General features: G+C 53.2%; 45 protein-coding genes (2 of these 45 cut by a window edge). 19 read left to right on the forward strand and 26 right to left on the reverse strand.

Going from position 1 to position 57,671, the window contains the following annotated elements:
* Positions 1–2,672: the 3' portion of an efflux RND transporter permease subunit gene (locus tag HZZ01_RS19570; protein ID WP_179899105.1), read on the forward strand. It extends 373 nt beyond the left edge of the window; the window shows 2,672 of its 3,045 coding nt (coding positions 374–3,045); its start codon lies off the left edge, out of view; it ends in the stop codon at positions 2,670–2,672.
* Positions 2,673–2,731: 59 nt separating this feature from the next.
* On the opposite strand, the gene HZZ01_RS19575 is transcribed toward HZZ01_RS19570, so the two are convergent.
* Positions 2,732–2,977: a hypothetical protein gene (locus HZZ01_RS19575; protein ID WP_013356609.1), complete on the reverse strand. Its 246-nt coding sequence runs from the start codon at positions 2,975–2,977 to the stop codon at positions 2,732–2,734.
* Positions 2,978–3,048: 71 nt separating this feature from the next.
* On the reverse strand, positions 3,049–3,954 hold the full coding sequence (locus HZZ01_RS19580) for a LysR family transcriptional regulator (protein ID WP_179899106.1): 906 nt from the start codon (positions 3,952–3,954) through the stop codon (positions 3,049–3,051).
* A gap of 104 nt (positions 3,955–4,058) precedes the next feature.
* Between HZZ01_RS19580 and budA the strand changes: the two genes are divergently transcribed.
* From budA to HZZ01_RS19615, 7 genes are all read left to right on the forward strand, one after another.
* On the forward strand, positions 4,059–4,841 hold the full coding sequence (budA, locus tag HZZ01_RS19585; protein WP_179899107.1) for an acetolactate decarboxylase: 783 nt from the start codon (positions 4,059–4,061) through the stop codon (positions 4,839–4,841).
* 14 nt (positions 4,842–4,855) lie between these two features.
* Positions 4,856–6,535, forward strand: a complete 1,680-nt coding sequence (gene alsS / locus HZZ01_RS19590; RefSeq protein ID WP_179899108.1) for an acetolactate synthase AlsS — start codon at positions 4,856–4,858, stop codon at positions 6,533–6,535.
* A 21-nt stretch (positions 6,536–6,556) separates the two neighbouring features.
* On the forward strand, positions 6,557–7,330 hold the full coding sequence (locus HZZ01_RS19595; RefSeq protein WP_179899181.1) for a (S)-acetoin forming diacetyl reductase: 774 nt from the start codon (positions 6,557–6,559) through the stop codon (positions 7,328–7,330).
* A 205-nt stretch (positions 7,331–7,535) separates the two neighbouring features.
* On the forward strand, positions 7,536–8,987 hold the full coding sequence (locus HZZ01_RS19600; RefSeq protein ID WP_179899109.1) for a flagellin: 1,452 nt from the start codon (positions 7,536–7,538) through the stop codon (positions 8,985–8,987).
* A 337-nt stretch (positions 8,988–9,324) separates the two neighbouring features.
* Positions 9,325–10,638, forward strand: coding sequence for a CitMHS family transporter (locus HZZ01_RS19605; RefSeq protein ID WP_179899110.1), 1,314 nt, complete (start codon positions 9,325–9,327; stop codon positions 10,636–10,638).
* A gap of 329 nt (positions 10,639–10,967) precedes the next feature.
* Complete coding sequence (gene yefM / locus HZZ01_RS19610; RefSeq protein WP_179899111.1) at positions 10,968–11,219, forward strand: YoeB-YefM toxin-antitoxin system antitoxin YefM; 252 nt, start codon at positions 10,968–10,970, stop codon at positions 11,217–11,219.
* Positions 11,216–11,470: a Txe/YoeB family addiction module toxin gene (locus HZZ01_RS19615; RefSeq protein WP_179899112.1), complete on the forward strand. Its 255-nt coding sequence runs from the start codon at positions 11,216–11,218 to the stop codon at positions 11,468–11,470. Before yefM ends, HZZ01_RS19615 begins: the two co-directional genes overlap by 4 nt.
* Before the next feature lie 73 nt (positions 11,471–11,543).
* Here the strand turns inward: HZZ01_RS19615 and HZZ01_RS19620 are convergent, their stop codons facing one another.
* The 5 genes from HZZ01_RS19620 to HZZ01_RS19640 all read right to left on the reverse strand — a co-directional run bounded on the left by HZZ01_RS19620 (position 11,544) and on the right by HZZ01_RS19640 (position 17,596).
* Positions 11,544–14,081 carry an excinuclease ABC subunit UvrA gene (locus HZZ01_RS19620; protein WP_179899113.1) on the reverse strand — a complete coding sequence of 846 codons (2,538 nt, stop codon included), beginning with the start codon at positions 14,079–14,081 and terminating at the stop codon, positions 11,544–11,546.
* Positions 14,082–14,355: 274 nt separating this feature from the next.
* A complete protein-coding gene (locus HZZ01_RS19625) occupies positions 14,356–14,748 on the reverse strand; it encodes a type II toxin-antitoxin system HigA family antitoxin (RefSeq protein ID WP_179899114.1) in 393 nt (130 codons plus the stop codon).
* On the reverse strand, positions 14,748–15,047 hold the full coding sequence (locus HZZ01_RS19630) for a type II toxin-antitoxin system HigB family toxin (RefSeq protein ID WP_179899115.1): 300 nt from the start codon (positions 15,045–15,047) through the stop codon (positions 14,748–14,750). The genes HZZ01_RS19625 and HZZ01_RS19630 overlap by 1 nt, the downstream gene beginning before the upstream one ends.
* A 230-nt stretch (positions 15,048–15,277) precedes the next feature.
* Positions 15,278–16,756 carry a YsnF/AvaK domain-containing protein gene (locus HZZ01_RS19635; RefSeq protein WP_179899116.1) on the reverse strand — a complete coding sequence of 493 codons (1,479 nt, stop codon included), beginning with the start codon at positions 16,754–16,756 and terminating at the stop codon, positions 15,278–15,280.
* Between the two features lie 270 nt (positions 16,757–17,026).
* Positions 17,027–17,596, reverse strand: coding sequence for a pyridoxamine 5'-phosphate oxidase family protein (locus HZZ01_RS19640; RefSeq protein WP_179899117.1), 570 nt, complete (start codon positions 17,594–17,596; stop codon positions 17,027–17,029).
* A gap of 257 nt (positions 17,597–17,853) precedes the next feature.
* Here HZZ01_RS19640 and HZZ01_RS19645 point away from each other — a divergent pair, with 257 nt between their 5' ends.
* Positions 17,854–18,423, forward strand: a complete 570-nt coding sequence (locus HZZ01_RS19645; RefSeq protein WP_179899118.1) for a GNAT family N-acetyltransferase — start codon at positions 17,854–17,856, stop codon at positions 18,421–18,423.
* Between the two features lie 41 nt (positions 18,424–18,464).
* On the opposite strand, the gene HZZ01_RS19650 is transcribed toward HZZ01_RS19645, so the two are convergent.
* The 3 genes from HZZ01_RS19650 to HZZ01_RS19660 all read right to left on the reverse strand — a co-directional run bounded on the left by HZZ01_RS19650 (position 18,465) and on the right by HZZ01_RS19660 (position 23,077).
* Entirely contained in the window at positions 18,465–20,609 is a 2,145-nt protein-coding gene (locus tag HZZ01_RS19650) for an EAL domain-containing protein (protein WP_179899119.1), read from the reverse strand.
* Between the two features lie 423 nt (positions 20,610–21,032).
* A complete protein-coding gene (locus HZZ01_RS19655; RefSeq protein ID WP_179899120.1) occupies positions 21,033–21,272 on the reverse strand; it encodes a transcriptional regulator in 240 nt (79 codons plus the stop codon).
* A gap of 368 nt (positions 21,273–21,640) precedes the next feature.
* Complete coding sequence (locus HZZ01_RS19660; RefSeq protein WP_179899121.1) at positions 21,641–23,077, reverse strand: methyl-accepting chemotaxis protein; 1,437 nt, start codon at positions 23,075–23,077, stop codon at positions 21,641–21,643.
* A 347-nt stretch (positions 23,078–23,424) separates the two neighbouring features.
* On the opposite strand from HZZ01_RS19660, the gene HZZ01_RS19665 reads away from it, so the two are divergent.
* Positions 23,425–25,206, forward strand: coding sequence for a sensor domain-containing phosphodiesterase (locus tag HZZ01_RS19665; protein WP_179899122.1), 1,782 nt, complete (start codon positions 23,425–23,427; stop codon positions 25,204–25,206).
* A 24-nt stretch (positions 25,207–25,230) separates the two neighbouring features.
* Here HZZ01_RS19665 and HZZ01_RS19670 read toward each other — a convergent pair whose 3' ends face one another.
* Positions 25,231–26,814, reverse strand: a complete 1,584-nt coding sequence (locus tag HZZ01_RS19670; protein WP_179899123.1) for a diguanylate cyclase — start codon at positions 26,812–26,814, stop codon at positions 25,231–25,233.
* Positions 26,815–27,211: 397 nt separating this feature from the next.
* Positions 27,212–27,385, reverse strand: a complete 174-nt coding sequence (locus tag HZZ01_RS19675) for a hypothetical protein (RefSeq protein WP_255434367.1) — start codon at positions 27,383–27,385, stop codon at positions 27,212–27,214.
* A 510-nt stretch (positions 27,386–27,895) separates the two neighbouring features.
* Here HZZ01_RS19675 and HZZ01_RS19680 point away from each other — a divergent pair.
* The 3 genes from HZZ01_RS19680 to HZZ01_RS19690 all read left to right on the forward strand — a co-directional run bounded on the left by HZZ01_RS19680 (position 27,896) and on the right by HZZ01_RS19690 (position 31,166).
* Positions 27,896–28,807 (forward strand): GNAT family N-acetyltransferase, encoded by a 912-nt coding sequence (locus HZZ01_RS19680; RefSeq protein ID WP_179899125.1) that lies wholly within the window; start codon positions 27,896–27,898, stop codon positions 28,805–28,807.
* Between the two features lie 600 nt (positions 28,808–29,407).
* A complete protein-coding gene (locus HZZ01_RS19685) occupies positions 29,408–29,953 on the forward strand; it encodes a chorismate mutase (protein WP_179899126.1) in 546 nt (181 codons plus the stop codon).
* A 22-nt stretch (positions 29,954–29,975) separates the two neighbouring features.
* Entirely contained in the window at positions 29,976–31,166 is a 1,191-nt protein-coding gene (locus HZZ01_RS19690) for a cytochrome P450 (RefSeq protein ID WP_179899127.1), read from the forward strand.
* 34 nt (positions 31,167–31,200) lie between these two features.
* Here the strand turns inward: HZZ01_RS19690 and HZZ01_RS19695 are convergent, their stop codons facing one another.
* The 7 genes from HZZ01_RS19695 to HZZ01_RS19725 all read right to left on the reverse strand — a co-directional run bounded on the left by HZZ01_RS19695 (position 31,201) and on the right by HZZ01_RS19725 (position 40,096).
* A complete protein-coding gene (locus HZZ01_RS19695; RefSeq protein ID WP_179899128.1) occupies positions 31,201–32,205 on the reverse strand; it encodes a substrate-binding domain-containing protein in 1,005 nt (334 codons plus the stop codon).
* A gap of 29 nt (positions 32,206–32,234) precedes the next feature.
* A complete protein-coding gene (locus HZZ01_RS19700; protein WP_179899129.1) occupies positions 32,235–33,644 on the reverse strand; it encodes a sucrose-6-phosphate hydrolase in 1,410 nt (469 codons plus the stop codon).
* Positions 33,644–35,014, reverse strand: a complete 1,371-nt coding sequence (locus HZZ01_RS19705; protein WP_179899130.1) for a sucrose-specific PTS transporter subunit IIBC — start codon at positions 35,012–35,014, stop codon at positions 33,644–33,646. Before HZZ01_RS19705 ends, HZZ01_RS19700 begins: the two co-directional genes overlap by 1 nt.
* Before the next feature lie 67 nt (positions 35,015–35,081).
* Entirely contained in the window at positions 35,082–36,617 is a 1,536-nt protein-coding gene (locus HZZ01_RS19710; protein WP_179899131.1) for a carbohydrate porin, read from the reverse strand.
* A gap of 159 nt (positions 36,618–36,776) precedes the next feature.
* Complete coding sequence (locus HZZ01_RS19715; RefSeq protein ID WP_179899132.1) at positions 36,777–37,703, reverse strand: aminoimidazole riboside kinase; 927 nt, start codon at positions 37,701–37,703, stop codon at positions 36,777–36,779.
* A gap of 222 nt (positions 37,704–37,925) precedes the next feature.
* Positions 37,926–38,897, reverse strand: coding sequence for a ParB family protein (locus HZZ01_RS19720; RefSeq protein ID WP_179899133.1), 972 nt, complete (start codon positions 38,895–38,897; stop codon positions 37,926–37,928).
* Positions 38,894–40,096, reverse strand: coding sequence for an AAA family ATPase (locus HZZ01_RS19725; RefSeq protein ID WP_179899134.1), 1,203 nt, complete (start codon positions 40,094–40,096; stop codon positions 38,894–38,896). The genes HZZ01_RS19720 and HZZ01_RS19725 overlap by 4 nt, the downstream gene beginning before the upstream one ends.
* A gap of 1,862 nt (positions 40,097–41,958) precedes the next feature.
* Here HZZ01_RS19725 and HZZ01_RS19730 point away from each other — a divergent pair.
* Positions 41,959–43,032, forward strand: a complete 1,074-nt coding sequence (locus tag HZZ01_RS19730) for a RepB family plasmid replication initiator protein (RefSeq protein ID WP_179899135.1) — start codon at positions 41,959–41,961, stop codon at positions 43,030–43,032.
* 1,323 nt (positions 43,033–44,355) lie between these two features.
* On the opposite strand, the gene HZZ01_RS19735 is transcribed toward HZZ01_RS19730, so the two are convergent.
* From HZZ01_RS19735 to HZZ01_RS19750, 4 genes are all read right to left on the reverse strand, one after another.
* Positions 44,356–45,543 carry a diguanylate phosphodiesterase gene (locus tag HZZ01_RS19735; RefSeq protein ID WP_179899136.1) on the reverse strand — a complete coding sequence of 396 codons (1,188 nt, stop codon included), beginning with the start codon at positions 45,541–45,543 and terminating at the stop codon, positions 44,356–44,358.
* A 235-nt stretch (positions 45,544–45,778) separates the two neighbouring features.
* Positions 45,779–45,985: a YdgH/BhsA/McbA-like domain containing protein gene (locus tag HZZ01_RS19740; protein WP_179899182.1), complete on the reverse strand. Its 207-nt coding sequence runs from the start codon at positions 45,983–45,985 to the stop codon at positions 45,779–45,781.
* 196 nt (positions 45,986–46,181) lie between these two features.
* Complete coding sequence (locus HZZ01_RS19745; RefSeq protein WP_179899137.1) at positions 46,182–47,966, reverse strand: bifunctional diguanylate cyclase/phosphodiesterase; 1,785 nt, start codon at positions 47,964–47,966, stop codon at positions 46,182–46,184.
* Positions 47,967–48,488: 522 nt separating this feature from the next.
* Positions 48,489–48,713: a DUF3606 domain-containing protein gene (locus HZZ01_RS19750; protein WP_179899138.1), complete on the reverse strand. Its 225-nt coding sequence runs from the start codon at positions 48,711–48,713 to the stop codon at positions 48,489–48,491.
* A gap of 369 nt (positions 48,714–49,082) precedes the next feature.
* On the opposite strand from HZZ01_RS19750, the gene HZZ01_RS19755 reads away from it, so the two are divergent.
* Entirely contained in the window at positions 49,083–49,322 is a 240-nt protein-coding gene (locus HZZ01_RS19755) for a transcriptional regulator (protein ID WP_179899139.1), read from the forward strand.
* A gap of 175 nt (positions 49,323–49,497) precedes the next feature.
* The gene (locus HZZ01_RS19760; protein WP_179899140.1) at positions 49,498–49,986 is read left to right on the forward strand and encodes an Hsp20 family protein; all 489 of its coding nucleotides are present in this window, start codon (positions 49,498–49,500) and stop codon (positions 49,984–49,986) included.
* A 150-nt stretch (positions 49,987–50,136) separates the two neighbouring features.
* Here HZZ01_RS19760 and HZZ01_RS19765 read toward each other — a convergent pair whose 3' ends face one another.
* Complete coding sequence (locus tag HZZ01_RS19765; protein WP_179899141.1) at positions 50,137–50,346, reverse strand: CsbD family protein; 210 nt, start codon at positions 50,344–50,346, stop codon at positions 50,137–50,139.
* A gap of 173 nt (positions 50,347–50,519) precedes the next feature.
* Positions 50,520–51,737 (reverse strand): diguanylate phosphodiesterase, encoded by a 1,218-nt coding sequence (locus HZZ01_RS19770; RefSeq protein WP_179899142.1) that lies wholly within the window; start codon positions 51,735–51,737, stop codon positions 50,520–50,522.
* A 927-nt stretch (positions 51,738–52,664) separates the two neighbouring features.
* Here HZZ01_RS19770 and HZZ01_RS19775 point away from each other — a divergent pair.
* Positions 52,665–52,898 carry a DNA polymerase V subunit gene (locus HZZ01_RS19775; protein WP_179899143.1) on the forward strand — a complete coding sequence of 78 codons (234 nt, stop codon included), beginning with the start codon at positions 52,665–52,667 and terminating at the stop codon, positions 52,896–52,898.
* 67 nt (positions 52,899–52,965) lie between these two features.
* On the opposite strand, the gene HZZ01_RS19780 is transcribed toward HZZ01_RS19775, so the two are convergent.
* On the reverse strand, positions 52,966–53,382 hold the full coding sequence (locus HZZ01_RS19780; RefSeq protein ID WP_255434371.1) for a hypothetical protein: 417 nt from the start codon (positions 53,380–53,382) through the stop codon (positions 52,966–52,968).
* A gap of 550 nt (positions 53,383–53,932) precedes the next feature.
* Between HZZ01_RS19780 and HZZ01_RS19785 the strand changes: the two genes are divergently transcribed.
* Both HZZ01_RS19785 and HZZ01_RS19790 read left to right on the forward strand, forming a co-directional pair.
* The gene (locus HZZ01_RS19785; protein ID WP_179899144.1) at positions 53,933–55,591 is read left to right on the forward strand and encodes a methyl-accepting chemotaxis protein; all 1,659 of its coding nucleotides are present in this window, start codon (positions 53,933–53,935) and stop codon (positions 55,589–55,591) included.
* Between the two features lie 589 nt (positions 55,592–56,180).
* Positions 56,181–57,671 carry the 5' portion of a methyl-accepting chemotaxis protein gene (locus HZZ01_RS19790; protein WP_179899145.1) on the forward strand. Its footprint extends 435 nt past the window's final position, so only the first 1,491 of its 1,926 coding nucleotides appear in the window; it begins with the start codon at positions 56,181–56,183; its stop codon lies beyond the right edge, outside the window.

Raw genomic sequence — 57,671 nt, forward strand, 5'->3', positions numbered from 1 at the left:
CCTCTTCACTGCCTCAGGGCGTGCAGGGTCCGGCAGTTAACGATGAGTTTGATGACACCTTCGGCACAATTTATGGCTTCACAGCGGATGGTTTTACCGACAGAGAATTGCGCGATCGGGTCGACAACCTGCGGCGCAGTCTGACCAGCCTGCCCGACATCGGAAAAACCACCCTGCTGGGTGTGCAGGAGCAGCAGGTGGTTATTGCCTTTTCACCACGTAAACTAAATGGCATGGGGCTTGATTTACAACAGGTCAGCGACGCCATTAAAGCCCAGAACGACGTCGTACCCGCTGGCAGCCTGCGAACCGATCGCGAGAACATCGCGCTGCGGGTCAGCGGCAACCTGATCTCGGTCGAAAATCTGCGGGCGATTACGCTGCATATCGGGGAGCGTTTCATCCCGCTGACTGAACTGGCGACCCTCAGCCTGCAACCTGCCGACCCCCCGGCGCCCACGTTCCGGGTTAATGGCGTTCCGGCTATCGGACTGGCGATCTCTATGGCCGCCAACGGCAACATGCTCGATTTCGGTCAGCAGCTTAATAAGCGCATGCAGATGCTGGCCAGTCAGTTACCGCACGGTATCACCATGACCCGCGTGGCCGACCAGTCTTCCGTGGTGAAAAATGCGGTCAGCGGCTTTGTCCGGATACTGGGCGAAGCGGTCATCATCGTGTTAGCCGTCTCCTTTGTGTCACTGGGGCTGCGCGCCGGTCTGGTGGTCGCAGCGGCAATTCCCCTGGTGCTGGCGATGACCTTTACCGGCATGTTACTCGCAGGTATCGGTCTGCAACGGATTTCGCTGGGTGCGCTGATCATTGCGCTGGGGCTGCTGGTGGATGATGCGATGATTACGGTCGAGGCGATGGTGGCACGACTCGAAGCGGGCGACAGCAAATGGCAGGCTGCCACCTATGCGTTTAAAACCACCGCATTCCCTATGCTGACCGGTACGCTGGTGATGATTGCCGGTTTCATTCCGGTCGGTTTCGCTGCTTCAAGTGCTGGAGAGTATTGCTATTCGCTGTTTGTGGTGGTCGCGCTGGCACTGCTCTGCTCGTGGGTGGTCGCGGTCATCTTCTCTCCACTCACTGGTTGCTGGCTGCTGTCGGCAAAGCACATCAAGGCCCACCAGCAGCCGGGCGTGCTGATGCGCGCTTATCACCGGCTGCTGGAGGTGATTTTGCACAACCGACTGGTGACGATGGGCATAGCGTTGGCGGTGCTGCTGACCAGCCTTTATGCCACCACGTTTATGCAGGGTGAGTTTTTCCCGGCGTCAGATCGTCCCGAACTGCTGGTTAGCCTGACATTGCCCGCCAATGCGGCCCAGGCGGAAACCGCGCGTCGTACCGTACAACTTGAAAAAATGCTCCAGAATGACCGGGATGTGGCGAACTTCACCAGCTACGTTGGCTCAGGTGCAATACGTTTCTATCTGCCGATGGATGTGCTGCTGGATAATGAAAACATCGCACAGCTGGTTGTGGTAGCGAAAGATCTCAACGTGCGCGATCGGCTGCGCAGCCGGCTGGAACGAAAACTGGCAGCCGATTTTAATGACATCACCACCCGCGTCTCACCGCTGGAGCTCGGCCCACCGGTCGGCTGGCCGCTGAAATACCGCATTACCGGCCCGGACAATGCCCAGGTACGACAGGCCGCTAATCGGCTGGCGGCAGTGCTCGCCCGCTCGCCGTTAACACGCGGGGTTAATCTCACGGCCGGGGAACCAGAACGCGTCATGACGCTGGCAGTGAACCAGACCGCAGCGCGCGCAGCCGGACTCTCATCAGACACCATCGCCACCGCGCTGAACACTCTGATGTCCGGCAGCGTCGTGACCACGCTGCGCGATCGCAACCGGCTGATCGATGTGGTACTGCGCAGCAATGATACGGAACGGCAGAACACGGATACGCTGGAAGGACTGATGATCACCAACGCCAGCGGACAGAAAATTCCACTGCGCCAGGTAGCGACCCTGAACTGGGGTGTAGATGACCCGGTGATCTGGCGACGTCAGCGACTCTCTTACATCACGGTGCAGACCGATATCGCGCCCGGTCAGCGGGCTGAAAATGTCTCGCTACAGCTCGCACCCGATGTCGCCGCGCTGCGCGCATCACTCCCTGCCGGGTATGGCATTGAGGAAGGCGGCGTCGCTGCGGAATCGGATAAAGGCAACGGTTCAGTCTTTGCCCTGCTGCCAGTGACGATCTGCGCCATGCTGGTACTGCTGATGATTCAGCTGCAACGCTTCTCAGGCATGCTGCTGGCGCTGAGCATGGCTCCGTTTGGCCTGCCCGGCATTGTATCCGCGATGCTACCGGCTGGCACACCGATGGGGTTTGTGGCGCTGCTGGGGATTATTGCGCTGGCGGGGATCATCATTCGAAACGCGGTGATCATGATCAGTGAAGTGGATACGAACACCCATGCCGGACTGCCTGCCGGTGAAGCCATACGACAGGCGGCCCATCACCGGGCGCGTCCCATCCTGCTGACCGCCTGTGCCGCGATCCTTGGCATGATCCCCATCGCCCATCAGGTTTTCTGGGGGCCAATGGCACTGGCGATTATTGGCGGACTGGTCAGCGGCACGCTGGTGACGCTTACGGTGCTGCCTGCTGCGTTAAGTCTGATGATGGAGCGCCGTCGACGTTAAACCGTTCATTAAAACAATGTCCGGCAATCCTGGCTGAGCAGCGGAATTGCCGGACACATTCAGTTCATCACCTCGACCAGAATCAGTGGGCACTTTCTGACTTTACAGGCCTGACTGTAGGCCAGCGAGCAGACCGAACAAAGGTCACGCACGTCAGACTGGTACTCATACTCCATGAAATAGCGGAACTGGCCGCCCGCCGAATCTGTTCTCCAGAATCGCTGCGGCTCCAGAATTTCATCCAGTTGCCTGAATGTCAGGGCTGACGGGTTGTGATACCCGACTCTTACGCGGTATGTAGTCATGCACCGATTATTGGCATCCCGGCCCCGCGCCGCCAGTTGGTTATTGTTTTCAGTACAATAGCTGGTGCTTATCAACCCGCGTTGTCGGGTGCCGCAGGCTGGGCCACCAGCAGCGCCAGCAGATGCAGCACCGCTTTTGACGGATGAAGCCGACGCCAGGCAAAAGCCACGTCGGTAAACAGCGTGTTGTTTTCGATCTCGCAGAAGCTCACATCGGGGTTATCAACGCAACGCATGGACTCCGGTACCAGCGCAATCCCGCAGCCCGCCGCGACCATGCCCAGCGAGGTGGTGATCTGCGGCGCCTGCTGGAAGGTGTGGCGGGAAAAGCCGGCCCGCAGACAGGCGGTGACAATCAGCTCATACAGGCTCGGCGAGACATCGCGCGGGAAAATTATCAGGGTTTCGGCCGCCAGCGCCGGGAGCGCCACGGTGGGCGTGCCGCTGAGGGGATGAGAACGCGGCAGCGCAATCAGCATTTTTTCGGTAGAGATTACGCGCAGATTAAAGGCCTTGCTGCTTTCGCACGGCAGCCGGATAAAGGCCGCATCCAGCAAGCCTTCCTGCAAATCCTGCATCAGCAAAGACATATTCTCTTCGCGGGTCAGCAACTCCATCGCCGGATAACGTTCTTTAAACTGACGGATCAGGGTGAAAATGCGTGGATTAAACGCTACTGAGCTGGCAAACCCCAGCGAAAGCTGACCACTGATCCCGCGCGCAATGCCGCGCGCGTTCTCCAGCGCCTGATCGGCCAGCTGCACAATCTGTCGGGCATCCGCCAGAAACGCTTCCCCCGCTTCGGTGAGTTCTACTCCGCGCGTCAGTCGCTTTAGCAGCGGTGTGCCAATTTCCTGCTCCAGCCGCAATATCTGCTGACTCAATGGCGGCTGAGAAATTCCCAGCATTTCAGCGGCCCGGGTGAAGTGAAGCGTCTCGGCTACGGCAACAAAATAACGCAGATGGCGAAGTTCCATATCAAAAACGTCTCAAAGTTAACAGGTTTCGCTATTGGACCCACCGACTGAATCGGTTCACCATTAGGTTAACACGGCTTAACGGTTAATCGACGAGGCATTCAATGAGCAATTGTGTAACTGATTGTTCCTGTGAGGATCAACTAAAACATACTGTCTTAACACTTTCTAAGGATGCACCAGAAAGCGTTATCTATCAGACCTCTTTAATGAGTGCGCTGCTGAGCGGCGTATACGACGGCAACGTCCGGATTGCTGACCTGCTGCGCAAAGGTGATTTCGGTCTGGGTACCTTTAACCGGCTGGATGGCGAAATGATTGCGTTTGACAGCAAGGTCTATCAGCTGCACTCAGATGGCAGCGCGCACCCGGCCGATCCGTCGCAGAAAACCCCGTTTGCGGTAATGACCTTCTTCAAACCGCAGCACCTGTTTGAGTTTGACCGCCCCCTGTCGCGTGAGGAAATCCATCGGGTGATCGACAGCGAAATCACCTCCGATAACCAGTTCTGCGCGCTGCGCATCAGCGGTCGTTTCAGCCGCGTTGATACCCGCACCGTGCCGTGCCAGTGCCGTCCCTATCGCGCCATGCCGGAAGTGCTGGGCGACCAGCCGACCTTTTCCTTCCGCCAGCGCGCGGGCGAACTGATCGGATTCCGGACACCGCAATATATGCAGGGCATTAACGTTGCGGGCTATCACGAACATTTTATCACCGACGACCGCGAAGGCGGCGGCCACATTCTCGATTACGCGCTGGAACAGGGCACCCTGACCTTTGGTGCCATCAGCAAGCTGGTCGTGGATCTGCCGCAGGACAGTGACTTTCTCAATGCCGACCTGAACCCCGCCAATCTTGACGCCGCGATCCGTGCGGTAGAAAGCTAATCAGAGGAATGACGATGAAAACTCCAACCGATACTACGCTCTGGACCTGCGGCGCAGACCTGGTGGTCGCGCAGCTTGAGGCGCAGGGCGTCCAGCATGTCTTTGGCATCCCGGGTGCAAAGATCGATAAGGTTTTTGACTCGCTGCTGGACTCATCCATTCAGACCATCCCGGTTCGCCACGAAGCCAATGCCGCGTTTATGGCCGCCGCAGTGGGTCGTCTCACCGGCAGCGCGGGTGTGGCGCTGGTTACGTCAGGGCCGGGCTGCTCAAACCTGATTACCGGCATGGCCACCGCTACCAGCGAAGGCGATCCGGTGGTTGCTATCGGCGGCCAGGTGAAACGCTCCGACAGCGCCAAGCAGGTTCATCAGAGCATGGACACCGTTTCAATGTTTCGCCCGATCACCAAATATGCAGTTGAAGTGACCGATCCCTCTGCGCTCTCTGAATGTCTGTCGAATGCGTTTCGCCACGCCGAGCATGGCCGGGGCGGCGGGGCCTTTATCAGCCTGCCACAGGATATTGTTGACCAGCCGGTCACCGGCAAAGCGCTCAGCAGCAAAGGTCGTCCGGTGCTGGGTGCCGCACCAGATGCGATGATAGATGCGGTCAGCGAGGCGATTGCCGGGGCTAAAAATCCGGTCATTCTGCTGGGATTAATGGCGAGCCAGTCGGAAAACAGCGAAGCAATTCACGATTTGCTGACCCGCAGTCACATTCCTGTTACCAGCACCTATCAGGCTGCGGGTGCAGTCAGACAGGATCACTTCTCACGCTTTGCCGGACGCGTCGGACTGTTCAACAACCAGGCGGGCGATCGCCTGCTGCAACAGGCTGACCTGATTATCACCATCGGCTACAGCCCGGTGGAATATGAACCGGCGATGTGGAACAGCGGTAACGCGACCCTGATTCACATTGACGTGATACCCGCAGAGACCGACAACCGCTATCTGCCGGATGCAGAACTGGTGGGCGATATCGCTGCCACGGTGCGTAAACTGGCGGCGCGCATTACTACTCCGCTGCAGCTGACATCAGAAGCGGCAAGCATCCTTGAGGATCGTCAGCAGCAACGCAAACTGCTGGCGATGCAGGGTGCCAGTCTCAACCAATTTGCCTTGCATCCGCTACGCATCGTGCGCGCTATGCAGGACATCATTAACAGCGATGTCAGTCTTACCGTCGACATGGGCAGCTTCCATATCTGGATCGCCCGCTATCTCTACAGCTTCCGCGCTCGTCAGATCATGATCTCCAACGGTCAGCAGACCATGGGCGTGGCGCTACCCTGGGCGATTGGTGCCTGGCTGGTCGACCCGCAGCGCAAAGTGGTGTCGGTTTCAGGCGACGGCGGCTTCCTGCAATCGAGCATGGAGCTGGAAACGGCTGTCCGGTTAAAAGCCAACATTCTGCACATCGTCTGGGTCGATAACGCCTACAACATGGTGGCGATGCAGGAAGAGAAAAAATATCACCGCGTCTCAGGCGTCAATTTTGGTCCGGTTGATTTCAAAGCCTATGCTGAAGCGTTTGGAGCAGCGGGCTTTGCGGTGACCAGCGCGGCAGAGCTGGAGCCGACGCTACGTAAAGCGATGGATGTTCAGGGTCCTGCGGTGGTGGCTGTGCCGGTCGATTACGCCGACAACCCGCTGCTGATGGGTCAGCTGCATCTGAGCCAGCTTCTTTAATTTCTCAAAAAGGACATCATGATGAAAAACAGAGTGGCATTTGTGACCGGCGCAGGCCAGGGCATTGGTGAAGCGATCGCCCTGCGTCTGGCGAAAGATGGGCTGGCGGTCGCGGTGGCCGATTTCAATCAGGAAACCGCCCGCCAGGTCGCAGAGAAGATTAACCAGCAGGGTGGCAAAGCGATCGCGCTGAAAGTCGACGTTTCACAGCGCGATCAGGTGATGGACGCCGTAGAAGAGGCGCGTCGTACGCTGGGTGGCTTTGACGTCATCGTCAATAACGCGGGCATTGCGCCCTCCACGCCGATTGCTGAGATCACCGAAGCAGTGGTCGACAAGGTCTACAACGTCAATGTCAAAGGGGTGATCTGGGGTATGCAGGCCGCGATCAAAGCGTTTGCAGCAGAAGGTCACGGCGGCAAAATCATCAACGCCTGTTCGCAGGCGGGGCACGTTGGCAATCCGGAACTGGCGGTTTACAGCTCCAGTAAATTCGCCGTGCGCGGCCTGACCCAGACTGCCGCGCGCGATCTGGCACCAGCCGGTATCACGGTTAACGCCTTCTGCCCTGGCATTGTCAGAACGCCAATGTGGGAAGAGATAGACCGGCAGATCTCTGAAGCCGCCGGAAAACCGGCCGGTTACGGCACGAAGGAGTTTGCGAAACGCATTACACTGGGGCGTCTGTCTGAGCCGGACGATGTGGCGGCCTGCGTCGCCTATCTGGCCAGTCCCGACTCCGACTACATGACCGGTCAGTCACTGTTGATTGATGGCGGCATGGTTTTTAACTGATCTGCCCTCCCCTGCTGCGTCCCGGCGCAGCAGGCTCTGCTTCAGCGCCGGTTTAAACATTAATTTCTTTTATCTTAAAAACGGTTAGCCATCAGCCTGTTGATCGTTTAAGCGCGCCAGCCCTGCGTTTTCATCGCCGCACAGAGTAAAGCTGCTTATTATCCTGCCGATAAAACAGAGACTCCTTTCCCTGTTCGAAGCGACTATGTTAACGATCAACCATAACGAACCCGCCGCCATTACGAACAAAACGCGGTACAGCACTGACTCTGTTCTGGGACGAACGGTTGAACGGCTATCATCAGGGATGCGGATTAACAGTGCAAAAGATGACGCAGCGGGTCAGGCGATTGCCAACCGCATGACGGCCAATATCAATGCCGATGCGGTGGTGGCGCGCGGCCTCAATGACGCTATCAGCTATTCCCAGACCGCCAGCGGAGGCCTGGGCAGCATCGTCGATCTGCTGATCCAGGCCCGCACGCTGTCAGTTCAGGCAGCCAGTGGCACGCTTTCCGACGCGGATCGGCAGAGTGTCAACGGTGCCTATCAGCAGATTCTGGCAGGCATCAACGACATCGCGGATCACACCGAGATTTTCGGCCGTTATCCGCTGGCGACCAATAATCCCGATCTGCCCCCCGCGAAACTGGGTAACGTTGATCCTATCAACACGAAGTTTCCGGTTCCGGGCAAGAATTACTCTTTTACCTCTGGCGTGATCCCGCTGGCCTATATTCCGGCAGGCTCGACAGCGATAAGCATCACCATCGACTCGCTGAATCTGGATGACGATCTTCAACTTTTTACCCGCGACGGTAAGCATCTGGTTGGTACACCGCTGGATGGCGCTGCGCCCGATTACACCTGGGCCAGCAAAGGCATTACGAATGCGGCTACCGCCGATACTAACCTGCTGACCAGCACTAACGGTTTTGGCAGCGGTGCCGCGTATGACAGTTCGCAACTGCTGGAAGGTGGCCCGAGCTGGGCGCTGGCGGGCAGTAACAGCAGCACTTATAACGGCATGAACATCACTTATAGCGGTGACGGCGACCGCTATGAAGATGTCGCCAGCGGCGATTTCAACAACGGGACCCTCACCAGTCACCCGCTTGAGCGCATCACGCTGGATACCGTGAACGAAGATTTGATTGTGGTGGTGGTGGGCAATGGCTCGTTCACCGGTAATCTGACCTGGGGAAACCTGCCTGAACCTAAAGGCGTGCCTGCAACGCCGCCACATGAGAGTCGCCCTCTGGAAGTGGTCACCAGCGCCGATTATGGTCAGCCGGTGCAGTCGGATAGCATCCCCGCTACCCCGTCAGATACCAAAACCCTGGGACTGAACAATACCACGCTGCTGAACAGTGATGACATCTCCAGCACCATGAAGGCGCTGGATAGTGCGCTGGCGAAGATCAGTGGCTATCAGTCCACTTATGGCGCAAAAATTAACCGTTACGAATCAAACCGTAATGTGCTGGCACAACAGGGCGTGGATACCTCAGCGGCACGCAGCCGCATACAGGATGCGGACTATGCCGAAGAAGCCAGTCAGCTGGCGCGTAACCAGATTATTCAGCAGGGCCAGACTGCCGTCAGTAAAATGGCGAACAAAACACCTGAAATGATCATTCAGCTGTTAGGCAGTTAATACTTTTAACCGGCTGAGCGTCCTGCCACAGCCGTTTACCCTGTTTCTATACTCCCCTGCCCGTCTGATTCCTCCCCCTGCTGGCCCGAAATTCCCGGTTACACTCCATCACGCTTTGATCCCAGTCACACAAACTCGTTTAAGATTCGTTTAAAGATGATCGTGATCACCCTTTTTGTTAAAGAAATGCTAAATCCTGACAACAATTTAATATCATCCTTGAGTGCAGGGTTAATTAAAACAACAGGTTAATTGTTACCACGCTAAGTAATAACCTGAATTTTCCTGCCTTTATGTCACCGTTCCATTACTTTTACGCCATGCGAGGGCTGTTCTTTTGCTGACAATACTGGGTTTTTCGATGGTCGTTTGCTTCATGTATTTAATCATGACCAAACGTATGTCAGCCTTAATTGCGCTGATCCTGATACCAACCATATTTGCGCTGATTGGCGGCTTTTACGCAGGCCTGGGTGCCATGATGCTGGATGGCGTCAAAAAGCTGGCTCCTACCGGCGTGATGCTGACCTTCTCCATTCTCTATTTCGGTATGATGATCGATGCCGGGCTTTTTGACCCGCTGGTCCGCTTTATTCTCCGGATGGTACGCGGCGATCCCCTGAAAGTGCTGGTCGGCACGGCGGTGCTAACGCTGCTTGTCTCACTGGATGGTGACAGCTCGACGACTTACATGATCGCTATCGCCGCGTTCCTGCCGCTTTATCACCGACTGGGCATGAACGTGCTGATGATGACCTGTCTGGTCAACCTCGCCAGCGGCATTATGAACCTCTCACCCTGGGGTGGCCCGACCGCCCGTGCAGCGGCGGCATTGCGCATTGACGCACTCGACATCTTCATTCCGATGCTGCCAGCCATGCTGCTGGCCTGTGTCAGTCTGGTCGCGATGGCGGTGCTGTTTGGCCTGCGTGAGCGTAAGCGTCTTGGCGTGATGACCATGAAAGATCACCATCTGGACAACATTGAGCTGGGGCTGGGCGATGCCGAAGAGTGCGCTGCCAACCGTCGTCCAAAAATGTTCTGGCCTAATTTCATTCTGACCACCGTGCTGCTGGTGCTGCTGGTCATTGGTTTAATGCCGATTCAAATCCTGTTTATGCTGGCATTTGCGATTGCGGTGATGCTCAACTATCCGACCCTGGAGGAGCAGAAAGCCCGCATCAGTTCCCACGCCGGGAACGTACTGGCGGTGACCGCGCTGATTTTTGCCGCCGGTGTTTTCACCGGTATCCTCTCCGGCACCGGCATGGTAGATGCGATGGCGAAGAGCCTGCTGGCAGTGATCCCGCACAGCTTCGGGCCTTACCTGGCGGTGTTCACCGCACTGGTCAGTCTGCCGTTCACCTTCTTCATGTCGAATGATGCATTCTACTTCGGCATCCTGCCGGTTATCGCTCAGACGGCGGCCAGCTATGGCATTACGGCCGAAGAGATTGCGCGCGCTTCGATTGTCGGCCAGCCATTCCATCTGCTGAGTCCGCTGGTGCCGTCAGTCTATCTGCTGGTGGGTCTGGCAAAAGTCGACATAGGCGACCACCAGCGCTTTGCAATCAAGTGGGGGATCCTGGTCAGTCTGGTATTGATGGCGGGCGGCCTGCTGACCGGCGCGTTCCCGCTGTTCCACCGTTAATCCTCTGATTCCGGCGGATAACCGGCTTTTTTTGCCCGGTTATCCGCTTCACCGCTCCGCCTTCTGCTTCATCCCTCTTTTCACTCTATAGCCAGGCTGATGTGCTGCGCGCCAGACAGGCCGTAGCCTCACAGAAATATCCCCATTGCCCCTATGGAGGCCCGATAAAATTCATCACCTTAACTGTGGCTGTATGTGCCCGCTGGGCGGCGCGTTCCAGGATAGATTCAGTAAAGGCCTGAAAGCACATCTTGTCTGTCACTGTCTGCTGCTTCCCTGTCATAGCCTATCATTGTACAATAACTTGTATTACTTACTACGGAGGTCCTATGAGAGCGATCAGTTACAGCGAAGCCCGACAGAACCTGTCTGCCACTATGGTTCAGACGGTTGAAGATAAAGCGCCGATATTAATCACCCGCCAGAACGGTGAATCCTGCGTGCTGATGTCGCTTGAAGAATATAACTCACTGGAAGAGACAGCCTACCTGTTGCGGTCACCTAAAAATGCTCGCAGGTTGATGGATTCCATCGAAAGCCTGCAAAGCGGTAACGGGACTGAAAGGGATATTATTGAGTGAAGCTGACATGGTCAGAAGAAGCCTGGGATGATTATCTTTACTGGCAGGATACCGATAAAAAAACGGTCAAAAAGATTAACGAATTGCTAAAAGATACCAGCAGGACGCCTTTTGAAGGCAAAGGAAAACCCGAGCCATTAAAACATAACCTTGCAGGTTTCTGGTCACGCAGAATTACGGCAGAACATCGGCTGGTTTATGCCGTCAGTGGAGACGCTCTGTTAATCGCCTCATGCCGATATCATTATTGACGGGCTCAGGAGCTTACCCCTGAGCCCTTTCAGTACACCCGTTTCAGCAGCGGCGTCATCAACCGCAATCCGGTTAACCCGGATCGCCCGCCCTCTTTTTCAGCTGTGCAGAAAGCCAGGGCGCAGTGAGACTCTCTGCAGAATTGCTGACCTCTTCCGGTGAGCCGGATGAAACAATCTTTCCGCCCTTCAGCCCCGAACCGGGACCCAAATCAATCACCCAGTCCGCTTCTGCCACAATGCGCATGGTGTGTTCCGCCATAATCACGGTGTGGCCGCGCTTCACCAGTTCATCCAGAACAATCAACAGCTTGTCCATATCAGACGGGTGCAAGCCTGTCGAGGGTTCATCAAGCAGATAGAGCGTAGCCGTCCGCTGGACGCGCTGCAGTTCCCAGGCCAGCTTGATGCGCTGACACTCTCCACCGGACAATTCAGTGGCGGGCTGACCCAGCGTCAGGTATCCCAGCCCCAGTGATGTCAGTGCCGACAGCGAACGCTGGATCCCGTCATAGCCGTGAAATACCTCAGTGGCATCGTCCACAGTGAGATTAAGCACATCCGCTATCGTCAGGTTGTTCCACTTCACCTCCAGCGTCTCAGGGTTGTAACGGCTTCCCGCGCAGACTGAGCAGGTTGCGGTGGCGCTGGGCATAAAGAGCAGCTCAATTGAAATCTGTCCCTGCCCTTCACACGCAGGACAGCGTCCGGCTGGCAGATTGAAGGAAAAGCGGCTGGCGCTGAAGCCTTTGGCTTTCGCCGCAGGGGTGTCAGCAAATAGCCTGCGAATGATGTCGAAAAATCCGGTGTACGTGGCCAGATTTGAGCGAGGTGTGCGCCCGATAGGACGCTGATCGATTCTGACCAGTCGGCCAATAGCCTCACTTCCGCTGACGATCTTGCCTTTAACGTCTGGCACCAGATCCTCTTCCTCACCCTCTTCACTGTCAGGCATTTTATCAAAACGTCCGAGCATTTCCGGAAGCACACGATTCAGCAGCGTCGATTTTCCAGAGCCGGACACGCCTGTGACGGCCGTCATTCTCCCCAGCGGGATGGCGATATCCATTCCGGCGATATTGTTGCAATAGACCTGTTCAAATCTGAGCCAGCTCTCTGCGGGTCGACGCTGGCGCAGCCCAGTATAGCTGCGGGAGAAGAGATAACCCGCAGTAGGCGACGCAATCACGTCTTCAAGTCCTGCCGGTTCACCGTTATAGACGATTTCGCCGCCATGCGTGCCAGGTCCGGGGCCGACCTCGATGAGCCAGTCGGCCTCGGCGATGAGGTCGAGATTATGCTCGACGACCACCAGCGAATTACCCGCGCGAACCAGGTTCTTAAGGGACGCGAGCAGCGCGTTGACATCATCGGGATGCAGGCCGGCTGAAGGCTCATCCAGCACATAAAGCACGCCAAACAATCGCGAGATTAACTGAGTTGCGAGACGCACGCGCTGCAGCTCGCCAGAGGAGAGCATGGTGGTGCGCCGCCCCGGCGCAAGATGCCCCAGACCCAGCGTTTCAAGCTGATTGAGCCGCATAGCAATATCCGACGTCATCCGGATAACCGCCTCCTGCAGCGCCGCCTCGGCAGGCAGGTCCGGGGAGGCACCTGTCGCATAAGGCTTAAACAGCTCAGCAAGTTCTGAGACCGACAACTCACTCAGGCTGGCAATGTCATGACCGGCAAACGTCACGGACAGCGCATCCCGGTTTAGCCTTTTACCGTGGCATTCAGCACAGGGAGTCACCGTTACAAAGCGCGCCAGCCGTTTCTTCGTCGTCTCACTGCCACCTGAATAACTCTGCAGCACGATTTTTGCTGCACTGGTGTAAGTCCCGGTATAGGCGGGCTCTTCGCCTGCCGCCAGCGCTTTTTCACGCTGCTCAGCATTCAGGCCGACAAAAATCGGCACCGAGGGCTGCTCGTCAGTCAGCAGTATCCACTGCTGGTCACGGGCTGAAAGCGTCTGCCAGGGCGCATCGACATCGTAACCCAGCGTCTCAAGGATGCTTCGCAGGTTTTTGTTATGCCAGCCTCTGGGCCAGGAGGCGATGGCACCCTGCCGGATGCTCAGCGCGCCATCCGGCACCATCGACTCAGTTTTGACGGTGTGAACTCTTCCCAGTCCCTGGCAATGCGGACAGGCGCCTTCAGGATTGTTGGGCGAGAAATAATCGGCGGTCATAAAGGGCACGCCTTCAGGCCTTACGCCTGCACGGGAAAAGAGCAGGCGCAACGTGACAGAAATTCGGGTGAGACTGCCCACCGTTGAACGCTCCTGCGCCCCCGCCCGGCTCTGCTGAAGCGCCACCGCAGGCGGAAGTCCGTCAATATTATCCACATCTGGCGCAGCGGCCTGATCGATCAGGCGACGGGCGTGTGGCGAGACCGACTCGATAAACCGGCGCTGGGCTTCCGCATAGAGGGTATCAAAGGCGAGGGACGACTTACCGGAGCCTGAAACCCCGGTGAACACCACCATGGCATTTCGGGGAAATCGCAGCGAAACATCTTTGAGATTATGCGTTCTTGCACCCTGTACCGAGACATAAGGGTCGATGTGCTCATCAGCGCGGTAATGATCGGCGTTGCGTTGTTCTGTCATGATTTCCCTGTTTGATAATGCACGGCAGATTCATGATGGCCTGCCGTTAATGACTAAAAATTGCAGATACAAATCCGGCGTTCGGGCTATCTGGCCCGTCTGGGGATGGAAACAACAGCAAGGGTAGTCAGGGATTGCGGTGTTCACAACGCGAGGAGGTGATTCAGAACTTGCTGGTCCGGGACGTTGTCGTTTATACCGTCACAGATCTGGCTGGTCCAGAATTCAATAAAATACCGCAGGAACAAAAAAGCCCGCATATGGCGGGCCTCAGTTACTGGACGTTTATCCTTTGGGATTGGGCAGAGCCTACAAGGGATGCGAGCGGAATATTGAACATTTTATGCAGGTTCCGGATCATTGGCAGCGTCAGCGCACGCTTATGATTCAGTACCTCATAGACGCGGTTCTGGCGTCCAATCGCCGGCACTAAGTCTTTCGCTGTCAGCCCCATCTGCTCCATGCGGAATTTAATCGCTTCTACCGGATCGGGTGCCTCAATCGGATAATGTTCCTGCTCGTATTTTTCGATAAGCAGGATCATGACTTCCAGAAAGTCCCCGGCGTCACTTCCCGGTTCTGGCTCGTTATCGAACAGGGGAGATACGGCTGCCAGCGCGGCTTCATAATCTGCTTCACAGTGAATCGGTTTGATTTTATAAGCCATCACATTTCCACCGTATTTGCGTTTATCCTGTCGTATTCGGCGTGCGTACCTACAAACTTTATGTAGACCGCCTGAAACCTGTAAGCCACTGCAATAATTAAACGGTAGTGATTGCCTTTAATATCAAACACCACCCGATTGTTGCTCAGAAAATCTGCCGTTCTGTACTTATCCTTAATATCCTGCGGCGTTTTCCACTGAGCCTTACTGACTTCATCTACCCATGCTCTTAACGGGTGCTCCGCCTGATTATGGGTCTCCCAGAATCGCTTGAGAGACGCGATCGATATAATTCGCACTGACGTTCCCTGTTATCCCATGGCGGGACTAATATAACAGTCCCAATTCGGGACTTCAAGGCTAAGCCACATTTTGTTTTCAGGAAAACAGTGTGAATAAACTTTTATAAAACAGAAGAATGGGTATGTTAGCGCTCCATTACGCTAGCAATTTTTAAGCTTCTTTAATGCAAAAAAACCCGTCAGTGACGGGTTTTCAGGCCTGAAAGGCGACAATCACCGTAGCAGCTTTACGGCTTTTTAAACTTGTCCTCAACCTTCTCTTTCGCTTCGGCGATTTTATCGCCGGTCTTTTCCGCGAAACCCTCTTTATGCGCTGGCTCGCTGCCTGGCGTCAACGGGCGGCTATCGTGGTCATCACGGGCCTGACGCGTGCTCTCAAGCAACGGATCGGCCACCGTACGATTCCCGGTCACCCGGTCTGCACCGAGAGGATCCGTACTGGCATGGTCAATATCCACTTCCTGACGGCGTACCGAATCGTTGATGGTTTCGACCCGATCGCTGGCCTCTTTACGTAACACCACCTCTTCAATAATCTCTGCGGTCTTATTGATCACGGGCTGCTCATGCGTCTCTTCCACTTCGACGGTTTTTTCAGACCAGTCAACATTAGCCGTTGAGCCGGTTTCGCTGACCGGACGACGGAAGATTTCAGCGTGCTGCTCATGCAACGAGACATTCTGTGACACCTGATCGGTGACAGTGTAGCGGCGTACGCGGGTCGACCCTTCGCTGACCAGACGTTTACCTACTTCCAGTCGCTCCTCGGCCAGACGCAATACATCCTCGTCACTTTCGTCACCGGTCAGGGCAGTACGGGCAGCGCCACGATGGGCAGGATCGGTAGAGAGTGGATCGACGGCGACATTATCCTGCAGCGTTCCACTGGCAGGTGCAGTCAGACCGTCGCTGGTCGCGTAACCCGGCGCGTCATCATCGGGTAGCGCCGCGCTGCGCTCGGTAAGTTCTTCATGTGCATCCAGGATGCCCAGGGCACGCGGCAACGCATCTTCATCGGCCCGCAGCGACAGCACCACTCCGCCAGTCCGCATCGCATCTTCATACACTTCGGCCTGATCCTCCTCCAGCGTATTGCCAAACAGGCGTTGCCAGAAGCCGGGGTGACGGGCCTCATGACCTTCGGTACGCAAGCGATCACCGGAGATGATATCGATGTCATCATCCAGGAACCCGGCCTTAATCAGGTTACGCTTTGCACCTTCTGCCAGTGAGATATTGCTGAACATTGTTACGATTGTTTCACGCGCCATGTTGTGTTCCTCGGTGATGGATTCGGACGGCTCTGAATAGGGTGTTCGGGTCAGGTGAGCGTGCTGTTTGCGCAGGGAAACAACCTGTTCTGTGGCTTCCTCACTGACAACCTTGCGGATATGCCACTCCTCTTTCAGCACCAGATGACGAACGATTTCGACTTCCTCTTCGACAATCGGAATGATCAGCACACCATTTTCTTCACGGATTGTCGGCATCTCAGCCAGCCGTTCCGACCTGGGAATGCGTTCTATTTCCGCCGTCTGATGCCGGAGCATCAGCGCAATTTTCTGCTGATGCTCAGTGACCTGTCGGGTAACCCTGACATAACCGTCAATGACCCGCTGCTTAGAGATCTCAACGGTTTCCTCCGCCAGGCTTATGACCTGGTCGCTACCCTCTGACCCTGGCTTTTCAGGAGGTTGATTGTTCATGTTTAACCTGCCTGTGATACAGAGCGATCATTTGTACTTTTCTTTACCTTGAGCATAAGTCACTGCTTTTCGGCTAATTAAAGCCTGGCACAAACAATGACAAAAGATAGGAAAAAGCAGAAAAATGCCATCATATGAAGATAACGTGGTGCTAAAATCGATTAAGCGGTGCGGCAGATAAAAAAGCTAACGGAGCGGAAGACAGTGAAATCTTTTTTATGCCGTGTGTGAAAAGAGGCGCAATCAGCCATTCACATGACCTGACGTTAATCAGGGGTTGAGCCACTTGCTTTCCTGCAACGCGCCCATAGAGGAGTAGTGAAACAGGGCGCGCTGATTTTCGTTTCGCTGAAGCTGATAGGCGTCCAGCACACTGACCCGCACGATCACTACACCAAAGCGGGATTCTCCCGTTTCCGCTGCCGTCGGGTCAGGCGCTTCGTTAGCCGTTGTCCGCGCATCCCCTGGAGGTCCGCCGGTGTAAGTCTGCCGCGTATGCTGCGGTAAGGCACGCCAGGCCTTCCGGGCAACATCACTTCCCGCCGCATAGCACTCAACCCGGCCTGCCAGCCGCAGCTGCAGGCGACGCTGATGGCAATATCCCAGCACGGTGACCTGCGGATTCGCCGCCATCTCCTGCCACTTCGGGCTGCGTACATCCGTATGAAATGTCAGCATTCTGTGGTCGTCGGCACACTGGCGCAGAACCACGGTTCGCGCCTGAGGCTGCACCAGAGCATCGACCGTACAGAGCGTCAGATAACGAAATCCGGCCTGCGGATCGGATGCAGCCTCCTGCAGTGCAGCCCAGGCTCCGGCTTCAAACGTTTTCAGATCCATAGGGAATTACTCTCATCGGGGTCAATTGAGTTCATGTGGCTAAAAGAGTAGCAACGAAGTGAGCAGATGGCCTGCAGGAGAGCGTTAACAGCCGATATACCCTGCAAAAACCGAAGCCTGACGTACGAAACCGTGAAACGGTTAAAAACCCCTCCGTCTTGCTCTCGCAGCGTCGCGAAAACGCATGACGCCCGTCAGAGACGTTGTGCTATTTTTACGCCGTTGCCTTACCGATTCGACACGCAGGGAGTGGCAGGATGTCCACAGAAGATTTACCACCCGCAATGCCAGCGCAAATGACCTCGCCACGCCTGACTTACCGTGTGCTGCGCGAGGAAGACTGGCCCTTCTATCTGGCGGTCAGTCAGGATCGATCGGTGATGAAGTACATCAGCGACCCGCGCAGCGTGGAAGCGATCAGAACCCACTCATTTGATGTCCGCCTGCCCACCTGGTATCCGGGCTGCAAACACTGGCTGTGTCTGGTGATCGAGGAAAAGATTTCGGGTCTGCCGGCTGGTTTCTGCGGATTTATCGATCGCGGAGACGGTATTGCGGAGTTTGGTTTCATTCTGGCGGCAGATGCGCAGGGCAAAGGTTATGGCAGGGAGTCACTGCATGCCACCATCACGTTCTGCTTTGAGCAGCAGGCTTATCGTAAACTGACCGCCACGGTGACGGCAGGCAATGCAGCCTCACGCCAGACCCTGATTTCAGCAGGTTTTATTCAGGAAGGAACCTTGCGGCAGAACTTCTTTCTCAATGGCCAGTGGCAGGATGACTGGATCTTCGGCTTGCTGAATCAGGAATACCCGCTATCACGCTGAACTGACAGACATATGCGCTGGCATCGTTCACCCTGTTTCTGTCAGATTGATAAGCGTGGCGTGACATCGTGACCGATGGCGACGGCGACCGCGGGTAGATAGTGTTCTTGTCCGCACAGCATCGCCTCAAAGTCCGCAGGCGTCATTGGCCGGCACAGGCCATTACCCTGCATGATGTCGCACCCGGCGGTGGTGACAAAAGCGATCTGCTCTTTGTCTTCCACCCCTTCTGCAGCCACCTGAATACCCAGGCTTTTGCCGAGCGCAGTCATGGCCCGGAACATCATGCGTACCCGCATGCTGGAACCCAGCTCGTGCGTCAGCGACTTATCAATTTTAAAGCCCGCTACAAAGCTATGACGCAGCAGGTTTATCGCTCCCAGCGTCCGTCCGTAATGATCGATCACGAACGTGGCACCGGTACGGCGCACCGCTTCAATCTGAACCGGCATATCCTGTACCAGCACAGCCAGTAATGGCTCATCCACTTCCAGCTCAACAAAACCGGCATCACCGCCAGCACTCTCACGTATCACCGCTTCCAGACTGTTGCCTGCCAGCTGGCGCGGAAACAGGTTAATGCTGACGCGAAGCTGAGGCGCGCGCACCTGCCACTGCCGGACCTGGGTCAGAGCACTGCGGATGATCCACTCGCCCAGTGTCACCGAAAGCGGGCTCTTAACCAGCATGCCGATAAATTCGGCAGGCAACAGCAGACCGCGCGTCGGATGCTGCCAGCGCACCAGCGTCTCGCAGCCAGTGAGTTTTCCACTCTCAACTTCGAAGCGCGGCTGATAGTAAAGCGTGAACTGCTGCTGGCGCACTGCTGTTTCCAGTTCGCGCTCAAAGCGTCGGCGCTGCTGCTCCGCTTCACGAAACGCAGGCATGAACAGAATACTGCGGCCTTTGCCTGATGCTTTGGCGCGGTAGAGCGCCAGGTCAGCGGCGGACATCACCGCAGAAGGATCGCGCCCGTGCTCCGGGTAGGAGGCGATGCCGGTACTGGCTCCGACTACGACCGGCGAGTCGTGATAGCGGAACGGCGTCTGTACGGCCGCAATCAGTTTTTCCGCCGTTATCGCGGCCTCTGCGCTGCCGCCCGCTAACAGGATCACAAATTCATCACCGCCCAGCCGCGCAGCGGTCACCGCGCTCGCGCACACCGTGCGAATCTGTTCAGCGACGTGGCACAGCAGCGCATCTCCGGCGGCATGTCCCAGCGTATCGTTAACCTCTTTGAAACCATCAAGATCGGTCATCAGTAATGTATAGGGCACATCCGCAGTGGTCAGCTGTCCGACCTGGTCCATAAACGCGCTACGGCTGGCGAGACGCGTCAGCATGTCCATTGAGGCCAGCTCACAAAGTCGTGCCTCACTCTCATAGCGGGCCGTGACATCGCGGATGATCATGCCCACCAGCCGCTCTCCGTCTTCACGCCAGCCCGAAAAAGAGACCTCGGCCGGGAACTCACGACCGTCGCGCGTGACACCCCATATCTGCAGCGAACGTGGATGCGAGATAGCCACTTCGTCAGAGGTTAGCCGGGCCAGTTCATTGCGGTAGTCAGTCTGGCAGCGCGCCGGAATCAGCTCGCTGATGTACTGACCTCTCATCTCCTCTGCTGTGTAACCAAACAGCACCGTGGCAGCCGGATTCCAGAAGGTGATACCGCGCCGCAGATCTGTGCAGACAATAGCGTCAGGTGACGTAGTGGAGATGGCCTGAAGCCGCTGCTGACTGGTGTAGCGCAGTAACTCCAGACGATGCATCTCCATGCGATCCATCACCAGCGCGGCAATGTCGGTCAGATGCTTTTGATCCTCGTCGGTCAGGGGTTCACGCGGATGGCTGTCGGTCAGACAGACCGTGCCAATGTGATGGCCATCAGGGGTAGAGAGCGGGATGCCCGCATAAAAGCGGATAAAGGGGTAGCCGTGAACCAGCGGACTGTCACGAAAGCGCGGATCTTTCAGCGTATCCGGCACGCAGAGAATATCGCCCTTCGCCAGCGTATGATGACAGAACGCGACGTTGCGCGAGGTACCTGAGATATTTAAACCGTAGCGGGAGGCGAAGAACTGTCGCTTCTCGTCGATAAGCGACACAAAAGCAACCGGCACCCGAAACAGCCGCGCAGCAAGCGTGGTGAGACGATCCAGCGCATCAGTCGGCGGAGAATCCATCAGGTTATACTGCTTAAGTGCGTCGAGACGAGCCGCCTCGGCATCATGATAAACGGGACGTTTCAGCGTAATTCCCCTCTGATGTTATCTGCTGTCGCCGGCATGACACAGCGTAAAGAGGACACGTTCACTCAGACAGGACATGCAGAATTTGCTGCCGACCCGCTGCCGGAACAAAGGCCCGTCAGTGAACTCTGCAGCAACAGGTTGCTGCGCTGAGCCCGATGAAGCTGGCACCGCAGACAAAGAAGCGCCAGTGAATACGATAGGCCTGGCAGAGAGGGTGAGGCGGATCAGCGGCTTATGGCGGACCACGCCAGAATCATCTGGCCAGGCTTGTCAGACGAGCGGTAAATACGCTTCGCTTGTTTTGTATATCGGCCCGGAATGACTTTACTTAAGAGAAAACAGAGGCTGGCGGCCTTACTTTCTTAGCCTGGGTACCAGTTCATAATGCGGATGCTCTCCGGCCAGCAGCATCAGCAGTTCATACTCCCCCTGACTGAGCAGCGCCGGATTTTTCGATGCCTCTTTGGTCTGCCAGACGCGCTGGCTTAGGTCAAAACGTTCTGCTGCAATTTCCTGAGAGAGACCAGCGGCAACGCGCAGTTCACGCACGTTGTGCTGTACGGCAACAGGCCGCTGTAAAATCTGATTTCCCATATGAAACTCTCCGCCTGCGGAGCTCCGGTAAGCTGGCCGGGAAAAAGCGTACGTCCGCGGCCAAAGCATAAATTTGAGTTAAGTGTTAACGGCCTGCCAGTTTCTTCCTGCCGTGAAAGCGTGATGCATCACTATAAGCTCAGGAAATAATGCAGATTGTATTTAAAGCGATCGCCGAATAGGGCATGAATCGATCTGAATAATAGAAACCCCTTCTTAAACGTTACGGCAGCCGGAGGTTAATCAACACCCGGCAAAACCCTGAAAAATAATTGTTCATTCAGTTTGCAAAACCTCACACTGAACCCGGAATGTATTTCCGGCCTATATAACTTTCGTGATCAGAATCCTTCTGATATCCGAGCAGGCTATGCTTTGCCAAACGTCACCCAGCCACCCCTGGGCTCAGCAGGTGTCACGCCTTTATTCGCCACGGGGACGGTTTGATGCGGGAGAGTAAAGCGCGTAATCACGCTGCCCAGCGTTTGGGTCTGGCCGCTGAGGCTACCTGCCGTCGCCGAAACCTGTTGAACCAGCGTGGCATTCTGCTGTGTCACACGGTCAAGTTCAGCAACGGCTACGGTGACCTGGGCAATGCCTTTGCTCTGCTCATCCGAGGCCAGCGCAATCTGTCCAATCAGTTCATTGACGCCGCCGACACCGCGCAGTACGGCTGCCATGGTGGTACCCGCACTCTCTGCAGCCTGACGGCCATCGTCGACGCGTGCCACGGTATCAGCAATCAACTCTTCGATCTCTTTAGAGGCCACCGCACTTCGCTGCGCCAGTGAACGGACCTCACTGGCAACCACCGCGAAGCCACGACCCTGTTCACCCGCACGGGCGGCCTCTACGGCGGCGTTCAGCGCCAGAATGTTGGTCTGAAACGCAATACCATTAATGGTCGCGGTGAACTGCCGGATTTTTTCTGATCCCTGCGCAATGCTGGCGATGGCTGCCGATACCTTCTGAACCAGTTCCACACCCTCATGCGTGGTATTCGTGGTGCTGGCGGCCAGTTCACGCGCTTCACGCGCATTCTGTGCATTATGACGCACGGTGACAGTGATCTCCTCCATGCTGGCTGCAGTCTGCTCCAGTGCAGCGGCCTGCGTTGATGTCCGATCAGAGAGATCGGCGTTACCCGCTGCGATGTCGCCTGCTTCACGATGCAGAATGGCGGCGTTGTCCCGGATAGCACTGACCGTCTGTAACAGACTGTGCTGCATCTCTTTGACCAGCGGCACCAGTTGCCCGACACAGTTGCGCCCCAGATCGTCCGGCTCACGCGTCAGATCACCGTCGGCAATAATTTTTAAATGACCGCGAATTTTACCTACCGGACGCACCAGGTGAACAACCAGATAGCGGTCACAGAACAGCAGTAATGCCACTGCCGCCACCAGCGCTGCCAGTAGTACGCTCTCCAGACGATGACGGTCAGCTTTCAGCGGGGCCTGACTTTCAGCCAGCTGCTGCGTCACCTTATCCAGCTGCGCGCGGGCAACGGTTGCATAGTCTGCTGGCGCGGTTGTGAGGGTGGTGCGAAAGCTATCCCAGTCAGCATCGGCCGGGGTTAATGCAATGAGCGCATTTTTATCGGCTGGCGACCCGCTCTGCATAACAATAGCGCTGTGCGCCAGGAAGCTTAGTTGTTGCGTCAGGGCCTCTGTGCGATCGGTTTGACGATAGATGTCGCGCACCACCTGGCTGCTGAAGCCGCCAGCCAGCGCGACCACGCCCAGTGAAACGATCATCATCCACAGCACAACGCGCCGGATAGTGAAATGCCTGAGTGAATTCATGAGGTTTTCCCCGATGTTGTCATTGGTGTCGTTAAAATTAAACAAAAATAAGTTATATCATCTACTTTAATGCGTTATTATATCGTGCACTATGTTTATGCTTTTTATACTGGCAGGATATTTCAGAAATTAATAGTTTTTAACGACGAAATAATAGAATCGACATTACGAAAATATTTCATTAAAGAAAAAGGATTTGCTATTCTGCCCAGCGGTGGCGGGCAGCGCGATACAAAAATAAACGTTAAAGCGCTTTCCTTTTTCGGAAATAGCCTGTAGTCATAACACCATACCCTTTAATTTTCCTGTTTAATTTCGTGCCGTAATCAGCCGGTGCGGAGGAATCCATGCTTATGAGCCATAGCGGCGGCGACGAATGCCGTACGCGAACCCTGCATACGCTTCGCAGTAACGACGAAAGTCGTGACGATGTGTTGCGACAGTTCGTCCGGCTGTCCAGCCAGGCACTCGGTATTCCCGGCAGCTTTATCTCTGTTCTGGATGATGAGATGCAGCATGTTAAGGCTGCGCACAATTTCACCCTCACCCAATCCTCACGGCAGGATTCCCTCTGCCGGCATGCAGTGGACAGTGACAGCACTGTAGTCGTGCCCGATACGTTGCTGGATACCCGCTTTGCTGCACATCCGCTGATTACTGGTGCGCCTTATATCCGCTTCTATGCCGGTGTTCCGCTGAAAAGCAGCACGGGTCTGATCCTGGGTACGTTATGCGTGACCGACACCGCTCCTCATCTTTTCAGTGACGATCAGGTGGCGATGCTAAAAATGCTGGCGACACTGGTGATGTCATTTCTTGATGCCTGGCACTCGGCGGGGTTTGCCGATCCGGTAACCGGCCTGCCCAACCGTCAGCGTCTGATTCGTGACCTTCAGTTTCTTGCCGCCTCCGGAGACACCACGCCACGGCGGCTGGTGCTGATTGACTGTATTGATATGCCGCGTGCTTATGAGCTTGCGCGCTCAATGGGCATGGGGCCGGTTGAAAGCCTGCTGAAAGATGTGGCGACACTGCTGCCGCTACGCCTGCGTCCTGCGCCGGGTGAGATGCTCTATACCGTTGCAACCGGGCGCTTTGCCCTGCTGACACGTCAGGAGAGCAGACTCAATGCCGACTGGGTGGCAACAGAGCTGGCCGGAATCAGTGCGGATATCGGCGATGGGCTGTCGGTTGCACTGATGACCTACACCGGGGAAGCGAGCTTTAACACCGGAGAGATGCCCGCTCAGGAGATCCTGCGGCGTGCAGTCAGCGCGCTGCATGAGGCCATTACCCGCAACGTGGCCTCGATGCCTTTCAGTGAGGCCACCGATACGCGCCACACCCAGGATTTCACTCTGATGCATGACCTGGCCATGGCTATACGCCAGGATAAGGGATTGTGGCTCGCCTATCAGCCTAAAATCTGTCTGCACAGCGGCAAGCCGATTGGACTGGAAGCACTGATCCGCTGGCAGCATCCGCAGCACGGTGAACTATCGCCTGCACAGTTTTTACCTTTTGCCGGCCAGACCGAGCTACTCAGTGAGCTGACGACATGGGTCACAGAGCACGCCATCGCCAGGCTCTCCCGGCTGCGTAACAGTTATATTCAGCTGCCCATCACCATTAACGTCAGCAGCAGTGATTTTTCCCGCGACGGTTTTGCCGACGATCTGGAAGAGCGGATGATCAGGGAGAAGCTGCCGGTTTCGCTGCTGGGCATCGAGTGCCTGGAGACAGAACGGATTCTGGAAAGCCCGACTGCAATGCAGGGTCTTGAGATGCTAAAGCTTCGTGGATTTGGTATTTCACTGGATGACTTTGGCACCGGCTACAGCAACATCAGCTATCTTCGACGTATGCCACTGGACGTGATCAAGCTGGACCGTTCACTGATTAGCGAAATTTCGTCTGACACCGCATCGCGCGTCATCGCCCGCAGTATTATTTCGATGCTCAAGGATCTCGATTACATGGTGCTGGCTGAGGGGGTGGAGAATGCGGAAACCGTCACGGCGCTGACTGAGTTTGGCTGCGACCAGGCACAGGGATTTTTCTACTCCAGGCCGCTGCCGGAAGCGGCATTGGATGAGTGGCTCGGCTGGCGATTACGCAGTAAGTGCTGAGCCTCCTCCACCAGCCTCCGATTCTTACCTCACCGACTCAACGGCGTGGAAGCCCTCTGCCCTGGCAATCATCACGGTATTGCGCCCGGCAGCTTTTGCCTCGTAGAGCGCTTCATCGGCACGCCGCAGCAGCGCTTCGCGATCGCCAGCCTGTTCACCCCGGAAAGCCACGCCTGCTGATATCGTCACCGTTCCGGCAAACGGGAAGGTCGTGGTGCTGACAGTTTCACGGATGCGTTCTGCCGTGCGCGCGGCATCTGCCAGCGTGGTGTGTGGCAGCAGCAGAATAAACTCCTCGCCACCAAACCGGCTGACGATATCGCCGGTGCGGCAGAGCTGACGCAGCAAGGTCGCCAGGCTAACCAGTACTGCGTCGCCTGCGTCATGCCCGTACCAGTCGTTAATCTTTTTAAAATGGTCAATGTCTATAGCGATGGCACACTGTTCATGCTCGCTGTCTGACTGCGCCGCGAGCGCCGAAAACCCGCGGCGGTTGCAAAGCCCGGTCAGTGGATCGGTCATCGCTTCATCATTCAGCGCGGCCATATGGCCCGCAACGGCGTGGCGATGCGCCTGCACCGCTTCTTTGAGCCGGTCTGCCTCGTAATACCAGGTTTTAACCGTGGCGAGTGATTCCGCCTGCGCTTCGCTGCCACCATCGCGCACTCTGTCCGCCAGCTTTTCCAGTGGAGAAGCAATCCGCCCTGCCATAAAAGCAATAACGCCCGCTGTCACAATAATAATGCCCAGAACGAACCAGACTGCGCTTTCCGCCGTGCGCATCAGAATATGCCTGACCGTTTCAGAAGTGCCGGTAATAAATACATTCCAGCCAGTTTTATGCAGCGTGCCATAACCGGTCAGGTAGCTCTGTCCGTTATTCTCCAGCGTGAAGTGCCCGCTTTCAGTGTTAGCAAGGCGCTTCTGTAATGCCAGGCTGAGCAGCATCTTTGTTCCGACGAGCGCCGGGTCGTGACTGAAAATAATCAGTCCATCATTGCTGACCACGCTGACCGTTGATCCTTTGTTATAAAAATGCTGACTCAGGATCTCACTCAGCATGCTCTGTTTTTTGAGATAGATGGTGCCGCCAATGTAGCCCAGATAGTGGCCTTCTTCGCTGAACAAGGGTTGTGATAAAAACACCACATAGTTACCCGCTGCAGAGGTAAATGGTGCAGATATAAAGGGCTTCTGGGTCGCAATGGCCTGCAGGCTGGCAGCCGAGTGCAGCTTTATGCCAATCAGATTAAGACTGTCGGGTGAGGTGGCCGCAATGATGGCATCATGATTAACCACCAGCACCGAATTAAAAAAGCCCGACTGCATTCGCAGACGTTCAGTCTCCCCTTTCAGTTGGTCAATATTGCTCAGCGCCTTGATCTGCGAGGCACTCCAGGCCAGTTCACGTTGCGCTGTCTCAAGATAACGATCGGTGGTATCAGCCAGTTTACGGGCATAGGCAATGTTCCCTTCAAGCAGGCTGTCTTCGATATTAGCCTTCTGAAACAGCAGCAGCGCACTCAGCAGCAGACCGGAAGTCAGAATAACGCCGCCAATGGAAAGCAGAGTCAGCAGTGAACGAAGGCGCATTTTTTCATGGGGCATTGCGGTCAGTATCCGGATTAAGAGTCATTTAAGTGTAACAGTTGACGCTTCCGGTCAAGGGCCGAATAGAAGATGATTTAGTGAGAATTACGACGTATTGCCGGGCGCAGCACAAAATCGCCTGGCGTTACATAAAGCCGGGTTCAGCGTTCAGAGGGCCATGACACTAATCAGCAGAAAATGATTAAGCGGTAATAATGAAACTAACTGATTCAGGATCTGTGCAGAGAACGCGCTATTATTCGTGTCGACCGCGACGATAACGGCTTCCGCAGGTTTAAAATAACGGGGCAGAGTCTGCCCCATTTATCATCACGACTAAAATGGGCGTCGAACAGTTTAATTAAACCAGCATCAGCTACAGGTAATTATGAATAGGCATGAACATTTAAATTGCTTAACGCCAGAATGCTTTGATATACGAACGGCTGCTGAGTCTTTTAATAAACTGATGTGGACAGTTAAAACGACGACCGTCCCACTCCAGATTAAACCACTGAAAATCATCATTTTTAATGGTTTCGAGCAGGGTCATTGCCTGCATAGGCGTCTGAAAAGCATATGCTTTCATCACGCCCTCTTTGGTGCATAAATCAATATGAACCATATAACCCCCGGGTGTTAAAAGGATCGGACATTTTATAATTATTGAACAGCCCCTTTAGCATAATCTATTTATTGCCTGCCGATTATCTGATTCCGTAATATTTACGTAAAAATTATGTATTTTATTTCTCATTTATTTTTTTGGGCAACCTTGCCTTATTTAGTCAATTAATTTGACCATCTATTTCGCCTCCGGTCAGAGTCGAAAAACTCTTTCTGCCTGCTTTTAAATCAGTACCGGAAGTGGCAACAAGACGTGATCGCAAAGGATGATATTTAACTGCTCACCTTTTCAGCATCATACCGTCCGGCTTTCATGCTGCAGGAAAGGAATGGCGCTGGCTGGCAGGTTGAGATGGTCTTTAACAGAGCACATCGTTTACACTCTCAGCAGCCTCATCTGCACTCTGGCAATGGTTCAGACAGATCGCGGAAAGAGGCAGGAGACCACTGACGGCGGGCAATAAGGAATCTTATGCTGGATTATATGGTGTCGCTCTACCGTACTGTTCCTGTCTCATCTGACTGCCTCCGCGACTGGGTTGCCAGCTGGCTGGCGCAGGAGCAGACCCGATGCCACGATCATCATTTCTCTGCCAACTTTCCCTGGCGTGAAACAGGTCTGCCCCAGCACACCTTTTTGCAGCGTGAACTGAGGGTGAACGGCCAGCGATATCTCACCGGGCCACGCTATTTGGGTGGCGATCCTGCCCAGCCTTTTATTGAGATCGTGGCTCGTGATGGTCCCATCGATTACACGGTCGCTTCTGTCATTATGCAGGCGTGGCAGAAGATTAACCCCTTAAAGCTGCGTATCCTGTTGCCCGCAAGCCATCCAGATATCGGTTTAACCGATCAACTGATATTCATTAGCGATCCGGCTACACTCGCTGCGCCTCCCGACGAAGACATTTCTCTGGTGAAAGCCGGACGGAAAGATTATTCCGCCTGTATCCAGGCGATTAACCACGCCTATCGCGCCAGCTGGCACACGTTGCCGCATCTGCGTGATCAGCTGATGGCATCGAGCAGGCAGGAGTTACGGGAAGATATCGCCGGAGGACATGTGCTTTTGATTGTCTGGCAGGGAACGGTGGCAGGACTGATGATATGTGTTCGCCGGAGACTGACCTTTATTGAGGGATTTCAGATCATGGATGAAGTGATTATGCCCGCTTATCAGGGCCGTGGACTCGCCGCACGCGCTCAGCAGCATTTGCTGCAGCAGCTTCATCATCACTATGGTGAGAGAGCGCTGCTGACAGGCACCATTTTGCCCGGTAATACGCCTTCACTGCGAAGCGCACAAAATGCCGGACGGCGCTGCGTGCTGAAATATCAGTTTTTAACCCCTGCTGATTTAGCGCCGAACCATGTCGTTATTTAAAATCACCCTAATGCCAGTTTAATCAACTTATCCTGAACGCTGTAAACGCGCTGCTTCAGCGCTCTCTTCTGCGCTGATCCATTTTGCATCAAACGCACTATTTACTTTTTCCTGGGCGATTTTGGTGCTGTTTTTAGCTCTCTATGCCCGTTCATATCTACCCGGTTTGCCGCCTGTTTTCCCAGACGCTTAACGAACTCCACGACATTTTTACCATCAACAATAACCTGAGTTACCAACCTGTCACCCTATTTTTGCTGCTAAAAGCGCCACACTCGCGGCACATCGTATCCCTGATCCCTGTGCGCACGATGAAACACGCCGCGTAAACGCCTTCGTGGCGTCGCAGATAATTGCTGGCGCGATGCGGATCGCTTCAGGAGAGTCAAATCAGCCCAGCTGTATCAGCAGTTAACCAGGCAGTGTTGCAAATCAATATGAAGTTTTCATGACCGAAAAAATAAAAAAAAACTTCAAAATTAGTAACCTGTCTTCATCTCACTGTCCTGCCTTGCGATTCACATTTTGAAAACAAAATAATCACATCAGGTGACATTTTCATGCATAAATTAGTGCCAGTTCTATCAACGGAGCAGGCAAATGACTCACTTTGTGGCAATCTTTTTCTCTTCACTGTTTATGTGTAGTAACGTTTTTGCAGGTTCGGTTTCTTCTGTTTCTCTTGGATCACTGTCTTCCGCGCTCAATGAACGGATGCAGGTGATGAAAGCCGTAGCGGGTTACAAAGCACTGCATCATTTGCCTGTCGAGGATCTGCCAAGGGAGCAGGTGGTGCTGGATCATATGCTGCAGAACGCTGAGCAGGCCGGGCTTGAGCCGCACTCCGTGGGGCCGTTTGTTCATGCGCTGATGAATGCCAGTAAAGCGATTCAGTATCGCTATCGGGCTGACTGGCTTTCAGCACCGGACAGTGACCTCCCGGTCACGGATCTGGCCGAGACCCGCCAGCAGATAGAGCGGCTTGATACCCAAATCCTGACTGCGATCAGCCAGCGCCTGATGACCGGTACCTTCTCGCAGGATGACAACGCGTTTCTGATGTCACAACTCACGGCATCACACCTCAGTGAAAATGATAAAAACAGCCTTTGTGCTGCCCTCTCCCGCATTCAGCGTCTGTATTAATACATCCGGAGCAGAGTGAGCTATGCAACTTCATGAACTCATGAACCCCGATTATGCTGACAATCCTTTTGCGCTTTATCGGAAACTCCATCGTCAGGGACCGCTTATCCCTGCAGGAAACAGAATCATCATCAGCGGCAGTCATGCGGTGGTGGACGCCCTGTTGAACGATCGGCGAGTCGGTAAGAACTATATGGAAAGTGTCAGGCTAAGATTTGGTGAGGATGCCGCCGACATGCCGCTGTTTCAGGGGATCAGCAGAATGTTTCTGGTGCTCAATCCGCCGGATCATAACCGGTTAAGAGGACTGGTCATGAAGGCATTCAGCGCCCGGGAGATTAAACCTCTCAGGGAGATGGCGCTGACAGTAGCCAATGAACTGGTAGATGCTCTGGCTGCCCATCGCACCTGCGATCTGGCTCAGGCGTTTGCTTTTCCGCTTCCGGTGCGCATTATCTGCAGGATGCTGGATGTCTCAGAGTCAGATGCGCCTGAACTGGGCCGCCTTACCTCAGCACTGGTCAAGGTTTTCGACCCACAAATCAGCCCGGCGGATCTGCAGGCCGCCGCTGATGCTTTTTCCGTGCTGGAAAGTTACTTCAGCGCACTGATCGTCTCCCGGCGTCACAGCACCGCCAGTGATTTGGTGTCGCTTTTTCTGCGCAGCGGCAGTGATGGCGACCGGCTGAGTCACGATGAGATTATTGCCAATGTGATACTGCTTTTTCTTGCCGGTCATGAGACAACGTCAAATATGCTCTGCAACACCATTCTGGCCCTGCATGACCATCCGCAGGAACTGGCGTGCCTGAAACAGAATCATGGGCTGATACCCGATGCCATTCAGGAATGTCTGCGGTACGACAGTTCGGTCCAGATGCTTTACCGCACTACTCTGGAAGAGATTGAGGTAGCAGGCCAGCTGATTCCCCCCGGAACGCGGTTCTTTCTGAGTCTGGGCGCAGCCAATCACGATCCTCTGGTCTTTACCTCGCCGGAGCGGGTAAATATCCGCCGGCATGAAGGACGCTGCCTGGCATTCGGAGGCGGGATTCATCACTGCATGGGCTATCGGCTGGCACTGGCGGAAATGGAGGTGGCGTTAGAGGTATTGCTGACCCGACTGCCAGAGATGCGCCCTGTGACCGCTGGCGTTCGCCGCAATCACAGGGCCAACCTGCGCGGCGTCAGCGCCCTGCCGGTCGAGTGGTGAGATAAGGTATTGCCGGGTCAGAAACGCCCGGCGATCAGCCACGCAGCCGCAGCGTAGCGGGCAGGATAAGCTGGCTGTTAACCGGATCTTCACCGGCGATCATGGTGGTCAGCATCGAGAAGCAGGCCTGCGCGAGTGCCGGGACATTCTGCTCCACGGTGTCGATGGGAATGGAGAGTGAATCATAGAGGTAGTGGTCATCAAAACTGGCGATACGGATGTCGCTGGTCAGCAGATTATGCTCGCTCATGTAGCGCAGCACCCCCTCCAGCAGGCCACAGGCGGCGGTGAACATCGCTTTAGGTGGACGTCCCAGCCGCTTACAGAGTGCAGCAAACATCTCGTAGCCACTGCCGGGATGGTAGTTACCCTGAATAATCCACTCCGGCTGCAGCGTCACGCCCGCCCGCGACAGTCCCTCTCTGAATCCCGCAAGACGATCCTGTGTCGGCGAGAGATCGGACTGTCCGCCCATAAAGTAGATCTCCTCCGGAGAGGTGCGGGCCAGCTTTTCAACCAGCTCAGCAGTCGGCGTCACCGAGTCGGTGATGACCCACGGCAGCTGCGTGTGATTCATATGGCGGTCAAACAGCAGCACCGGAAGCTGTTCGCTGAGGCTGACATAGTCGCTGTCGTTCAGCATACTGGATGCCACAATCAGCCCGTCGACCTGACGCGACACCAGATTGTTGACCACGGCCATCTCCTGCCCGGCATTTTCGTCAGTGCAGGAGATCAGCAGTTGCAGACCGGCCGCGCGGCAGAGATTTTCCAGCGCGTGAGAAAAGGCCGCAAAGCCGTGGTTAGTCATTTCCGGCACCACCAGCCCCAGCGTATGACTGCGGGCATCATGCAGCATCCGGGCGTGGATGCTGGGCTGATAGTGGTGTTCACGGGCAAGTGACAGAACCCGCTCACGCGTCTCCTTCGCAACCCGTAACTCTTCACCACGGCCGTTGAGCACAAGGCTTGCAGTGGCTTTTGAAACGCCAGCCAGCCCAGCAATGTCACTGATAGTAACGCGTTTTGTTTTTCTCACGGCAAGGCATCGGTTAATGAAACAAGCGCTTATTCTACCATGCAGCGACGTAACGACCAGTAGCGGGCCTGCAGTTCTGCGCGCCCGCGCAGGGTCAGCAGCGCCGGCTGGTCCGGAAAATAGCGGCTGCTCATCACCCCTTCCCCACCGTTGATGAAGATCTCAACGCTGGAGTGATCACACAGGATCTGCAACCGGCGTGCTGTGCCAGTCCAGTAACGGTATGTCCATTCGCCCGTCACCAGACTGCGACGGGCAAGCCGCAGTTCATTCTGTTGCCACGTCAGGATCAGCGTATCGGCGAAATTGAGTTCAATGTCGCCCTGACATTCCAGTTCCAGCTCCAGCCGCTGTGCGCCGATCGGTGGTGTATGATCGGCGCGGCCCTGATAGTGCTGCTCTTTCTGCCGCAACGCCTGCAGTTCCGCCACGGGCTGCTGAAAGAGCCGCCCATTGTGTGAACTCAGCTCACGCACACACGTCATCTGATGGATCCAGCCCTGCGCGACAGTGGGCTGAGCCATCTCTTCGCCATCCGGCGTCCCCATCCAGCCCACCAGCAGACGCCGGCCATCTGCGGTCAGTGTGGTTTGCGGTGCATAAAATTCAAACCCGGCATCCATTTCATTCAGCGGCCCGTGCGGGTATGCAGGCTGCTGATAATCCAGCGAGCCACTCAGCCAGGCGCAGGCATGACTGTTAAGATAGCGCTTCTCTTCAGACGCGATGCCCTGCGGACAGCAGATCAGATAGGTGCTGTCGCCAAGCATAAACATATCCGGGCACTCCCACATGTAGCCCGCGGCACCCAGACCACCCCGTTCACTGCCCGCGATCTCACCGAGATTCTCCCACTCCCGCAGGTCGGCAGAACGCAACAGCAGCACCCTGCCCTGCAACTGCGTATTCTGCGCGGCCAGCACCATGTACCATTCATCTTTGTGACGCCAGACTTTGGGATCGCGAACGTGGCCGGTATAGCCCTCTGGCACGGCGATGACCGGGCCGAGTTTATCAAAACCCCCCGCGCTATTTTGCTGCGCCAGACACTGCCACGCCGTTCGCGAGCCATCATCAAACTTCACGTTGCCGGTGTAGATCAGCGTCAGCCGACCGTTGTCGTCTACCGCGCTGCCGGAGTAGCAGCCGCTGCGGTCATACGCCTCATCCGGCATCAGGGCGATGGGCTGATGTTCCCAGTGCAGCAGATCGGCTGAGCGCCAGTGTCCCCAACACTTGTGCTGATGCGCACAGCCCAGCGCATTCCACTGGTAGAAGAGATGAAAGTGGCCGTCAAAATGAATGAAGCCGTTGGGATCGTTAAGCAGCCCGGTTACCGGTGCCAGATGCCAGCCTGGATAATGGCTGTCGCTAAGCGCCTTCGGCATACCCTTCATCACCGCCTGGAGAATGGCGGCAAGACGTGTTGATGAGGCCATTATTCAGCATCCGTTTTGTATTTGAGCAGGTAAGAGATCACAAACGCGGTAGTAAAGGCGATAGCGATGCCGATAACATAATTCAGCAGAGAGCCAGCCTGGACAATCGCCATGCCCGGCAGACCCGTCAGTCCGACTGCCGTCATATAAACATGAACCGAAACCACCCACGCTCCACCCAGTGCGCCACCCACTAATCCGGCGATAAAAGGTTTCATAAACCGCAGGTTGATACCAAAAATCGCCGCCTCGGTGATCCCCAGCAGCGCTGAAAACGCTGAGGGCAGCGAAATTGCTTTAATCTTCGCATCGCGGGTTTTGAACCACACCGCCAGACAGGCCCCACCCTGAGCCACGTTCGCCATCGCCCAGATGGGCAGCAGAAAGTTCACGCCGATCGAAGGATTGCCCAGCAGTCCTGCCTCAATCGCATGGAAGCTGTGATGGACGCCGGTGATGACAATGACCGAATAAAGCCCACCAAACACCAGTCCCGCCAGCCAGCCAGCGTGCGCAATCAGGGTGCTGAGGACAAAGGAGATACCATCACCCAGCATACGACCCGCAGGGCCAATAATCAGCAGCGCAATGAAGCCGGAGATAATCACCGTCAGGAACGGGGTCAGGATCAGATCCAGCGCATCCGGGATAACCCGACGCAGCTGCTTTTCCAGCAGACTCATAAACCAGACCGCCAGCAGCACCGGGAACACCGTACCCTGATAGCCGATCATTGCCACTTCAATGCCGAAGAAGTTCATGGTGTGGAAACCGGCTGCGACGCCCCAGGCGTTGGTCAGCGCCGGGTGGGTCAGAATGCCGCCCAGCGTCGCCCCGAGGAATGGGTTACCACCAAACTCGCGCGCTGCAGTAAAGCCAATCAGGATCGGCAGAATAATAAAGGCCGCAGAGCTGCACATATCCAGCATGATGTAGAGTGCATTTTCCGGATTAACCCAGCCGTAGGTTTTGACCATCCCCAGCAGGCCCATCAGCAGACCTGACGCCACAATCGCCGGAATGATCGGCACAAAGATGTTCGACAGCAGGCGGGCGATGCGCTGGAAAGGATTGAGCTTACGCGCAGCAATATCCGCGGCCTCAGACTTGCTCGATTCGCTGATACCCGCCTCGGCGATAAAGGCGGCGTAGACCTTGTTCACCACGCCGGTGCCGAAGATAACCTGAAGCTGTCCCGCATTGCGGAAGCAGCCCTTAACGCCTTCAATCCGGCCAATCGCCGTGGTGTCCGCTTTCTCATCATCTGCCAGCACCAGCCGCAGCCGTGTCGCACAGTGCGCTGCGCTGGCAATGTTCTCTTTGCCACCCAGCAGAGGCAACAGTGCCCGCGATATTTTTACATAGTCCATACACACCTCAGTCTCGTTATGTTTTTATCCGCGTGGATTTAAGGCCCCGGCATCCGGGGCCACCCGATCAGAACCAGGTTTCCATCTGTACGCCGAAGTTCCATTCGCCACCGGCGTCAAAGCCTTTGCTGCCGAACGCGTCGTCACTGGCATAGTTATCCAGCCGGTGATCCCAGTTCATCCAGGTGGCAAACAGTCGAATTTCCGGACGCTTAAGGAAGTCACCGACGTCACCGGCTTTCAGGGTGGGTGCAACGGTGAGTTTGGTGAAGCTGCCGCTGACCGCATTACGGTTGTTGTAGCCTTCCGGACGCAGATCCATGTACTGATAAGATCCTTCATACTGCATTTCAAAATTCTGGGTGATTTCCTGTATCAGCCGCAGGTTGACTGTCGCCCAGTCATAGCTGTCCCCTTTGACGTAGCGATCGTCACTGCGCTGTGCCAGTACGGCAGGTGCAATGTGCCAGCCACCGCCCAGCGGGGTGATCCCGTAACTCGCCAGCCGCCAGGTGTTCGCTTCTGGCAGCAGTGCGCCGTCAGAACCAATCGACTTCACCTCTGCGCCCAGGCCATGACCATAGAGCAGTGCGGTTTTCGATATGCCCTCTGTCAGCCCATAGAAGCTGTCGTTATGCAGACCAAGCAGCGCATGTACGCCGGTTTCAGCCGCATCGCTTTTGACCCTGAGCCCGTCGATATCCCGGCGATCGTCGTTATCTTTCGCCCGCATACCGCTGACCATCATTTGCACCGGGCCGACAAAGTTATTCAGCGACAGGATGTAGTTCTGCGCCGTATTTTCATTGTTTTCGATGTCGCCAAAGGTACGGCCATACAGCGAGATATTACTACGCGTCTGATCGCTCCACTTCATGTCGTAAATACCAGCACCGGTACCGGCAAGGAACACCACATCGGAGTCGATCCAGTGGATATCAAAGTTATCACGATCAAAACGCTTACCAGCCCATACGGTTGCGTTATCGAACGCGCCGGTAAACGTTGGAAGCTGACCGAGTTCGACAAACGCCTGACGCAGGTTGAGATCGCTGCTGGCGGCCGTCCAGTCGTTGTAGGTGCGCTGTCCATCGGCCAGCATCGCTTTGAAGCGGGTGGTGGCGCCATTGTCCAGTGTCTGCTTATGTTCGAGATTGAGCTCAACGTAGGTATCCGGTTCATTACCCAGACGTCCAACGTGACCACCGGTTTCACCGGCAGGAGTGACCGTCGGGCCACCCTGCGTTTTGGCAGCTGAGCTGTTCATCAGCAATCCGGAACGGGCGTAACCGTGGAACTCAAAGCCACCTTCATCGGCAGATTTTTGTTCCAGCTTCGCGGTACGCTGAGCAACGTCAGCAGTAGAATTCTGGGTCTGCTGCTGCACTGTAGCCAACTGCTGAGCCTGCTTTTCCGCCAACTGTGCCTGCTTTTCGGCAACCTCAGCGCGGGTTTCAGCGACATTCGCCCGCTGCTCGGCTGCCTGCAGTCGCAGTTCCATCGCCGCAAGGCGTGCTTCAATGCTGCTCATGCTGGGATCGGCCCAGACTGATGGAGAAATTAAAATTAAAGATAGGGCGACTGCTAACGTGCTTTTTTTCATTTTTTTATATCCCTGAGGAGAGGCTATCATCACCGGTATTTTTGCTAAACCGGTTTAGGCGCAAATCATAGCCAGGGGTAATTTCCCTCTGCAATGAAAATAGCTAAACCGGTTTAGTGATTGTGAGATAGCTCTCAAAACAGGAGCATTACATGATGATTAGCTGGCCAGATCGCCCAACTGGTGGAGCCAGGGAAGCGCTGTCATGGCACCTTTCGCGGTGGTTGCCAGCGCGCCACAACGTTGTGCTGTGGCAAGACAAATGGTCAGCGTTGATTCATCGTCAGGCAGACCTGACTTCGCCAGTCCCCAGAGTAATCCGGCCACGAAGGCATCTCCTGCACCTGTGGTATCAACGCTGTCCACCGGCGTAGTGGCATGGTGAGTTATCTCGCCCTGATAGCAGGCGATCACCCCTTCCCTGCCCCGCGTCACCAGTAACAAGCGAATGCCAAATCGTTCGGCCAGCAGCGGCATGCTGACAGCCGGTTCCTGGCCCGGACAGAGGAAATCAAGCTCCTCGTCTGAGAGTTTGACCACGTCGGTATGACTGAGCGCCTCGTTGACCACCGCATGCAGCTGTGCCTGATCGGGCCAGAGGTCTTCACGGAGATTTACATCAAAGCTGACATGACCCCCTGCAGCACGGATCCGTTTCATCGCGGTCAGCGTCGCGGTACGGGAAGGTTCTCCCGCCAGGGCGATCGAACAGCAGTGTAGCCATTCATCGCGCTGGAATTCCGGCAGGTCGGACGTTTTAAGAAACAGATCGGCACTGGGCCGCACCATAAAGGTAAAGGAACGTTCGCCCTGCTCATCCAGCCCGACCACCACGGTTGAGGTGCGGTGTTGTGAATCAGCGATCATGTAGCGGGTATCGACCTTCTCTTCACTGAGCGTCTGTCGCATAAACTCACCAAAGGGATCAGCGCCTACCCGACCGATAAAACCGCTGTTTCCCTGCAGACGGGAAATTCCAACGGCGACATTGGCGGGTGCTCCGCCCGGACACTGCATAAGACGACCCGACATTTCCGGTAGTAAATCGACCACGGCATCCCCGAGGCACCATACGCGAACAGACATAAAAGACTCCTGTAATTAAACCCGATAGCTAAACCGTTTTAGCTATAGCGTTAAACCGTGACGAGTTCAAGCGTTACAGTGCCAAAGTGATGCGTAATTAACAGAGAAGTTTATCGGGTGAAGATGTCAGGCACGGATAAGGCTTCAGACAGGCAGGTGGAGAGTGGAATAAAAATAACCGGCACAGCGGCCGGTTCAGACATTACACACGTGTGATGACGATTACTTCAGTGTTGAGAGTATTTGTCTGATGGATGCATCGATCTGTTCAGCTATCTCTTTTGGCAGACGACTGAATTCATACTGGACAGTGCGCTTCTCATCATTAGTTTTACGACGTGCATAGGTATTGGCCGTGGTAAATGTTGCCAATTTCTCTGTCACGGTTTTGCTGACGGGCACCGGCTTTTTTAACTGACGACGGGCGCTTTTGAAGCCACTCAGGATAGCGCTTTTCTTATCATCTGCGTTGGTGCTTTGCAGGGAAACATCTTCATTCAGCTTTTGCTGGATCTCGCTGACCAGTGAAGAGGCCTCAACCGCTTCCGCTTTCGCCTCTTCCCAGACATCAAGCAGCAACTGATAATCCTGAAGGGTCAGCTCAGAGACAACCGGAAAGAGTTCGATAAACTCAGCGGGTACGGATGCTGCCTGGAAAGCACGTGAGACTTTGGCGTTAGAGATGCCTTCTGCCTTTGCAATTTCTGATTTGCTCATGCCATTTTCGTTCATCAGCATAAAGCGCAAACCTAATTCGCGCAGGTTGTGCTCCTTCGCAGTCTGAATATCTGCGGCCAGCTGACGCGCATCACTGAGGCTCAGTTCATCCGCGGTGACCAGTACTTCCAGACTGGCACCGGAAAGAATGCACGCGGCACGACGGCGCGAACCATCCATGATCTCAATTTTGTCACCGTTGACACGACCAATAGCCGGAAAGAACTGTTGCAGCGTAATCGTGCGGGTGATTTCCTGAAGTGATTCTGGCGTCAGCGTACTCTGGTCACGGCCATTAATTTTTGGATCAACGCTGGTTCGTGTCTCAATATCATCATGCAGGATGAGCTGGCGGACAAAGGTCGCCTTAGCACCAGACTTCAGCGTAAAGGTGCGCGACTGGCTGCTGCTGTCAATCATGTTCGCAATAGCAGAATCACCAAACTTGCGGCCAATGCGCTGTATAGGTTTGCTCACAGGGTACTCCTGATATATTCGATGCGGTCAAACACAGCTCTTGAGAACTGCTCGGCTTCATATTTCGCTTTGCGCAGAGCGTCTGCACTGCCCGGATAGGAGGAAGGATTGGCGCTGATTACCGTATCAAAAGATTCCCCGCAGCGTTCAAATCCATCCAGTCGCGGTAAGCTGCAGTCCAGCATCGATTTGGTAAACACTTCGCGGGCATAGCTTTGAGAAGTCAGGTGATCGTGTTTTGAGGTCATCTTGGACATAAAGCCGATATTAGCTTTGAGTCGGGGTTCGATACCTTCGGACTCTATACGCTCAAGCATTTCAGGCAGACGCGTCAGATACTTCATGGTGGAGTGGAAATCGACCTGCGCCGGCGGCGTTGGTGTCAGCAACACATCACTGGCTGCAATTGCATTCAGCATGAAGGAATCAAGATGAGGACCCGTATCAAGGAATATGAAATCGTAATCTCCCGCCAGGCGATCAATCACATTGCGGCGTAAGACCTCTGAAGGTGCAACACCTGGCAGATGTTCAGCTACCAGCTCTTCCCAGTCGCTGGCAACAAAACCATCGTCGATAGAAGCCGGGATCACATCTACGCCTGGCATGACGGTTGGCTTAATAAATTGTTCACGAAGCTGGTCTGCATCAAGATCGTTAAGCATCGCCTGCGCTGCCGTTTCCAGAACGGAACCTACGCTGTTAGTGTGGCTCAGGAACATTGTGCTCGATGCCTGGGGATCCAAATCAATAACCAGAATGCGCAGATCATTGTGAAGCATAGAAGGATGGGCGCGCATACCGTGAGCCAGTGTGACGGTGCTGACGGTTTTAGAAACGCCGCCTTTAAGGCTGACAACAAAGACAACAAAGGGACCATCATGGCGATCGCGATATTTCGGTATTTTACGATGCGCATAGATATCGACCACGTTTTCGATGGTCAGGGCATATTGCGATGTACTACCGGTCTGTTTCTTACCAAACTGATAGCCCGCTGCTTCCATATCATTAATGGCAGCGACAACAGCATGCTTACTCAGCAAAGGCATATTCGCGACAGCATTGCGCGAGAAGGTCTGATAAAAACCGGTCTGGTTAAATTCCTGACGCTGCTGCTCAATGTGGCTACTCAATCCATGTAACATGGAATTGGCCCGTGTGGCCATTTCCAGCACTCCACCATAATCACGCTTCATAAGACCCTCTGCGTTAATGTTTTTTGCATACTACACAAAAAGGGTTTACCTGCCAATTTATAAGAAAAAAGACAAAAACCTGGATTTCCTGTCCGTGATGTTGAAATGGAGAAGAGAGAGTCAGGTGAGTTTTAAAAGGCTAAGGATTCTGGTCATGTCAGTAAAGAAGGTTAATGGCGTTTTCTGATGTGTTGCGGAGGGTGTTTTCACGATGAAAATAGCATAAAAGTCGTTATAAATCATTTACATAAAACTTAAACAGCATGGTGAAAATTTTCGTTTAAACAGCATCTCATTATGCTTACACTTTCGCGTTTGATAGTAAAGTGAGTTGATATAAGGGGCGCTGCTGACATCGATTAACGTAGATCATATCTGGCTAATCTATTCTGCCATATTTTCTGTATCATGACCCTCTCATACCCTGGCTGGATGACGACTTTTTAACACTGCTTTGCAGCAATCTTTCTTGTGCTAGTGGATGATTGCGTTCTTTAATCAGGGGAGGTCAGAGCAAAATAATTGGAATATATTCTACCCGAACACTTTAGTCGTTTCGTTAATCTGGCAGCAAACACATTGAAACTTATGAACGAGGGCAAAGGACTTTTAATCACAATACGAGTATGAACTCTCAACGATAGAGTTAGCGGTGATTCAAAAATTTTGTAAGCTCCAGCCTTTTTTCTATTGTATCCCGTCTAATCTCTATAGTCCGTTATCTCTGTATTTCCCCTTATGACCGTCTGGCTTCACCTGCATAATAATCATGGCATTCACACTTCAGATCTTCTTCCACAGAGATTCATTATGCTGATGGGCTCATTTCCTGTGAGCAGGCTTTATTGCCCGATGTTTCTGATCAAATCATATATTGTCGGCTACCACGTCAAAACTTCCTATGTTTAGCATTCTATCTACCTCTGTGATATCAGAGAGGTGATCTAGCATGTCGAATCATAGGGTTTTTTCACCATGAAAAAATAAAATAAATCATTATATATCAATAACATAATGAATTTTATGCAGGGTGAAAATACTGTCAGATCGTCAGAGTCTTCTATCAAAATTCAATTATCTTATCGTTAATCTGTCATTAGTGAATGCAGATCGCAGTTATACCTGGCATTTGGGTTAAACCCCCTCACGGTTAATCTTCAGCTGAGCCACTGTTCGTGGCTAATCATGACTGCACTACAGCAGGAAGAAATTTATTAAATCTGCGACTCCACGATTAGTTTGTTTTTGTCTCTTTTATCCCCGTTATCCACAGGTCAGATCCAATGGGTCGATCCCTAATAGATCAAATTGAGATCCTTAACAGATCCCCACAGTGTCTGAAGCCTTGTGGCATAAGGCCTGAGAGGGTGTCAGTAACCACTGTAGCGAGAAGAATAACCACTATAGGGAGTATAACAACCACTATAGCGAGAAGAGCAACCGCGCTGGCGAGTACGCAACAACCACTGTAGCGAGTAAATGGCCTTTTAGCGTGTGTATAACAGTGAGCAGGTCCAGCTTTCGGGATTTACTGACCGTTTGCGATGAAAGACGATGATCCAGGGAAAAGGCAGGGAACCTGAGTCATCCTGCAGCTGGCATTTTTACCGGGTTATCCACTGAATAGATCCAATAACAGATCCTCTTAAGATCCTAATAAGTTCCTTAAAGATCCCTGCAGAGCGCCAGGCCACGGTATGCCTGCCTTGAGACAGGTTCATTAACCACTATAGCGAGTAAAGTAACCACTGTATCGAGAGAAATAACCACTATGGTAAGTAGATTAACCGCTGTAGTGAGTGATAGTATCCACTGTATCGAGTAACAGCGGCTCTGGCCTGTTCACATCACGGATCTTCCTAATGCCAAGAAAAGAACCAGATATCCTGAACATAGCAGATGCATTTAGCGAAACAGACAAGCGTACAGGTGAAGTTGTTACTCTTACCCCCAACAGTAACAACACGGTGCAGCCGGTCGCGCTGATGCGGCTTGGCTTATTTGTTCCGACGCTGAAATCCACGGCGCGCAGTCAGAAGAACCAGATGAATTCCATGGATGTGACACAGGATCTCAAGCAGTTATCCCTGGTCAGATCGGAAGGCTATGACAACATTAAGATTCTGGGTGCCCGCCTGGATATGGATAATGATTTTAAAACCTGGGTTGGGATTATTCGTGCATTTGCGACGCATGAGTGTCTGGGAGACACTGTAACGCTCTCATTCGTCGAATTTGCAAAGCTCTGTGGCATTCCCTCCGCAAGGCTCTCCTCGAAGCTCAGGAGCCGTCTGGACGCGTCTTTGACCCGTATTGCATCTAATACCCTGACGTTTACCAGCAAAGGCGGTGAGAACTACACCACGCATCTGGTGCAGTCTGCTAAATACAGCGTCAAGAAAGACACGGTAACGCTGCAGGCCGATCCCAAGATCTTTGAACTGTATCAGTTCGACAGAAAGGTTCTGCTGCAACTTAAAGCCATCAATGAGCTGGCTCGTAAGGAGTCCGCTCAGGCGCTCTACACCTTCATTGAGAGCCTTCCACCGAAGCCTGCGCCGATATCTATGGCGCGCTTGCGCGCCAGGCTTAACCTGACCTCGCGTGTGATTACTCAAAACGCGACTGTCAGAAAAGCTATGGAGCAGTTGAAAGAGATCGGATATCTCGACTACACCGAAACCCGACGCGGCTCATCTGTCTACTTCTGGGTTCATTATCGCCATCCTAAGCTGCGGCCGGCTGAACTGCCGCTTAGTCAGTCAGGCCTGATCGATGATGAAATGGATGATTTTGACGATCTTGATATCGATCCTGGCGTGATTGACGTCAGCCCGCCTGAGCTGGTGATCGAAGAGGAGAGTACTGAGCTGGTGATGGTTTCGCGTGAGGAGAAAGAGTTACTCAATAAAATCAGGAAGCAAAAGAAGCAATAAAACTCTGTAAGTTAAGGCTTTCTGGTGAATGAAACTGCCTGTCTGATTGAGAATATTCAACAACCACTGTAGCGAGTAACGCTGCTCGCTACAGTGGTTATCTGAGAATCTGTAACGTTTTAATCCCCCCCTGTAATCTTCGCATAGCCGCATTAACTAACTTTTCTACAAACACCCCTGAAAGCTTCTGGACATATTTTTTACTCGCTATAGTGGTTACTCACCCGCATCAACGATGATTGCTCAAGTAACATAGCCAGAACCAGCCTCTGTATTTACTCGCTACAGTGGTTATCCTGTTTTCTTTTAACTGATTCAGGGCTGGTCAGGCTGGGGCAGGAGAGGGTGGGCGTGTCCTGTGAGGGAAAAGCACCGTGCCAGGTTTACTCGCTATAGTGGTTGTCCGTCATGTTTATTACTCTTAAGGTGTCCGTTTCGTGGTATCCCGTCGGGCATCTCACTCGCTACAGTGGTTTTCTGACCGTTTTATGACTAATGCGGTCAGTAAACAGTCAAATCGTCATACCAAAAAAGGAAATGTTCTCGCTACAGTGGTTATCAAATGGGAACAGAAAAGAGAAATCTGCTCGCTATAGTGGTTGTTATCGTTTTTATCCTGTGATGGTGCCTGCGTCGGTCTTTGTAATGTAAGTACTCACTATCATATTAAGGCCGAAAAAACGGCAAATCCTCTAAGATTATCATTTTAGACCACAAGTAAATAAATACTGGCTACAGTGGTTGATTATCAGCGACGCCGCTACTGGCAGAGATACTGATTCAACCCTGGAAAAGCGCGTCACAGAACCTCTTAACCCCGCAGCTCCCGCATAAAAGGCGGCAATTTTAGGGTGAGCCTGCTTTCACGCTAAGCTTACTCGCTATAGTGGTTGGTGTAAGAGTAAGCAGCCCAATTACCCTATGAATCAGGTTTATGAAGAGTGCCGCTCTTTGTTACCTGCTTCGGCTACTCGCTATAGTGGTTATAGGCAGCATGTAAAGCCCATTTCACTCGCTACAGTGGATAGCTATTCCATTTTGATAATTCAGGGATGAACGGTGACCGCGTAACGGCTCTTCACAGTAGTTAACCAGGTAAATTTACTCGCTATAGTGGTTACCAGAAAATACTGGCAGAGTTGTCCGGAGCCAGAAGAAAATAGCTGCCACGCAGCGTTACCGGCGTTTGATGAGCAGAACAGGTTGAGATGAACATGGCGGGGGAGGGCATATATTGTGGGATGGTTCGGCTGCCGCTCTGTATCGCTGAACAGGCAAGCCCGAAAGCGGCAGCTCATCGGCATGCCGCTTAATTACCGTTCGTTACATTGCCTCCCGGTATTCCGGCCAGGCGACCGATTGTGCTTCGTAGCGACCTGCTGCGGCAAAGAGCGTGCCCTGGAAATTGATCACACCGGCGGCCTCCAGCCACATCCACTCTTCGGCCTGTACGATCCCTGCCGCAATGACAGTGATTTCCAGCGCTGAACAGCATTTGATAATCGCCTGCACCACCGCCTGCTTTGGCCCGCTGCGATGCACATCGCGTGTGATACCGGCATCGATGCGAATGCGGTCGGGCTGAATATACGTCAGCAATGACAATCCTGCTGAACCGTCACCGAAATTGTCAATCGACAGGCTGATTCCGACCGCTTTCAGCATGCGTACCGCTTCCGAGAAAGCGTCCAGCTGCGAGATTACCGCTGTTTCACTTACGCCAATAACGACCTGTTCGGGAACCAGCCCCGCCTGCAGAATGGCAGACACAATCTGATCGACGGCATCGGGCACTACCACCAGCACCATCGGCAGCAGGCTAACGTAGAGGGTCATACCATCCGGGCAGACCAGGCCAGCATGGGCAAACGTCTTTTTCACGGTTTCCAGATCGTTAACATAAAGCTGATCGCCCAGGGATTCGTCGGCTGGCGCGGGCCGCAGAGTGGTCGCTTCAATCGCAGTAACCTGACGCGCGAGGGGATCCACAACCGGGCGGAAGCTGACGCCTTCCGTTTCAGGGCGGGAGTTCGGCACATCATTGTGTTCAGAAATAAACTCCCAGTAACCCGGCGGAAGAACTTCGTAGTAATTCTCTTTCTCGCGGGACTCCACAAACGTGCGCAGGAATTGCAGTGCCCGATCATCATAGGTCAGGCGGTATTTCGACGTTCCTTTATCCAGCACCGCCTGAAGCAGCGATGAGCGATCGTGTTCACGCAGGTCGAAGAGTTCCATACCCGCATTACCAAAGCGGCGGTAGGGGGCGTAGTCGCGCATCAATTCCACCACATTATGGTGTCGCCGATCCGCACAGATTCGCTGATAGACCGCCTGAATGCCCGCTTCTGGTCCTTCAAGCAGCTGAAAGAAATGGGTACCGTTAAATAACAGGATCCCTGTCACGTCGTTAGCTGCATTAATTTTGCTGGCATTGTCGACCATTCCGGGCACGGTTTTGATGGAAAAGTCATCTGAAATATGGCTGCGATATATTATGGTGGTCAGCATGTGCAGCTCCGCTTTATATGATTGTTGTGGACACGCTAACATTGTTTAAAAAATGTTTCATCTCTCCTTATTCACTGCCGCACAGACTGCACCAGCGCAGGTGGCAGTAAGCGAAGCGGCTAATCTGCGAAACAGTTTGCAGGCTAGAAAATAATCCCGGCTGATGAAATTATGCCTGCTGCACAATAAAAAAGGCCGCCGTTATGGCAGCCTCATCACAGTAAAACGATAAACGTTATTTAATCAGCTCAGCAGAGATATAAGCACGATTATCAACACGTGCACCGATGATTTTATAGGATGCGCCAGCATCTTTGGCTTGCGCCGCAACTTTCGCTTCAGCAGCATCCAGTGTCGAAGCGGTAGCTGTGATGCTCCCGGCAAAACTACCGAAAGAAACCATTAGTGCAGTAAGAGCAACGAAAGTTTTGATGGATTTCATAGTCAATTTCTCAGCTTTTTTATTCAGAGAGAGGCGTGCTGCCTCGATGGAATGAATCATAGGCGCGATCATGCCGAACTGAAATAGCTAAGTTTTGCTGAAATAAGTCAAATATTTTGAACTAATAAAATGAGAGTGCCTGTCTTGATCTAAGAGATGAGAGCGCGATCTGATATCAGATCGCGTTCACGCCGCTTTAATGACACTCGCCACGCAGTTTCCAGTGAAGCCAGTGATCCAGTGCTTCCTCTCTAAGCGGCTTAGAATAGAAATAGCCCTGAGCCTGATCGCAGCCATACTCTGTCAGAGAGGTCACGGCATCCGGACTCTCGACGCCTTCTGCCACGACGGTATAGTCCAGCTCTTTGAGCATAGCGATAATGCTGCGGGCAATGATGCGTGAAGCAGTATCTGAGGAAAGCTCACTGATCAGGGTACGATCCAGCTTAATCACATCCAGCGGCATACGACGCAGATAACTGATATTGCTGTAGCCAGTGCCAAAATCATCGAGTGAAATGGTGAATCCTCTCTCTCTGAGCATTTCCAGTCCGCGCAGGGCGGTCGGGCTTTCAAGGATACGTTCTGTTTCCAGGCATTCGATTCCCAGCAAAGAGGTAGGCAGCTTAGACCTGGCCATCTTACTTTCCAGTGCAGAAGCAAAGCCTTCACGCGCAAAATCGCGTACGCTGACGTTTATCGTTAGTGGCAACTGGATGCAGTTATTACGCAGACGGCTGAGGCGTTCCACGGCCTGATCGATAATCCAGGCGGTCAGCACAGAGAGCAGATCGGTCTGTTCAGCGAGGGGGATAAACGCGCCAGGAGAGAGCTCGCCCCGGCTGGGATGTTGCCAGCGGATAAGCGCTTCCAGACCCACCGGCTTACCACTGTGCAGACAAATTTTTGGCTGATACACCATATAGAGCCCACTGTTTTCCTGTAACGCCTTTTTCAGATCGGTCATCAGCATGAAATCTTCAGAACGCTGGGTTTCTGCCTCGGCGTCAAAACGCTGAGAGGGCAGCCCGCGCCCGACCGCATCATTCAGTGCACTGACTGCACGACGTAATATTTCAGACGCTGGCATGCTGCCCGCAACAAAGCCAGCTTCACCGGTATGGGGCGTCAGTGCGACCGAAAGACCATCGTCCATGTCTGCACTAATCCCTTCCAGACGACCGGCTACCCAGGCTGCACTGAGTCGGCTATCCGCCCGGGTCAGGATGGCAAACCGGCCCGTGGCCACCGTATAGATCATCTCCCCAACCGCCGGACGCAGGCGCAGCGGCAGCAGCGTGGCCATATCTTTCAGCAGACTCTCGACCGGCGTCATTCCCATAGTGCGTGCCAGCTCGTAAGCACGTGACATATCGATGCAGTCAATCAGAACGAGACGGCGTGGCGTGGTATCGCCGGCCACGGCCAGATACTGTAAATCCCGTATCAGGCGCTGACGGTTAGGCAGCCCGGTCACCGGATCGGTGAATCCTGCCGCATGCCAGGCTTCCAGGAAGGACATCACCAGCGTGGAGAGCAGCGTGAGTGTCGTCACCTGATCACTGGCAAATGCCTGTGGCTGGGTGTCGGTCACACAGAGCGTGCCCAGAATAATACCGTCGCGGGTTTTAAGTGGCACACCGGCATAAAATCGAATAAAGGGAGAGCCGGTGATCAAAGGATGCGTGACAAAACGCGCATCATGATACGTATCAGGGACGATTACAGCGCTGTCACTGTCAACTACGTGGCGACAAAGTGAATCTGCGCGGGTTGAGCGTTGCAGATCAAAATTGTGTGACGCGCGTACGGTCTGAAACTCATCATCCAGCACTGAGATAAAGCTGCCGGGAATACCCAGAGCCTGACTGGCTAAGCGGACAAACTTTCGCAGAACTTCATCGCGGCTTTCATCCGGGTCACGCAGCGCCTGTAAAGCGCGGCTTCGGCGTTCGTTGTCGCCGTTGAGATTGTTAAGCATGTGTGTAGAACCCCCGCACCGTTTGATTACGGAGCGAAAAAAGAAAACTGTCCGGAGCGAAATGTGATTCGGGCGGCAGGAAATATAGTGTGATTTTTATTTTCATGCTGATGATAAGTGACTATGCGGCGGGTGTCTCTTAATATTTTCTTTAACGCATTAAAGGCGTGTTTACGATTCGAAAATTTAATCGAAGAGGTGAGGTTTATTTACATTTATTCATTTTATATAGGCATGAGCAGATTTTTCAGAAGGCGGTTAATGATGACTCTCCGTCAGGAGATGAATAAACATTCAGGATAGTTAATATTATTTCTAAGTCAGTTTTACTGGGAAAAGAGGCGGCTCTTTGAGATTAGATTGTTACTGCAAACTCAGGCGGCAGGTAAACTATTAAAATGCAAAGCAAAAGCAGGGAAGTGGCGCAGAACGGCAGATATGACCTGTCAGCATACTTTTGACTGATGCAGGCCCATCCACCGCGACGCTGGCGGTTATCCAGCGCTTCAGCCAGCAATCAGGTTAACCTTTAATGCCGTTTGATGCCTGAGTCGGGCGACGTGGCGGCGGGTTTTGCTCAAGCCAGTCCCGGACCTGTTCAGTTGTCGGGCCTCGCTCGCGGATGGCGCGCGTCAGCCTTTCCTGGGTCGTCCTCAGTTCCTGGGTCCAGTAGGTAATTTGCCACTGTTCACGAATTTCCACCTGCGACAGATCGTCTGGCGAACGACGCTGGATAGGATTTTTCATTTATTATCCTCCTCTGGTTTCAATGATGCAGCCTGAAGAACAACCTCAGACTAAACATCTATCCTGATGAAGAAAGGAGCAGTGAGGTAGCGGATTAATCCCTGAATCATCCTTAAGGCAAATATCAGGATAATTCCTGGCGCGGCGAATAAGGCACTCTAAGGAAATAGAAAAGTCGCCATCAGGACGAAATATACCGCTTCGCTTATAAAAAACCAGGCATAAATGTTCAGTCTGAAATTTGACAATTATGCAAAATAGTCAATTATTCTGTGGTCTTGTCATCCTTATTACTTTCTGGTCGCTTCGCTTTTATTGATCGCGAAGCGCTGTGCTTTTGCATTTTCATCATGTTGAAGGAGTCTTTGTTTGGTTAATCGTCCCCCCCAGTCGCCTGTGATTGTCCAGAGTAACGTGCGTGAACTTCGCCTTGCCGCCGGGCTGTCACAGCAGAGCGCTGCTGAGCGTTTTGACCTAAGCCTGAGAGTCTGGCAAACCAAAGAAGCCGCAGGTAATCCTACATTGCTAAGTCAGGGTGAATATGAGTTGCTGTTATTACTGGCTGGCCGTCATCCTCATTTCATTCTTACACCCCAGAGCAAAAAATAGCGGCTGCGTTAATGCCATGAGATTAATTTAACGGGTAAGCGGCTGTCAGATAACGCTAAAAAAATTTTATTTCCCGACTTGAAAGATGAGATCTGCTCCCTATTTATGAAGATGATCGGTAATCGGATACCGGTCAGATGAACTTTTGGATGAACCTGTTCAGGAGATTATCACTATGTCAGTAAAACAATTTTCCGTTTTCCCTTCGCTGGCTGATTCTGTGTTTTCAGACCGCTTTAACCGCATTGATAAATTGTTCAGTCAGCTGACTGGCGACAACCCGGTAACCAGCGCGCCTGCTTACGATCTGCAGCGCGTCGGAGACAACCGCTATACGCTGACCGTCAGCGTACCCGGCTGGAAAGAGGATGAGCTGGAGATTGAGTTACGTGGCGGACAGCTTTCTGTCGCGGGACACAGAGAAACAGCCGCCCAGGAGACGTCTGGCGAGGAACGGGAAAAGAACAGCAGCTGGATCCATCGTGGCATTTCCCGACACAATTTCCAGCTGAGCTTTTCTATTCCGGAACACATGAAGGTTACCGGCGCGACGCTGTCCGAGGGTTTACTTAACATCGATATGATCCAGGAAATACCAGAGAGCGAGAAACCGCGACGTATTCCGATTGCGATCGGCGGGCCGCGTACTCTTGAACATCAGTAATGTGAACAGGGCGGGAATGGCAGAGGCTGTTTCCGCCTTTTTCATCACTCAACTCGCCAGAGTGAGATTTCAGCATGACAGAGGATAACAAAGGGAGAGAAACGGCAGGGCAGTTACCGGGCGCAGAAACGCCCGGCCATGAAGAACGTGTTACCAGTGGTACTTGTTGGAATCTTCCCACTCTTTCACTTCTTTTTCGGCACGGTCTTTCTCGTAACCGTAGCGTTCCTGAATTTTCCCGACCAGCTGATCGCGCTTACCTTCTACCATTGTCATATCATCATCCGTAAGATCACCCCATTTTTCCTTAACCTTACCTTTGAACTGCTTCCAGTTACCGCTAATGCGATCTTCGTTCATGGTGATTCTCCCAATTCCGGTTGTTATTCAGGGACCTGATGAGTATCTGTTTTGCCTGTTGGCTGTCAGATAGATCAAGCATGGCACAGCTTTTGCTTTTTGCAGCGAAGCGGTGTGAGCGGGGTCAAACTCCAGGCAAAAGGAGAGGAAAAGCGGGCTTAATTCAGTTGTATTTATTCCAGGCGGCGTGCCGGCCAGCTCACGGCAGGCTGTGCGTTCAGGGCAGGGCGGGCGAACAGAAAGCCCTGGTAATAGCGGACTCCCGCACCTTCCAGCCACAGCCACTCTTCTATTTTTTCAACCCCTTCCGCGATGACAGTAATCTCCAGCGCCTGACAGCATTTAAGGATAGCAAGAACAATCGCCTGACGCGGGCCGCTGCGGTGAATATCGGTGATCAGCTTTCGGTCAATTTTAACTTTGTCAGGCTGGAAATCAGCTAACAGCGACAGACCCGCGAAACCAGCGCCAAAATCGTCAAGTGCCAGGCTGATTCCGGCGGCTTTTAGCTGCTGAACCGCGAACTGGAATTTGTCGAAGCGCGAGATGATCTCATCTTCGGTTACCTCAACCACGACCTGCTCGGGCTGTAATCCCTGTTGTCTGATTTGCTGGATAAGAAGATCGACCGCATCGTCGATGACCACCAGCGACATGGGCAGCAGGTTGACGGAGAGCGTCTGCTCCCGCAATCCCAAATGTCTGGCAAGCTGAAAAGCGTAGGTTTTAGAGTGCAGATCGGCCTGGTAGCGCTCGCTTTCCTGCAACTGTGAAAAGTAGTCTGCGGGCGAGGCGCCGTGCAGACCGCGTATCAGCGCTTCGCAGGAAACAATCTGCCGATTTGCGGTATCCACGATAGGCTGGAGCGCAAATTGACAGCGCTGATCCGCTGCTGGTTGCCAGGAGGACTGAATATTCGTGGTAACAGGTGAGGTCAGCGCCCAGCTGCTGGCGGGATCGATCCCGATAAACGTCTCTTTATCCCGTCCCTCGACAAACGAACGCAGGAACTTCACGACCCGGTCATGTTTGATGCGCTCATCATTCAGGGTAACCCGCTTCAGCAGCGCATCCACTACGGTGTGCTTCTCATAGTCACGCAAATCAAACAGCGCCATTCCGGCATGGCCGAAGCGACGGGCGGGCGCGTAATCCCGCATCAGCTCAATCAGGTTATAGTGCCGATCATCCCGGCAGATACGCTCAAATACCGCGTTAACGTTGTCAACGGTACCCTCCAGCACCTGAAAAAAGTGCTGCCCGTCATAAAGCAGGATCCCGGTCACTTTCGCCGCGGCATTTTTAATACTTGAATGCTCCACCAACGCCTTTAATCTCTCTGGCGAAACAGTATCCGAAAGCTGGCTACGGTAAATAAGGGTGGAGAGCATAAGCAGACTCATATGGCAGAAAGTGACAGATTAACCATAACACAGAAATTTTAATGGTTAAGAGCACAACTGCGGCCGTTATATCCTTCTGCTTAAGGCATCAGTCTGACCATAGGTTCAGGGAATACTTCAGATTTTGACGATCTGCACAGCGGATCGCTTTGCGACAGGACTCGGGCGGAGAATCAGGAGAGAATAAAAGCCCCCACAAAAGCGGGGGCGAACAGCATAAATAGCGCTTTATTATAACGTTACGGCATCCCTGGTGAGGCGCCGGTCAATCCGGTAGTGCCTGATTATTACGCGTTTTTTACTCTCCTTACCATGTCGTTATGGCAGGGTTTCAGGCGGATAAAAATCAGTTTTTCTGATATCGCAGAAAATTGCCTTGATATTCAATCAGCTGTTCTGAGCTTCTGGTGATTTAAGCCCGGCAAATGAATTATAAGGTTACAAATCCACCCGTTTTTTCAGACGGCGGGTTAACGTTGCCGATGAGCAGTGACAGGTTGATGTCGACATCTGCGTTATCTGAAAAAGTGCCCCCTGTAAAAGGGGGCAAGGGTAGGAGTCAATTCACTCTGTAAAAGAAGTGGATTTCATTACAGAGCCATTTAAAGATAAGGCAAAACCGGGCTTTGTGCCGCTACGGTTAACCCTTTTTTTATTTAGATATCAAATAATTAAAAAGCTAACGATACAAGATCTCTATTTTAATCAATAGGTTAATTCGGCATGAAAACGATTTCTAAGATTAGGCTTAAAGTCCTTTTCAGCCAGATGCTTATGCTAAAAATGGCCTGAATTCAGACGTCGCATTGCAATCTGAGCCAGCTTTACTGCACAGACTTGACCCCTTCAGGGAATAAATATACTGTTTATACACACAGTGTATTTTAAGCTGATAGCCGTTGTGAGGTAAATGATATGTCGCAGGATGATGAGGTGTGGAGAGCATTCAGAGAGGCGATGAGGCGGGATGATTCTGGTCAGTTTACGGTAAGCACCCGTGATTTTGTCGCTGAACTGGAACAGCGCAATTCACCTCACACGCTTCGCGCGGCAAATACATGGATTGAGATGCATATTACCACTTTCAGTGATATCTCGACTGAGGAGGGTGAATGGCGGCTGTTTCAGGTTCCTGCGGCGCGCGATTAACACTTGCCGCAGAGCGGGAAACCATTTTCAGCCTGCCTGCGATGATATGCAGAGGCTGAAGCGGGCATCAGAGCCTGGTGGAGTTCCGTCGCATGTCAGAACGATCCTGGAATTTAGGATTGGCGGGATAACTCTTGTCGCAGGCCATACGCGCCAGGTTCAGAGCAACCTTGCGTTTTTTAAGCTTTAACTTTGGCAACCACTCTTTGAACTGAGCTGTCAGCGCTGCTGCCTGCTGTTCGCTGGTGACGCGACAAATAAACAGTTTACTCTTGGTCTGACGACTGACATCAATGGCGTAAATCTCTACGCCAGCGCTGCAAACATCATATTCTACATCTGTGAACTGCATGTGTGGCCAAAGACCCGTTCTGGTTTCAAATGTGGCTAAATCCATGACAACTACCTTTTTTATTTTAAGCGTTATTGCTATCCAGGCGACTAAACTCTGGTCGGGCCAGTGAGCATAGACCAGAATCAGCATTCTGCCAGTGATTTCGCTGATTTATTCTGGTCCTGCCACGAATGGTTAAAACCTCATAGTGATGTCTCGCGACCCCCGGCTGCGCATCATTGACTTATCAGAGGCGCTGATGTCAGTCAGGCTTCAGGCTTTTGTGCTCTCCGGCTATGCCACTTTATCCACCCAGTCATTTTGCGTCTCCTGCAGAATTTTGCGTCTTTAAAATTCCCACAAAATAACATTTATCGTCAGATAATTTGTTGAATTAGCAGGCTAATCATCAGATTCCCAATCATGGGCGCTGGTGGGTAATTATGACCACCGGGCAGTAGAAAACAGACTCCGGATGATAACGGCGGTTTCAACAGTATGAAGAGGTGTAAAAAGGTGTGTCAAAATGAAAGGGAGTGAAATCCAGATTATTTTTCTGCATGGCACACTTTGGTTCATTCGCAAGGAAAAATAAAAAAATATATCCCCTGCCATTAATTAAAGCCCTGCAGTTAAGCGCCGATAAGAACGATCCAGTTTTAAAGCATATTCAAATTAATTTTTTTGTCCGGGGACAAGTATGACTATTACACAACGTCTGGTATTGATTTTTTCACTGCTCGCAATGTCACTGATTGCGTTGGTGATTATCTCTTTGTCAGTGATTTCGGGCTTCCAGTCGCGTTTTGAATATGTACAGATGAACGCGATACCCAGCATTCGTGATCTCAATAAATCAATCAGCGTGACCAATCAGCTAGGTATTGCGCTTTATCGCCATCACAGTACCACTGATGCGACGAAATTCCCCGAGGCGGAACAGCGTATTGAGAATCTGCTGACGCAGATTAAGTCGCTTAATGATTTTTATATGGCGAACGACATCTCAAACGATGAAGACAAAGGAATGACGGAGCAGGCCGATAAAAACCTGGAGGCGGTCCGTAATGCATTGCCAGCGTTTATTGCTGCCTCACGCGCCCACAATGATGCGGTCACACTGCCGTTATTACAGAGCGAGAACGGTATTGGCGCTGCAGCCCGTAAGATGGAAGCGGATTTCACCCGTCAGATTCAGCTGAACATCGATATTGGCGAACAGCTCAGAACTGAGAATAAGCGTATTTATAACAGGACGCTGTGGATGATGTCTGGCGGGTCCTTGCTGCTTATTCTGATACTGGCCGCTTTCTCCACTAAGGTGATTCTGGGCATCAAAAAGAGCCTCTCTGGCATGGTGAATACCATGACGCAGGTCAGTCATACGCTTGACCTGACCCACACCGCCGAAGTCCGCAGTAAGGATGAGATTGGTAAAACGGCAATGGCATTTAACCAGCTGCTGGCCCGCGTTTCTGGCACGCTTCTGTCGGTCAGTCATGCCGCACAATCGGTCAGTACCGGTTCAACGCAGATCGCCGCTGGCAATGAGGATCTTTCTGCGCGCACGGAAGAACAGGCTGCTTCACTGGAGCAGACGTCTGCCAGTATGGCAACACTGAGTGAAACGGTGCGTCAGAACTCAGAAGGTGCGCATCAGGCCAGCAGCCTGGTGAATAATGCCAATAACATGTCAATCCAGAATGGGTCGGCGGTGAAGCAGATGCTCAGCACGATGGATGAGATCCGCGGCAGCTCTGCCAAAATCTCTGAAATCACCGGGCTGATTGAAGGCATTGCGTTCCAGACCAATATTCTGGCACTGAATGCGGCCGTTGAAGCCGCGCGTGCCGGTGAGCATGGTCGCGGCTTCGCCGTGGTCGCCTCAGAAGTGCGTAATCTGGCGCAGCGCTCCTCTTCTGCTGCCCGTGAAATCAAAGAGCTGATTTCCACATCAGTTTCACAGGTTGAGCACGGTTTAGAACAGGCTAGCGGTGTTGGTGCAAACAGTGAAAATGTCCGCCAGGCGATTCAGCAGGTAGCTGATCTGGTCAATGAGATTGCCGCAGCAACCTCTGAGCAGAGCAAAGGCATTGAGCAGGTTCATCAGGCGATTGGCCAGATGGATGAAGTGACGCAGCAGAACGCCTCGCTGGTGGAGGAGGCCTCATCTGCTTCTAAGTCGCTGCAGGAGCAGGCAGAGACGCTGGCAGGATTGGTGGCGACCTTTACGCTGGAGAGCAATCACCGTGTCGCAAAGTCGCAGCAGACCGCAGCTCTGCGTCGTCCGGTATTGCAGACAAAGCAGCCCGAGCGCCAGGCCATCGACATGACGAAGGCGAACTGGGAAAGTTTTTAACAGTTTACCAATACCATAATGGCCTCCACACTGTGGGGGCTTTTTTTTAGTATTAATCAATACAACAACGTCTTTTAAATAAAATGAAATCGATTTCATTACTAAAAAAGAAGTTACTCTTTAGAGTTATATAATTAGGTTTATTTTTTTCTTGGATTTTATTTTCGGCTAATAGCGTAATGATAATTAATCAGATAGAGCGCAGATATTTGTTATCGGCGATTTCTGAGTCGACTTTAATTTCTTTATTTTCAAAACAATAATGCTGAAGACACGCTAACGGCTTAAGGTGCCCGCTGAAGGGTTTGTTTTTTATCTTTATGATATATATGGTTATTTTTAAGTTTGAGTTAGGCTAATCTTGCAGTAAATATCGTCATTTTATTCACTGAAAAATAACGGAACGCAATCTATACTCCTTTCTGTTGTTATATGTGTTTCTGAATTTCATACAAAACTCATCTCTTCATACCAACACCGTGCTGCATGAAGCACGTCTGGCTATGTAAAAGAAGAAGTAAAAATAAAATTACAAACCTTATTTTGTCCAGGGCTCACCTGCACGCCTCATACACCAGAGCGGAAAAGAATGAAAAAATTACTCGACCGGATTAATCTGCCAGCGAAATTCCTGTTACTGGGATCTTTTGCGCTGGTGCTGTTTATTTTACCTACATTTTTGTTTATTCAGACAGGCAATCAGCTAATTGACACAAAGAATGTGGAACTGACCGGTATACCGGTTGAAAGAGAGGTACTCAAGCTACTGAATCTCTTGCAGCGGCACCGTGCGCAAAGCGCGATCGCTATCTCACTGAACAAGCCTGATAACGCGCCACGCATGGCGTTGGTTAGTGAAGTTAATAGCTTATCTCAAACAATCGCTGACGATTTACGCAAAGATGATGAGCTGGCGCTGCCTCTTAAGCGGCTGGAGCGTGTTAATCAGGAGTGGAGCCAGCTGCAGAACGATATCAATGCAGGCAGACTTACGCTGGATACCAGCCTGACGAGACACGCTCAGCTGATCCAGACGCTGCTCGATACTAATCAGGATGTACTTGATTTCTATCAGCTATCTCTGGACGCCGATCTGAACACCTATCAGCTAATCGTCAGTATCTTTAGTCGTCTGCCGCAGCTAACTGAAACGCTGGGGCAGATTCGTGCTAACGGCACTTCGCTGATTGCTGGGGGAAATGTATCGGATGCAGATCGCAGCCGTATGGCATTCCAGCTTGATTATGGCAGAACGGCGCTGAGACAGTTCAGCAGTAACATAGATAAAGTATTTGCCATTGAGCCGGATCTTAAAACCACTTTTGGAAACCTCGCACAGGATGCTAACCAGCAGGCACTGAGTGCGCTGAATTTGGCTGATAGTGTTTTTGTCAGCGGTCATGCCAGCGTGACGCCGGTTGACTATGTACGTGTCTTTACTCAGGCGATCAACCGTTACGGTGAGCTGGGGGAACAAACCAGCCATCGTCTGGAAGGAATGATGCAAACGCAGATTCAGGAACGTCGTCAGGCGCAATACCTGCTGCTGGCAGGCCTGCTCACCATCGCGTTGCTGGCCATTCTGCTCGCTGTGATGATCACCCGTTCTGTCACCCGTCCGGTAAAAGAAGCGGTCGAAGTTGCCAGTCGTGTCGCGGCTGGCGATCTGACGGCAGCGCTGACTGTTTCCGGCAGCAATGAAATGGCTGAACTCTTGAATGCATTAATGCGGATGCAGCAGCGTCTTGCCCAGCTTGTTTCGGATATCAAAGGCAATGCAGCCACCATCGCCAACTCCTCTGAAGAGATTGCACGTGGCAATGGCGACCTTTCGTCACGCACCGAACAGCAGGCCGCTTCACTCGCTGAAACAGCGGCCAGTATGGAACAACTGGCTTCAATCATTCAGCAGAATGCGGATAACACCCGCTTTGCCTCTGATCGCGCAGAATCAGCAACTCAGGCGGCACTGTTAAGCGGCGCAGCGATGGATTCCGTGATGCAGACGATGCACAAAATCCGTGGCAGTTCGGGACAGATTGAAGAGATCACCTCCGTCATCGACAGCATCGCTTTCCAG

The organism is Pantoea sp. WMus005, assembly GCF_013415305.1.
Lineage (GTDB): Bacteria > Pseudomonadota > Gammaproteobacteria > Enterobacterales > Enterobacteriaceae > Pantoea > Pantoea rara.

Bases quoted from the DNA above. Each gene is read 5' to 3' on its own strand.
- HZZ01_RS19780 (WP_255434371.1), bottom strand. From the start codon at position 53,382: ATGCTGATTCTGGTCTATGCTCACTGGCCCGACCAGAGTTTAGTCGCC.
- HZZ01_RS19685 (WP_179899126.1), top strand. From the start codon at position 29,408: ATGACTCACTTTGTGGCAATCTTTTTCTCTTCACTGTTTATGTGTAGT.
- HZZ01_RS19670 (WP_179899123.1), bottom strand. From the start codon at position 26,814: ATGCCCCATGAAAAAATGCGCCTTCGTTCACTGCTGACTCTGCTTTCC.
- HZZ01_RS19620 (WP_179899113.1), bottom strand. From the start codon at position 14,081: ATGACAGAACAACGCAACGCCGATCATTACCGCGCTGATGAGCACATC.
- HZZ01_RS19725 (WP_179899134.1), bottom strand. From the start codon at position 40,096: ATGAAGCGTGATTATGGTGGAGTGCTGGAAATGGCCACACGGGCCAAT.
- HZZ01_RS19705 (WP_179899130.1), bottom strand. From the start codon at position 35,014: ATGGACTATGTAAAAATATCGCGGGCACTGTTGCCTCTGCTGGGTGGC.
- HZZ01_RS19635 (WP_179899116.1), bottom strand. From the start codon at position 16,756: ATGAACAATCAACCTCCTGAAAAGCCAGGGTCAGAGGGTAGCGACCAG.
- HZZ01_RS19690 (WP_179899127.1), top strand. From the start codon at position 29,976: ATGCAACTTCATGAACTCATGAACCCCGATTATGCTGACAATCCTTTT.
- HZZ01_RS19640 (WP_179899117.1), bottom strand. From the start codon at position 17,596: ATGGATCTGAAAACGTTTGAAGCCGGAGCCTGGGCTGCACTGCAGGAG.
- HZZ01_RS19750 (WP_179899138.1), bottom strand. From the start codon at position 48,713: ATGAAAAATCCTATCCAGCGTCGTTCGCCAGACGATCTGTCGCAGGTG.
- HZZ01_RS19655 (WP_179899120.1), bottom strand. From the start codon at position 21,272: ATGGGAAATCAGATTTTACAGCGGCCTGTTGCCGTACAGCACAACGTG.
- HZZ01_RS19665 (WP_179899122.1), top strand. From the start codon at position 23,425: ATGCTTATGAGCCATAGCGGCGGCGACGAATGCCGTACGCGAACCCTG.
- HZZ01_RS19595 (WP_179899181.1), top strand. From the start codon at position 6,557: ATGAAAAACAGAGTGGCATTTGTGACCGGCGCAGGCCAGGGCATTGGT.
- HZZ01_RS19775 (WP_179899143.1), top strand. From the start codon at position 52,665: ATGTCGCAGGATGATGAGGTGTGGAGAGCATTCAGAGAGGCGATGAGG.
- HZZ01_RS19575 (WP_013356609.1), bottom strand. From the start codon at position 2,977: ATGACTACATACCGCGTAAGAGTCGGGTATCACAACCCGTCAGCCCTG.
- HZZ01_RS19715 (WP_179899132.1), bottom strand. From the start codon at position 37,703: ATGTCTGTTCGCGTATGGTGCCTCGGGGATGCCGTGGTCGATTTACTA.
- HZZ01_RS19710 (WP_179899131.1), bottom strand. From the start codon at position 36,617: ATGAAAAAAAGCACGTTAGCAGTCGCCCTATCTTTAATTTTAATTTCT.
- HZZ01_RS19740 (WP_179899182.1), bottom strand. From the start codon at position 45,985: ATGAAATCCATCAAAACTTTCGTTGCTCTTACTGCACTAATGGTTTCT.
- HZZ01_RS19660 (WP_179899121.1), bottom strand. From the start codon at position 23,077: ATGAATTCACTCAGGCATTTCACTATCCGGCGCGTTGTGCTGTGGATG.
- HZZ01_RS19730 (WP_179899135.1), top strand. From the start codon at position 41,959: ATGCCAAGAAAAGAACCAGATATCCTGAACATAGCAGATGCATTTAGC.
- alsS (WP_179899108.1), top strand. From the start codon at position 4,856: ATGAAAACTCCAACCGATACTACGCTCTGGACCTGCGGCGCAGACCTG.
- HZZ01_RS19765 (WP_179899141.1), bottom strand. From the start codon at position 50,346: ATGAACGAAGATCGCATTAGCGGTAACTGGAAGCAGTTCAAAGGTAAG.
- HZZ01_RS19745 (WP_179899137.1), bottom strand. From the start codon at position 47,966: ATGCTTAACAATCTCAACGGCGACAACGAACGCCGAAGCCGCGCTTTA.
- HZZ01_RS19580 (WP_179899106.1), bottom strand. From the start codon at position 3,954: ATGGAACTTCGCCATCTGCGTTATTTTGTTGCCGTAGCCGAGACGCTT.
- HZZ01_RS19600 (WP_179899109.1), top strand. From the start codon at position 7,536: ATGTTAACGATCAACCATAACGAACCCGCCGCCATTACGAACAAAACG.
- HZZ01_RS19650 (WP_179899119.1), bottom strand. From the start codon at position 20,609: ATGGATTCTCCGCCGACTGATGCGCTGGATCGTCTCACCACGCTTGCT.
- HZZ01_RS19770 (WP_179899142.1), bottom strand. From the start codon at position 51,737: ATGCTCTCCACCCTTATTTACCGTAGCCAGCTTTCGGATACTGTTTCG.
- yefM (WP_179899111.1), top strand. From the start codon at position 10,968: ATGAGAGCGATCAGTTACAGCGAAGCCCGACAGAACCTGTCTGCCACT.
- HZZ01_RS19675 (WP_255434367.1), bottom strand. From the start codon at position 27,385: ATGAAAGCATATGCTTTTCAGACGCCTATGCAGGCAATGACCCTGCTC.
- HZZ01_RS19760 (WP_179899140.1), top strand. From the start codon at position 49,498: ATGTCAGTAAAACAATTTTCCGTTTTCCCTTCGCTGGCTGATTCTGTG.
- budA (WP_179899107.1), top strand. From the start codon at position 4,059: ATGAGCAATTGTGTAACTGATTGTTCCTGTGAGGATCAACTAAAACAT.
- HZZ01_RS19625 (WP_179899114.1), bottom strand. From the start codon at position 14,748: ATGGCTTATAAAATCAAACCGATTCACTGTGAAGCAGATTATGAAGCC.
- HZZ01_RS19700 (WP_179899129.1), bottom strand. From the start codon at position 33,644: ATGGCCTCATCAACACGTCTTGCCGCCATTCTCCAGGCGGTGATGAAG.
- HZZ01_RS19680 (WP_179899125.1), top strand. From the start codon at position 27,896: ATGCTGGATTATATGGTGTCGCTCTACCGTACTGTTCCTGTCTCATCT.
- HZZ01_RS19645 (WP_179899118.1), top strand. From the start codon at position 17,854: ATGTCCACAGAAGATTTACCACCCGCAATGCCAGCGCAAATGACCTCG.
- HZZ01_RS19735 (WP_179899136.1), bottom strand. From the start codon at position 45,543: ATGCTGACCACCATAATATATCGCAGCCATATTTCAGATGACTTTTCC.
- HZZ01_RS19785 (WP_179899144.1), top strand. From the start codon at position 53,933: ATGACTATTACACAACGTCTGGTATTGATTTTTTCACTGCTCGCAATG.